Annotated in this window: 41 protein-coding genes; 17 read left to right on the plus strand and 24 right to left on the minus strand. The window is 60.6% G+C overall.

Going from position 1 to position 56,653, the window contains the following annotated elements; genetic code table 11:
* Positions 1-366 precede the first annotated feature (366 nt).
* Positions 367-774: a hypothetical protein gene (locus tag AC5RK6_RS00010; protein WP_320758078.1), complete on the minus strand. Its 408-nt coding sequence runs from the start codon at positions 772-774 to the stop codon at positions 367-369.
* A 523-nt stretch (positions 775-1,297) separates the two neighbouring features.
* Between AC5RK6_RS00010 and AC5RK6_RS00015 the strand changes: the two genes are divergently transcribed.
* Positions 1,298-2,488: an NAD-dependent formate dehydrogenase gene (locus AC5RK6_RS00015; RefSeq protein ID WP_320758077.1), complete on the plus strand. Its 1,191-nt coding sequence runs from the start codon at positions 1,298-1,300 to the stop codon at positions 2,486-2,488.
* A 289-nt stretch (positions 2,489-2,777) separates the two neighbouring features.
* Positions 2,778-5,015, plus strand: a complete 2,238-nt coding sequence (locus AC5RK6_RS00020) for a CAP domain-containing protein (protein WP_320758076.1) — start codon at positions 2,778-2,780, stop codon at positions 5,013-5,015.
* A gap of 60 nt (positions 5,016-5,075) precedes the next feature.
* Here AC5RK6_RS00020 and AC5RK6_RS00025 read toward each other — a convergent pair whose 3' ends face one another.
* Positions 5,076-6,014: a sugar kinase gene (locus AC5RK6_RS00025; RefSeq protein ID WP_435730835.1), complete on the minus strand. Its 939-nt coding sequence runs from the start codon at positions 6,012-6,014 to the stop codon at positions 5,076-5,078.
* A 330-nt stretch (positions 6,015-6,344) separates the two neighbouring features.
* On the opposite strand from AC5RK6_RS00025, the gene AC5RK6_RS00030 reads away from it, so the two are divergent.
* The 5 genes from AC5RK6_RS00030 (at position 6,345) to AC5RK6_RS00050 (ending at position 10,553) form a co-directional block, all read left to right on the plus strand.
* Positions 6,345-7,778 carry a sodium/glutamate symporter gene (locus AC5RK6_RS00030; RefSeq protein ID WP_320758074.1) on the plus strand — a complete coding sequence of 478 codons (1,434 nt, stop codon included), beginning with the start codon at positions 6,345-6,347 and terminating at the stop codon, positions 7,776-7,778.
* A 67-nt stretch (positions 7,779-7,845) separates the two neighbouring features.
* The gene (locus AC5RK6_RS00035) at positions 7,846-8,601 is read left to right on the plus strand and encodes a CBS domain-containing protein (RefSeq protein ID WP_274735030.1); all 756 of its coding nucleotides are present in this window, start codon (positions 7,846-7,848) and stop codon (positions 8,599-8,601) included.
* 202 nt (positions 8,602-8,803) lie between these two features.
* Positions 8,804-9,304 carry a phage holin family protein gene (locus AC5RK6_RS00040; RefSeq protein WP_274735031.1) on the plus strand — a complete coding sequence of 167 codons (501 nt, stop codon included), beginning with the start codon at positions 8,804-8,806 and terminating at the stop codon, positions 9,302-9,304.
* Entirely contained in the window at positions 9,301-10,011 is a 711-nt protein-coding gene (locus AC5RK6_RS00045; protein ID WP_320758073.1) for a DUF3618 domain-containing protein, read from the plus strand. Before AC5RK6_RS00040 ends, AC5RK6_RS00045 begins: the two co-directional genes overlap by 4 nt.
* 266 nt (positions 10,012-10,277) lie before the next feature.
* Positions 10,278-10,553: a DUF3073 domain-containing protein gene (locus tag AC5RK6_RS00050; protein WP_016442195.1), complete on the plus strand. Its 276-nt coding sequence runs from the start codon at positions 10,278-10,280 to the stop codon at positions 10,551-10,553.
* Positions 10,554-11,090: 537 nt separating this feature from the next.
* Here AC5RK6_RS00050 and AC5RK6_RS00055 read toward each other — a convergent pair.
* The 4 genes from AC5RK6_RS00055 to AC5RK6_RS00070 form a co-directional block, all read right to left on the minus strand.
* Entirely contained in the window at positions 11,091-11,465 is a 375-nt protein-coding gene (locus tag AC5RK6_RS00055; RefSeq protein ID WP_320758072.1) for a sterol carrier family protein, read from the minus strand.
* A 117-nt stretch (positions 11,466-11,582) separates the two neighbouring features.
* Entirely contained in the window at positions 11,583-12,932 is a 1,350-nt protein-coding gene (gdhA, locus tag AC5RK6_RS00060) for an NADP-specific glutamate dehydrogenase (protein WP_435730836.1), read from the minus strand.
* Between the two features lie 78 nt (positions 12,933-13,010).
* Positions 13,011-13,961 carry a phosphoribosylaminoimidazolesuccinocarboxamide synthase gene (locus AC5RK6_RS00065; RefSeq protein ID WP_435730837.1) on the minus strand — a complete coding sequence of 317 codons (951 nt, stop codon included), beginning with the start codon at positions 13,959-13,961 and terminating at the stop codon, positions 13,011-13,013.
* Positions 13,962-14,254: 293 nt separating this feature from the next.
* Entirely contained in the window at positions 14,255-15,538 is a 1,284-nt protein-coding gene (locus tag AC5RK6_RS00070) for an adenylosuccinate synthase (RefSeq protein ID WP_016442191.1), read from the minus strand.
* A gap of 222 nt (positions 15,539-15,760) precedes the next feature.
* Between AC5RK6_RS00070 and AC5RK6_RS00075 the strand changes: the two genes are divergently transcribed.
* The gene (locus AC5RK6_RS00075; protein ID WP_320758069.1) at positions 15,761-18,124 is read left to right on the plus strand and encodes a glycogen/starch/alpha-glucan phosphorylase; all 2,364 of its coding nucleotides are present in this window, start codon (positions 15,761-15,763) and stop codon (positions 18,122-18,124) included.
* Between the two features lie 236 nt (positions 18,125-18,360).
* On the opposite strand, the gene AC5RK6_RS00080 is transcribed toward AC5RK6_RS00075, so the two are convergent.
* The 11 genes from AC5RK6_RS00080 to fbaA form a co-directional block, all read right to left on the minus strand.
* The gene (locus AC5RK6_RS00080; protein ID WP_320758068.1) at positions 18,361-18,543 is read right to left on the minus strand and encodes a hypothetical protein; all 183 of its coding nucleotides are present in this window, start codon (positions 18,541-18,543) and stop codon (positions 18,361-18,363) included.
* 630 nt (positions 18,544-19,173) lie between these two features.
* Positions 19,174-19,956, minus strand: a complete 783-nt coding sequence (locus AC5RK6_RS00085) for a hypothetical protein (protein WP_320758067.1) — start codon at positions 19,954-19,956, stop codon at positions 19,174-19,176.
* Positions 19,957-20,202: 246 nt separating this feature from the next.
* Positions 20,203-21,033, minus strand: a complete 831-nt coding sequence (locus AC5RK6_RS00090; RefSeq protein ID WP_081637306.1) for a carbohydrate ABC transporter permease — start codon at positions 21,031-21,033, stop codon at positions 20,203-20,205.
* A 158-nt stretch (positions 21,034-21,191) separates the two neighbouring features.
* Positions 21,192-22,034, minus strand: coding sequence for a carbohydrate ABC transporter permease (locus tag AC5RK6_RS00095; RefSeq protein WP_016442187.1), 843 nt, complete (start codon positions 22,032-22,034; stop codon positions 21,192-21,194).
* 151 nt (positions 22,035-22,185) lie between these two features.
* Positions 22,186-23,535 (minus strand): ABC transporter substrate-binding protein, encoded by a 1,350-nt coding sequence (locus AC5RK6_RS00100; RefSeq protein WP_320758066.1) that lies wholly within the window; start codon positions 23,533-23,535, stop codon positions 22,186-22,188.
* A gap of 257 nt (positions 23,536-23,792) precedes the next feature.
* On the minus strand, positions 23,793-25,601 hold the full coding sequence (locus AC5RK6_RS00105; RefSeq protein ID WP_320758065.1) for a glycoside hydrolase family 13 protein: 1,809 nt from the start codon (positions 25,599-25,601) through the stop codon (positions 23,793-23,795).
* 83 nt (positions 25,602-25,684) lie between these two features.
* On the minus strand, positions 25,685-26,911 hold the full coding sequence (locus tag AC5RK6_RS00110) for a hypothetical protein (protein WP_435730838.1): 1,227 nt from the start codon (positions 26,909-26,911) through the stop codon (positions 25,685-25,687).
* A gap of 27 nt (positions 26,912-26,938) precedes the next feature.
* Positions 26,939-27,421 (minus strand): tetratricopeptide repeat protein, encoded by a 483-nt coding sequence (locus tag AC5RK6_RS00115; protein WP_016442182.1) that lies wholly within the window; start codon positions 27,419-27,421, stop codon positions 26,939-26,941.
* A gap of 268 nt (positions 27,422-27,689) precedes the next feature.
* Positions 27,690-30,926 carry an SdrD B-like domain-containing protein gene (locus tag AC5RK6_RS00120; protein ID WP_435730839.1) on the minus strand — a complete coding sequence of 1,079 codons (3,237 nt, stop codon included), beginning with the start codon at positions 30,924-30,926 and terminating at the stop codon, positions 27,690-27,692.
* Positions 30,927-30,953: 27 nt separating this feature from the next.
* Positions 30,954-32,171 carry a hypothetical protein gene (locus AC5RK6_RS00125; protein ID WP_435730840.1) on the minus strand — a complete coding sequence of 406 codons (1,218 nt, stop codon included), beginning with the start codon at positions 32,169-32,171 and terminating at the stop codon, positions 30,954-30,956.
* Positions 32,172-33,153: 982 nt separating this feature from the next.
* The gene (fbaA, locus tag AC5RK6_RS00130) at positions 33,154-34,182 is read right to left on the minus strand and encodes a class II fructose-bisphosphate aldolase (protein ID WP_257960156.1); all 1,029 of its coding nucleotides are present in this window, start codon (positions 34,180-34,182) and stop codon (positions 33,154-33,156) included.
* 246 nt (positions 34,183-34,428) lie between these two features.
* Here fbaA and AC5RK6_RS00135 point away from each other — a divergent pair, with 246 nt between their 5' ends.
* From AC5RK6_RS00135 to AC5RK6_RS00145, 3 genes are all read left to right on the plus strand, one after another.
* Positions 34,429-35,268, plus strand: coding sequence for a Sir2 family NAD-dependent protein deacetylase (locus AC5RK6_RS00135; RefSeq protein ID WP_435730841.1), 840 nt, complete (start codon positions 34,429-34,431; stop codon positions 35,266-35,268).
* A gap of 4 nt (positions 35,269-35,272) precedes the next feature.
* Positions 35,273-37,120, plus strand: coding sequence for a hypothetical protein (locus AC5RK6_RS00140; protein WP_435730842.1), 1,848 nt, complete (start codon positions 35,273-35,275; stop codon positions 37,118-37,120).
* Positions 37,121-37,279: 159 nt separating this feature from the next.
* Entirely contained in the window at positions 37,280-37,846 is a 567-nt protein-coding gene (locus AC5RK6_RS00145) for a hypothetical protein (protein ID WP_274736489.1), read from the plus strand.
* Positions 37,847-37,853: 7 nt separating this feature from the next.
* On the opposite strand, the gene AC5RK6_RS00150 is transcribed toward AC5RK6_RS00145, so the two are convergent.
* On the minus strand, positions 37,854-38,264 hold the full coding sequence (locus AC5RK6_RS00150) for a hypothetical protein (protein ID WP_274755743.1): 411 nt from the start codon (positions 38,262-38,264) through the stop codon (positions 37,854-37,856).
* Between the two features lie 42 nt (positions 38,265-38,306).
* Between AC5RK6_RS00150 and AC5RK6_RS00155 the strand changes: the two genes are divergently transcribed.
* The gene (locus tag AC5RK6_RS00155) at positions 38,307-38,813 is read left to right on the plus strand and encodes a hypothetical protein (protein WP_274755744.1); all 507 of its coding nucleotides are present in this window, start codon (positions 38,307-38,309) and stop codon (positions 38,811-38,813) included.
* Positions 38,814-38,850: 37 nt separating this feature from the next.
* Here AC5RK6_RS00155 and AC5RK6_RS00160 read toward each other — a convergent pair whose 3' ends face one another.
* Complete coding sequence (locus tag AC5RK6_RS00160) at positions 38,851-41,430, minus strand: AAA family ATPase (RefSeq protein ID WP_274734458.1); 2,580 nt, start codon at positions 41,428-41,430, stop codon at positions 38,851-38,853.
* Positions 41,431-42,100: 670 nt separating this feature from the next.
* Here AC5RK6_RS00160 and AC5RK6_RS00165 point away from each other — a divergent pair.
* A complete protein-coding gene (locus AC5RK6_RS00165; protein ID WP_274734459.1) occupies positions 42,101-44,599 on the plus strand; it encodes a DNA cytosine methyltransferase in 2,499 nt (832 codons plus the stop codon).
* 11 nt (positions 44,600-44,610) lie between these two features.
* Here AC5RK6_RS00165 and AC5RK6_RS00170 read toward each other — a convergent pair whose 3' ends face one another.
* Entirely contained in the window at positions 44,611-45,816 is a 1,206-nt protein-coding gene (locus AC5RK6_RS00170) for a hypothetical protein (protein WP_274734460.1), read from the minus strand.
* Positions 45,817-45,915: 99 nt separating this feature from the next.
* Here AC5RK6_RS00170 and AC5RK6_RS00175 point away from each other — a divergent pair, with 99 nt between their 5' ends.
* Positions 45,916-46,689, plus strand: a complete 774-nt coding sequence (locus AC5RK6_RS00175; protein ID WP_274734461.1) for a hypothetical protein — start codon at positions 45,916-45,918, stop codon at positions 46,687-46,689.
* Positions 46,690-47,001: 312 nt separating this feature from the next.
* Here the strand turns inward: AC5RK6_RS00175 and AC5RK6_RS00180 are convergent, their stop codons facing one another.
* The 4 genes from AC5RK6_RS00180 to AC5RK6_RS00195 form a co-directional block, all read right to left on the minus strand.
* The gene (locus tag AC5RK6_RS00180) at positions 47,002-47,307 is read right to left on the minus strand and encodes a type II toxin-antitoxin system RelE/ParE family toxin (RefSeq protein ID WP_274734462.1); all 306 of its coding nucleotides are present in this window, start codon (positions 47,305-47,307) and stop codon (positions 47,002-47,004) included.
* Positions 47,304-47,603: a type II toxin-antitoxin system RelB/DinJ family antitoxin gene (locus AC5RK6_RS00185; protein WP_126135178.1), complete on the minus strand. Its 300-nt coding sequence runs from the start codon at positions 47,601-47,603 to the stop codon at positions 47,304-47,306. Before AC5RK6_RS00185 ends, AC5RK6_RS00180 begins: the two co-directional genes overlap by 4 nt.
* A gap of 11 nt (positions 47,604-47,614) precedes the next feature.
* Positions 47,615-49,387 (minus strand): ATP-binding cassette domain-containing protein, encoded by a 1,773-nt coding sequence (locus tag AC5RK6_RS00190; RefSeq protein ID WP_274755798.1) that lies wholly within the window; start codon positions 49,385-49,387, stop codon positions 47,615-47,617.
* A 683-nt stretch (positions 49,388-50,070) separates the two neighbouring features.
* Positions 50,071-50,865 carry a hypothetical protein gene (locus AC5RK6_RS00195; RefSeq protein ID WP_274734464.1) on the minus strand — a complete coding sequence of 265 codons (795 nt, stop codon included), beginning with the start codon at positions 50,863-50,865 and terminating at the stop codon, positions 50,071-50,073.
* Positions 50,866-50,896: 31 nt separating this feature from the next.
* On the opposite strand from AC5RK6_RS00195, the gene AC5RK6_RS00200 reads away from it, so the two are divergent.
* The 3 genes from AC5RK6_RS00200 to AC5RK6_RS00210 all read left to right on the plus strand — a co-directional run bounded on the left by AC5RK6_RS00200 (position 50,897) and on the right by AC5RK6_RS00210 (position 56,622).
* Positions 50,897-53,824, plus strand: coding sequence for an HAD-IC family P-type ATPase (locus AC5RK6_RS00200; RefSeq protein ID WP_274758720.1), 2,928 nt, complete (start codon positions 50,897-50,899; stop codon positions 53,822-53,824).
* A gap of 271 nt (positions 53,825-54,095) precedes the next feature.
* The gene (locus AC5RK6_RS00205) at positions 54,096-55,259 is read left to right on the plus strand and encodes a flagellar basal body-associated FliL family protein (RefSeq protein WP_274734466.1); all 1,164 of its coding nucleotides are present in this window, start codon (positions 54,096-54,098) and stop codon (positions 55,257-55,259) included.
* 214 nt (positions 55,260-55,473) lie between these two features.
* Positions 55,474-56,622: a cation diffusion facilitator family transporter gene (locus AC5RK6_RS00210; RefSeq protein WP_274734467.1), complete on the plus strand. Its 1,149-nt coding sequence runs from the start codon at positions 55,474-55,476 to the stop codon at positions 56,620-56,622.
* The last annotated feature ends 31 nt before the right edge of the window (positions 56,623-56,653 follow it).

Genomic DNA, 56,653 nt, shown 5'->3' on the forward strand with positions numbered 1-56,653 from the left:
AAAACGGCCAAACACATCCCCAAGCCTTTGGGCGCAGCCAATAACGGACACCCGCTAAGATAGCCGCCATTCCGCAATATACAGGCGCATACTCAACGTGTTTTATACAAAAACCGCAAACCCAGAACCGTATTCAGTATCACAGTCTCTTTTGGGTAGTTTTTTATAAAGTTAAGGCCATTACCGCACTAGTATTGCAATTGAGCACCCCCCCCCCGGGGTTGGTCATTCGTAAAAATAACGCATTTGTATCAAAAAGGGGGAGATCATGATTCCTACCGTGAAACGTATCATCGGACTTGGCGTCATCACCGCCTTGACCTTCCTCACGCCCGTAACGACGGCCAGCGCCACTCAAGACAGCCCTCAACCAACGGCGAATCCAGACGAAGCGGGACCTACGATTATTCGGGAAATAATCGACCAGCCCGATCTACTTATACCTCTGCCTCCCGTACCGCAGCCAATGCCCACGGCCACACCCGTGGTAGAACTGCCCCCGGTTCCAGTGCCACCTCGCAGGCCAACACCTAGGCCGGTCCCGCCTCCGCCACCAACACTGCCGACGATGCCTACACCCACCCCGGCTGAGAGTACCCATCCCACTCCAATGCCACCAACAACAACTCCGACGGCGCCTTCGCCCACTGCGTCACCATCTACGACGCCGTCACCTGCACCCAGCGAATCGAGTACGCCATCACCGACGACTACCCCGTCGGAAACGCCAACGCCGACCGCTTCGGATACTCCCACGGCAACACCTGCTCCCACAGAATCACCTTCGGCAGAACCCACACCAACACCGACGGCTAACCGGCCGGCGAAAAGCTTAGCCAACTCAGGCGTTTCCATCGGGGCCGCAGCGCTTCTCGCCGGGGGATTGCTCGTGGCGGGGAGCGGCGTCATCGCCCGAAAGAAGCGCGCCTAGCGGGTCGCACCCAACAACATCCCGTCACGTACACGAAGAAGGGTAGCCGGTCTTCACGCACCGGCCACCCTCCTTTCGCACCACCACCCACAAGCAAGAACTAAGAACGCTCACAACGAATCCGCAAGCTAGGACTAATGGCACATCCCCATAAACTCCATATCCATTATTTGCGATAAAAAATAAGACGATTCCGATCACAAATCGCCCCCATAAACGGCTACATTCCACCATTTTACACCCACCGAACCACAACTTAGCGACACCAATAAAAAGGGCCTTGACACACCTCACCCACCTGGGACTAACGTACTAAGCGGGCCGGCGAAGAAGCTGGCCTCTCACTACTAAAAGAGGTGATTTTTAATGGCGAAAATTCTCATGGTGCTGTACCCGGATCCCGTGGACGGCTTCCCGCCCAAGTACATCCGTGATTCAATCCCCACGATTGATTCTTACCCGGGTGGCTCCAGCACCCCTACGCCGTCGAGCATCGATTTCACACCGGGCGAGATGGTGGCATGCGTATCCGGCGCCCTGGGCCTGAAGAAGTGGGCTGCGGATAACGGGCACGAACTCATCGTCACCTCCGATAAGGAAGGCGAGAATTCGGAATTCGAGAAGTACCTTCCGGAAGCGGACGTGGTTATCTCGCAGCCGTTCTGGCCCGCTTACCTGGGTAAGGATCGCCTGGAGAAGGCTAAGAACCTCAAGCTGGCCATCACCGCCGGCGTGGGCTCCGATCACGTGGACCTCACCGAAGCTATGAAGCGCAATATTACGGTTGCTGAGGTCACCTACTCGAACTCGATTTCAGTGGCCGAGCATGCGGCTATGACCATCCTCAACCTGGTGCGCAACTTCGTTCCCGCCCACCGTATCGTCACCGATGAGAAGGGCTGGAATATCGCCGATGCCGTCAAGTGGTCCTATGACCTGGAAGGCATGGATGTCGGTGTTATCGCCGCTGGGCGTATCGGCCGGGCTCTGCTCAAGCGCATGAAGCCCTTCGATGTTAACCTGCACTACTACGATCTGTACCGTCTCGATCCTCAGACCGAGAAAGAACTCGGGGCCACCTACCATGAATCCGTTGAGGATCTCATGCGCAGCGTGGACGTGGTTTCCATCCATTCCCCGCTCACCTCGGATACCTACCATATGGTGGACGAGAAAATGATCAACTCGATGCGCCGCGGCTCCTACATTGTCAATACCGCCCGCGCGGAGATCGTGGTGCGTGACGACATCGTCAAAGCTCTCGAATCCGGCCAGCTCGGTGGTTACGGCGGGGACGTGTGGTACCCGCAGCCTCCGGCCGAGGACCATCCGTGGCGCACTATGCCGCGTAACGCGATGACCCCGCATACCTCCGGTTCCTCGCTGTCCGCACAGACTCGCTACGCTGCCGGCACCCGCGAAATTCTTGAAGATTTCTTCGCTGGCCGCCAGCTGCGCGATTCCTACATTATCGTCCAGGGTGGGGCGCTCGCCGGAACCGGCGCAAAGTCCTACACCACTGACGGTAAAGCCAGCCCCGGTTCCACCGGTAAGTAATAAATTCTCTAGCTCTCGCAAGTCCTGAACTCTCCGTCGGCGCCGTGTGGCGAAGCGTGATCTCCCCTCTCGGGAATCCGATTCGCTGCGCGGTGCCGGTGTCATATACGGGTATTTCGCGGCGCCGGTGCCGTGCATGCGTTAACCGCCCCGCTCCGCGCGCTAGCAGCCTTCCGCTAGGCCAGCATCTTCCCAATCTATGTCCGGTTTATACCCAGGAACGCCCACTAGCCTGCGCACCGGGAATCATCCCTTTCACTTTCACGGTCGAAACAGAAAGAGAACTCTTATGCGCACATCGGCGCTCCTCATGACGGGGGCTCTGCTGGTCCCGTTCGCCGCCCAGGCACTGCCGGTCCTCAGTCCCGCTCCCGCCGCCGCCAGCGAATCCACGCCCGGTGACAATTCCGCAGCGCAGCTCGCCGAGGCTCGCGCCCGGCTCACCGCCGCCATCGCGGCTCGCGACTCCATTCTCACCGAGATGAAGGAGAGCGGCGCGAGCACCGCGGATATCCAGAGCGCCGCGCAGGCCTACGCGCGGGCGAATGCGCAGGCGGAGGCCGCGCAGCAGGCTTATGATGCCGCGGTAGCGAAAGCTTCCGGTTTCGATTCCGCGAAGAAGGGGTACGACGACGCCGCAGCCGCCATGCCCCATCTCACCACAAATGCCGAGTCAACTAAGGCCCGCCGCGATGCCGCACAGGCCGCTTACGATAAGGCCATCGCGCCCAATCCTGAGGCTGCCAAAGCGGCCCAGGAAAAGGTTGACGCTGCCCGGGCTAAGCTTGAAGAATCCAAGGCCGCAGCGCAGCAGCAATGGGACCGAGGTGCCCTCGGGTTCTATGAAACACGGAGCGCCCAAAAAGCTCTGGATGTTTTCAGCACCGACAAGGACTACCTGGGTAAGCCGCTGGCCTCCTATACCCATCCGGGTGCAGCTGATGATGCTACGAACCTGGATTCCATGGCGAAAACCCTCAACCTTATAAATAAGATCAACGAGCTGCGCGCGCAGCATCAGCTCGAGCCCCTCAAGGTCACGGACTACCTTATGGCGGTAGCGCAGCTGCAGGTGAACGCGCAGTCCCGCACCAATAAGATGGCTCATATTAAGGCGTTCAATGTGGCGGAGAACCTCGCTTCCGCCCGCTATGCCGGAGATGAGCTCTCTCTCAAGCTCTGGTATCACAACGAAAAGGCCCTCCACGATCAGGGCGTCACGGATTTCGCAAAAGTCGGGCATTACCTTAATATTGTCAACCGCGATTACACCGTGACGGGAATGGCTTACGCTCCCAATATTCAGGCAAATACCTTTGATCACACTCCTCTCTACGGGGATCACTCCGAAGCGCAAACGGTTGCCGAGTACTCCGATTCATTGCAGCGCTACATGAATGGTCTCAAAGATGAGATGGCACACGGCTCCTCCCCGGCTCGCACGAATTTGGCCGATGCCACAGCCGAACTTGAAGCAGCTACCCAAGGCACCACCGAATCTGTCGAAGCCCAGGTCGCGAAGGCGAAACTAGAAACTGCCACGCGTGAATACGAGGCCGCCAAAGCCGCACTCGATGCCGGGCAGGCCAAGCTCACTGCTGCGACCGAAACCTATGAGAGCGCGAAGTCCGCAAAGCAAGCTGTCCAGAAACTGGCAGAACAGCTCGCCGCGGCAAGCGCGGAACGTGATCGTGCCGCCGCCCGCGCCGCACAGCTCGGCGAATTTGGCCAGCGGCTTGCCGCCGCCGAAGCTGATGTGGCGCGCGCTCAGGCCGATGTGGATCGTCTCTCTCCGGCGCCCGCACCCAAGCCCACGCCGGGCGGCCCCGGTACGGATATGCCCGCCACCGGCAATGTTTTCTATGTTTCCAATGATTGGACCTCGCGCCAGGCCAGCAATGTGTTCTCCTACGGGCGCGCGGGCGATGAGGTTCTCGTGGGTGACTGGGACGGCGACGGTGTCGATACGTTCGCGGTGCGGCGCGGCAATAAGATCTACGTGAAGAACAGCGTCGACGGCGGGGCTGCCGATGTTGAATTCTCCTACGGTCGTGCCGGTGATGAGATCCTGGTGGGCGATTTCGATGGCGATGGGAAGGATACCTTCGCGGTGCGGCGGGGCAATACCTTCTACGTCCTCAATTCTTTGCACGGCGGAGAGGCCGACAAGGTGGTCCACTACGGCCGCGCGGGCGATACTGTGCTCACCGGCGATTTCGACGGGGACGGGAAGGATACCTTCGCGGTGCGGCGCGGCAACCTGTACTACGTCAAGAACGTTATTGGGGGTGGCGCGGCGGATACCGTTTTTTCTTACGGCCGTGCGGGTGACGCCACAATCCTGGGCGATTTCGATGGCGACGGCGTAGATACGCTGGCGGTGCGCCGCGGCAATACCGTTTATGTGAAGAACTCGCTGACCGCTGGAGAAGCGGATCAGGTCCTCACCTACGGGCGGGCCTCCGATCAGCTCTTCGTGGGCGATTGGGACGGCAACGGTACCGATACCCCCGCCGTTCGCCGCTAGCCCGTAACACTCCGAACCGCTACCGAGGTGGCGCGTTAGCCAAGGCCCGCAACCTATGTGCTAGCGCGCCACTTCGCCGCCGGAAATCTCCGCGATGGTGAGTTCTTCGCGGGTGGGCCCGCCTTCCCAATCGCCGATGGTGCCCACCGCGAAGGCTCCCAGGAGGTGCCCGCGATCCAGGCGCTCCGCGAAGGAAAGCCCCTCAAGCCACCCGGAAAGATACCCGGCCACGAAGGCATCACCAGCCCCGATGGTGTCCACCACGGTGACCCGCCGCCCGGGTCGTTCCACCGACTCGGTGGGTGTGGTCACGCGCGCCGTCGTCGAATCCTTCCACACCACTTCCGCAACGCCCCAGTCCAGCAGGCGCTGAGTTGCCGCGGACACCTCGGATTCACCGGTGAGCAGCTCAAGTTCCTCCGTACCGCCGAAGACCACATGCGCCCCGCGCGCGATCCGCGCGAGCACCGGGGCCGCATCCGCCGCCTCCCACAAGCGCGAGCGGAAATTGACGTCGAAGGAGACCGGTACCCCGCGCTCCCCGGCCAGCTCCACCGCGAGCATCGTGGCAGCGCGCGCTTCCTCCCCGAGCGCCGGGGTGATACCCGTGAGGTGCACAATTTTTGGTTCCAGCTCAAACATGGCGCGGATCTGCTCGGCGGTAATGAGCCGCCCGGCGGAGAACTTACGATGGTAATCCACCGCAAAAGTCCCCAAGCCCGCGTGGCGCGACACCAGCACCCCGGTGGGCGCGGTGGTGATTTGGCGGGCGTGATCCCAACGCACACCCTCGCCGCGCAGGGTGCGCATAATCATGTAACCGAACAGATCCTTGCCGACGCTACCAACCCACGCCGTGGAATGGCCCAGCCGCGCCATCCCGATGGCCACATTCGTTTCCGCACCGCCGAAAGACGCGCGCGGTCGCGCCCCGATCTGCGGGGATTCCGTAAAGGTCAGAGCCCCCATCGATTCGCCGAAAGTCACCAAATCCGTCATATTTTTCCTCCTTGATGACGACGCCGCCCGCGCCCCGCCGCCCCGGCCTGGTGCGCCGGCGCCGCGTGCGTGGCGGTCACCATAGCCATCATATCGAGGGGGAGCACGCACGGGAGAAGAGGTCCGGCGTCGTCGTTAATAAAGGAAAAAGCACACAGCGCAAGCCACAACGAGACGCAAGCCCCGGCGTGAAACTCCGCACATCACAACCCCCAGCACCACACCTAACTAAAACATCACAGGAGTTTTACTGTATCTTTACCAATGGGAGGAGGTTCCACGCACCCCTCCCCTAAGCTTCGCGCAACTATCGCAACCGTAGGAGGGACGATGAACGCATATACGCCGTGGGCCATGCTGGTCGACGCCGGAATGATTGGCCTGCTGCTCGCCATTGGGGTATTCCTGCGCGCCCGAGTGAAGTGGCTGCAGAATATGCTGGTTCCCGCCTCGGTGATCGCCGGCGCATTGGGGCTGGTGCTCGGCCCGAATGTACTCGGTGCGATAGCGAAAAACCGCGGCTGGCATATCGGCTCCTGGCAGGTAACCGGGATTCCGTTCTCCGAGCATATGGGCACCTACGCCTCGATTCTTATCGTCATCGTATTCGCCTGCATGGCACTCACCGATGATTTCGACATCCGCAAAGTCAATAAAGCGGTAGGCGGTTTCGCCTCTTACGGGGTGCTCATGTACGGGGCGCAGGTGGCGCTCGGCATGGCTTTCGCGCTGCTTTTCCTCACCCCGGTGCTCGGTTCGCCGGACGTGCTCGGAATTATGCTCTTCACCGGATGGGCGGGCGGTTTCGGAACCGCCGCCGCCGTGGGCAATATTTACGCGGAAAATGGGCAACCGGAAGTGGCCTCACTGGCCTTCACCTCGGCCACGGTCGGCCTGCTGGTCGGGGTGATCGGCGGGATTATTCTCGCGAAATTCGGGGCGCGGCGCGGGCAGGCCAAGGCTTTCCGCGGCATGGATTCCCTGCCCGATGAACTCCGCACCGGGGTGCTCGACGCCAATAAACGCCGCCCGGCCCTGGGATACCACACCTTCTCCGGCGGCTCGATTGAGACGCTCTCTTTCGAGGTTGGAATTGTGAGCCTGGTGGCGGTGGCTGGCTACGGCATCGGCCAGCTCCTCAAGCATCTTTTCCCCGGCATTTCCTTCCCGCTTTTCGCCATCGCTTTCCTGGTGGGCATCGTGGTGCGTATCGTCATGAACGGGGTGGGTGCCTCCCATCTGCTCGACGCGGGCACCCTACGCTCGGTATCCGGCCTATGCACAGACATTCTTATCGTGTGCGGTATCGCGTCCATTCATCCGGAATTTGTATCTGACCACATTCTTGCTCTCGGGTTGCTGTTCCTCTTCGGCCTTATCCTGTGCACGGTTCTGGGCCTGGTAGTGGCCCCGCGGCTCATGGGCGAGGGCTGGTTCGAACGCCAGCTCTTCACCTGGGGCTGGGCCACCGGCTCGGTCTCCACCGGCCTGGCGCTGCTGCGCATCGTGGATCCCAAGCTGGAATCGGGCACCATCGAGCAATTCGGTTACGCCTACCTACCCGTGGTACCGGTGGAGATTTCCGCGGTGTCCTTCGTGCCCGTTATGGCTTTGGCCGGAATGGGCTGGGCCGTGGTGGGTGTCTGGGGCGCCATCGCGGTGCTCGGACTGCTAGGCGGCTGGTGGGTGGTGCGCTCCGGGCATGCGAATACTCACGGCGCGCCCGGCCCGGTGGGCACCCTGGGTACCGGGTTTACGGGCTAGGCGGATCGGTTGCGCGGGGCGGGCCACCAGGCGACTCGCGGCACCGCCGCTTCGCTACCATGGTGATATGCACGACGACGCTACTTCTTCCACCGCGAACTCCCTCACCCAACGTTTCCTTTCCGCGGTGGAAGATCTCCGGGCCGAGCTTGACCATGCCACCGGGCTAGATTCGCGCGGTTTTGGGGATGCCTGGGCGAAAGCGTACGCGAAGCGGGTTCCCGCGGTGGTCCGCAATCATGACTTGGGAGAGGTGCTGCGCAACCTGCGTAATACCATCGCGCATAACAACTACAAGAATGGCCAGCCCATTGCCACCCCGCGCGCCGATCTGGTGGAGGCCGCCGAACGGTTACTATTCCAGGTGCGTAACGAACCTCAAATCCAGAACTTCATGGTTCACGACGTCGCTACCGTCTCCCCCGCGGACACCTTCGCTACTGTCGCCACCATTCTGCACGCCCACGGCTACGCCCAACTGCCGGTGGTGGACAACTCCACGGAATCCACAGACGCCACGATTACCGGACTACTCACCACTAATATGGTGGCCCGCTGGGTGGCCGGCATGGTAGCGGCCGGGAAGGAATCACAGCTGGCTGAGGTACCGGCCGGGGAGATCCTCGCCCACAGCGGTGCACATGATGCTCCTCTCTACGCCAAACCTTCCGACCGCGCCATGGCGGTATGCACGGCCCTCACCGACCGCGGCCACCCCGCCGTACTGATCACCCGCACCGGAGATGCCACCGGGGTGTTGATCGGACTGGTAGCCCGCGCCGATGTGGGGCGAATTTTCCGAGAAATCGCCATTGCGAGATAGGCGCACCGCGCGGGAGGCTGCTGCGGCGTCGTACCACTGAGGGATCACCCCGTCATCGGAACGGCACCGCCCCGCACGCCGTGAAACCGCCGCGTCCTCGCTCAGGAAGAAATTTTCAGCTTTCCGTTATCTATTTAAAGCTTTCTGGGGCACACTAGAATGTATCTATCGCCACGTTATTAGCCGACGTAAAGGGGATGTGATGGCGCAAAAAGATGTTGAGAACGCACGGGCAAGCACCACCGGGCCACTTCCGGGCTCCGGCTACGTAGCGTCCTCCTCCGAAGAAGCGCGAGCAGCCGCGGCACGCGAACCGAACCGCCGCACCGTGGGCGAATTGTTCTCCTCCGCCACAGCTCAGTTCTCCACCCTGGTTCGTGACGAGATTCAGTACACCCAGGCCAGTCTCAAGCACAAGGTCCTCAATCTCGGGATGGGCGGAGTGCTCCTCGCGGTGGCCGGCGTGCTGGCGCTGTTTATGTTCGGTTTCCTGTTGCACGCGGCCGCGGCTTTCTTCACGATGGTCTTCGGTGGGCGCTGGTGGGCCGGTTACCTGACGGTTGCCGGGATTCTGCTCCTTATTATTGCGGTGCTCGCGCTGCTGGGGCTGCGCAAACTCAAGAAATCCGGAAAGTATCCAACTAATCTTGTTGGCGGCCTGAGCAAGGACGTCGACGCCGTGAAGAAAGGCCTATCGAAGTGAGCGCTTCCGATAACCGTAAACCTGAGGACATCCAGCGCGATATCGAACGCACCCGCGCGGAGCTAACCGCCACCGTCAATGAGCTGGTGGATCGCCTCGATCCGCGCACGAATATCAAAAACGCTACGGATGCCGCTAAAGACAAGGTGGCTTCCACCACGGCCACCCTGAAAGATAAGGCTGCTGCTTTGACAGAAGCCGCGAAGGATAAGGCTTCGGCTTTTGCGGATAGCGCGAAGAGCACCGCGGCCGAGGCCTCCGCCAAGGCCTCCGATTTCGCGTCCACCGCGAAGGAGAAAGTGAACGGCCTGGCTGATTCCGCGAAGGAGCGTTTCGCCGGCGTGGGCGCCAGCGCCGCGGGTGCTGATGACTGCGGCCCGTGCGGTTGCGGTTGCGCCGATACCGACGTGACACTTGCAGAATGCGAGGGCGGCGGGACGTGCGGTGGAGCGTGCGAATGCGGTGGCGCGCACCATTACGACGACGCCGCCGGCCACGGGTGCTCCGGCCATTGCTCCGCAGGGCATTCCCCCGCCGGCCATTGCTCCGCAGGAATTCCCTCGCCCGCGCAGGTAGCCCAGGATGTTATTGCCGATGCTCGGCGCGGGGAACAAACCGGGCTGGCCGTGGTGGCTGGTCTTGGGATTGCCGCCTTGGGTGCAGTCACACTACTGGGTAGTGCCCTCTTCGGGCACCGGCGCAAGTAGCTGCGCGGCGCCTTCACCCGCGGGTTGCTCGCCGGGAGGTACGTTGCCCCGAGGTGGGGCGAATCATTTCCGCGGCCTGTCTGACCTGAACTGCGGGCGTGGCGCGTGACACCTGTCGCGGGCTCGCCAGGCCCTTTACAGGCCATCTACCTGGGAAAGGTGAGGAGCGCCGTACTCTTTCCGCGTATGTCACATAGCCATCTATGGGCTACAGCGGCTAATATAGGTCACGAAATAGTAAACCGGGCTAGAAGAGCCCAGATGAGATGAAGGGGGTCGAGCTCATGGGGCGCGGCCGTCAGAAGGCTAAGCAGCGTAAGGTAGCCCGGAATCTCAAGTACTTTACACCGGATACTGATTACGCCGCTCTCGAACGTGAGCTGGGTATTAATCGTGATGCGCGTCAGGAATCCCACTACGATTCCTCGGATGATCCGTACGCTCGTTACGCAGACTACGCAGATTACGACGAGTCAGATGACAATGACGATGACTGGGCGGACGACTACGATCCGAACAATATTCCACCAGCCACCAAATAGGTACTCATTCCGTTAACGAACGTGCCGGCGGCCCTAAGGCTGCCGGCACAATTGTTTCTAAGCCAAGCTCGAAAACAAAGTGCGCGGGAGAGCACCGTTTCAGAGCGATTTCGTGTTCCTTACGCGCACTTGACAGGAGTCAATGTCCAGGACGCGCACTTTGAGGGGGAGAGACTCGGTCAGCTAACAAAATGTACCTGGGTGACAGTTTTTCCGCGATTTAATGTCCGTGGCGTACACTCTCCGGCCCTAACAGTCCAAAATGCACCTTTTACAGCCTTGACGCCTGAGAATGACCCACTCCGCCTACCCTGCCCCGCGGGAAGTCGGTCCACGGAATGTAGGGCTGTTGGCTCGAGATGCTACCCGCCCCGGCAGGAGACGGGGTGTTTTTCCGAGATGTACTTCGCATGTACGACATCTGCACTACAGCTCGGAAAACACCTACCACCCCCGCCGGGATGCGTGTGACTATTGAGACTCCAGAGACTTGTGTGACTTATGGGATTCCCACGATCAGCGCGCCACACCCTCGGCTCATCGAGCCGAGCCGGCCACATGCACCAGGGGGAGAAACTCGGAGAGGTTCGCGCGGGTTCCGGAGGCGTCCACCCACCCGGAAGCCACGGCATCATCCCAGTTCAGAGTACCCACGCACAATCCCAAGAACGTGCCCGCATCGCATTCGACCACATTCGGCGGGGTACCACGCCGGTGGCGCACCCCGGCAACCGCCTGCACCGCCCCAACATAAGGGACTCGGATTTCCACCGCGTGCCCGGGATGCCGCGCCGCGAGCTCCTCGAGAAGGAACCGCACAGCCGTGCGCGATTCACTCGCGCTCAGCTCCTCACCTGCGTGAAAACGGGTGAGGAGGGGCAGCGCGTCCGCGCTATCGATTTTTCGTGTCACGGATCCACTCTACGACGCGTCGGAGCACAACGGCACCTAAGGTACGACGGCGCAACCGCGAGCGCGCCGGGCACCGCGAGCGCTCCGGGCACACCGAGCGCTCCGGGCATACCGCTCTTAGATCACGCCCTGGGCAATCATCGCCTCCGCGACCATCTCGAAGCCCGCGGCATTGGCGCCCACCACATAGTCACCTTCGTGGCCGTAGCGGGCGGCGGCATCCAGGGCGGTGTCGTGGATATCGTGCATAATATCGTGTAGTTTGGCATCCACTTTCTCGAAGTCCCAGCTTTGGCGTGCGGAATTCTGCTGCATTTCCAGGGCGGAGGTGGCCACCCCGCCGGCGTTCGCGGCCTTGCCGGGCGCGAAGAGCACACCGTTCTCCTGGAGCAGGTGGGTGGCCTCGAGGGTGGTCGGCATATTCGCGCCTTCCACCACCGCGCGCACTCCCCCGTCGAGAAGCTGGCGCGCATCGGCCTCATTGAGCTCGTTCTGGGTGGCACACGGGAAAGCAATATCCGCGCGAATCCCCAGGTCTGCCAGGTTCCAGACCTTCGCCCCGGCCTGGTACCGGGCCCCGGGGCGCTGCGCCGCGTAATCAGAGACCCGCCCGCGCAGATCTTCCTTAATATGGCGAAGGAGCTCGACGTCGATGCCGGCGTCGTCGTACACCATCCCGGAAGAATCCGAGGCGGTGACGACACGCGCGCCCAGCTGCTGCGCCTTCGCAATCGCGTACAGCGCAACGTTCCCGGAACCGGATACCACCGCGGTGCGCCCGTCCAAGCTTTCCCCGTGCGCGGCAAGCATGGCGTCGGCGAAGTAGACCGCGCCGTAACCGGTGGCTTCGGTGCGGGCGAGCGAGCCGCCGAAGCCGAGTCCTTTGCCGGTGAGCACGCCGGCGTCGAAGCTATCGCGGATGCGGCGGTACTGGCCGAAAAGATAGCCGATTTCGCGCCCGCCCACGCCGATGTCACCGGCGGGAACATCAATATCCGGGCCGATGTGGCGCTGCAGCTCGGTCATGAAGGACTGGCAGAAGCGCATCACTTCGTTATCGCTTTTACCCTTGGGGTCGAAGTTCGCCCCGCCCTTGGCGCCACCGATGTGCTGGCGGGTCAGCGCGTTCTTGAAGATCTGCTCGAAGCCGAGGAATTTGAGCATGCCCAGGTAGACGGTGGGGTGGAAGCGTAAGCCACCCTTATAGGGCCCGAGCGCGGAGTTGAATTGCACCCGGTAGCCTTTGTTGACGCGAATTTTCCCGGCGTCATCCACCCACGGCACCCGGAAGGCAATGATGCGCTCGGGTTCGACGAGCCGTTCCAGGATGGCTTGGTCGGCGTACTCGGGGTGAGCATCGAGGACCGGCGCAATGGAGTCGAAAACTTCGCGCACGGCCTGATGGAATTCGGGTTCGCCCGGGTTGGCGGCGACGACCTGATCGTAAACTTTATTCGCGTAATGCATATCAAAATGGTAAAACGTCCGAGTGCTTTCACGGTAAGATTTCGCACCGCGAACACGACTCCGCGGTGCACGTCACACTTACCGCCCGGGCCAGCGCTCCCCGGTGAGCATTTCACAAACACGCAGGTAACGGTCGCGAATATCGGCCACCACAGCGGCGGGAAGGGCTGGCGGTTGGGTGCCTTGCTCCGCATTCCACCCGGATTGCGGGGACATGAGCCAGACCTGGGCAGCGTCCTTATCGAAAGAACGCAGCGCTTCCGGGGTGGGCAGCACCTCCCCGGATTTCACCGCGCGGTAGTCGGTGGAAAGCCAGTAGTGGGCAGTATCCGGCGTGAATGCTTCGTCGGCCAGGATGAGCCGGCTGGAGCCGGCATCCATATCCGTACCGAATTCCAGCTTGGCATCCGCGAGCACCAGCCCGCGGGCCAGCGCGATGGCGTGGGCGTGCCGGTAAAGATTGAGAGCCAGCACGCGCACTCGCTCTGCGGTGCTCTCCCCCACTCGAAGTATGAATTCCTCCCACGGAATGGGGATATCCGGGTAGCCAGGCCGGCGCTTTTCCGCAATCCCGACCCAAGGTAGTTCTAGTTTGGCGCCCACCTCGATAGCGCCGTCGTACGGCATGGCATCGAGCGTGCCGAGGGTTCCGAGCGAGCGCACCGCGCCCGCGGTCAGATAGCCGCGCACCATTACTTCGTACGGGAGCATGCGCAGGGCCCGCACCAGGATCCCGCGCGCGGCAATATCCCGCGGGACGCCGCCAGGTAGGTAGTGGCTTTCTGCGATATCCCCGGTACGGTCGAACCACCAGCGGGCAATCCGGGTGATAATTTCGCCCTTATCCGGAATGAATGTGGGAACAACGTGGTCGAAAGCCGCGATGCGATCCGAGGCCACAATAAGATAGGTATCCATCCCGGCCATCGCACCCCCGGGCACGGGCCGGTATAAATCGTGCACCTTCCCGGAATAGGTGCGTTGCCATCCCCGAATGGGGACAAGGCTACCTGTGGTGTGTGTAGACATTCCCGCCCCTCAATCTCTTCACGCGGGAGGCTCCTTCGCGTTCCCGCTCCGGTGTTGCGCGAGGGGTCACCGCGGGCTCCGCATCACGTACCGCAGCCCAACGGTGATTCTCCCCACACAACGTTCTTTCCTTATAGTAAAGGAATCTTCACCGCCTGTCCTGGGAGCTAAGTCACCTATATCGCATTTACGCAGGTCAAGCGGGGTAAAGCACGACGGCGCAGCTGCCCGTGGGGCAGCTGGCGGCGCGCCCGCGAGCTACCGCTCCGCGTCACGCGGCCGCGCCGCCAAGCTCAGCCCAGCAGGTCGTGGAGCACAATCGTCTGTTCGCGATCCGGGCCCACCCCGATGAGCGAGAAACGGCAACCGGCCATCTCCTCCAGCCAGCGCACGTAGCTTTGCGCATTGGCGGGCAGGTCCGCGAATTCACGCACCGTGGAGATATCCTCCGTCCAGCCCGGGTGATATTCGTAAATGGGCTTGGCATTGGCGAAATCCCAGGTATCGATGGGGAATTCATGAACGCGCTGGCCGTCAATCTCATAGCCCACGCACACCGGGATCTCTTCCACGCCGGTGAGTACATCCAGCTTGGTGAGGACCAGGTCGGTGAGGCCATTGACCCGCACCGCGTAGCGTGTCACCGGGGCGTCATACCAGCCACAACGCCGCGGGCGCCCGGTTGTCACCCCGTATTCGCCGCCCGCTTCGCGCAGCCAATCGCCGGTATCTCCGTGCAACTCGGTGGGGAAAGGTCCTTCGCCCACGCGGGTGGCATAGGCCTTGACGATACCCACCACCCGGTCGATTCGGGTAGGGCCCACCCCGCTGCCGGTGACCGCCCCGCCGGCCGTGGCATTCGAGGAAGTCACGTAGGGATAGTTGCCGTGGTCGATGTCCAGGAGGGTGGATTGCCCGCCTTCAAAAACGACCGTCTTGCCGTCATCAAGGGCCTCGTTGAGTTCACGCGAGGCGCTAATCATCATGGGTGCGAGGCGTTCCCCATAGGCGAGGAGCTCGGTGAGTACGTCGTCGACATTAATCTCCTCGCGCCCCAGGGCCCGCAACACCAAGTTTTTCTGCGCCACCGCGGTCTCCACCTGCCCACGCAAGCGCCGCGGGTGCACGAGGTCTACGATTCGGATCCCCACGCGATTGGCTTTATCCGCGTAGGTGGGGCCGATGCCGCGGCCGGTGGTGCCGATTTTGCCGTCGCCGAGGACTTCCTCGTTGAGGCGGTCGAACATTTTTGTGTACGAGGTGATGACGTGGGCATTTCCGGCGATGCGGAGGTTTTTCGTGGAGACGCCGCGCGATTCCAGCTCCGCCATTTCCGCGAAAAGCGCTTCGGGATCAACGACGACGCCGTTGCCAATCACCGAGATGCAATCTGAATTGAGAATGCCGGACGGGAGGAGGTGGAGAGCGAATTTCTGGCCATCCACGCTGACCGTGTGGCCGGCATTATTACCCCCGTTAAATTTCACAACATAATCGGCACGCTGGCCGAGCTGGTCAGTTGCCTTGCCTTTTCCTTCGTCGCCCCACTGGACGCCGAGAATAATGACCGCGGGCATAGTATCTAATCTCCTCGTTATATCAAACAGGTGTAAAGAGCTCCGCCACCCGTGCCGCAGTGCGGCTACCGTGCCGCCGCCGTTGGACAGCCCGGGCGAACGTCCCGCTTTACTACACAATAATAACCGCCACAGCCCGCCGCGGGCATCTTTGCACATTTTCGGAAAGTTTCTCAGCTAAGGTAGAGAAGGCACGTGCCCGAATATTTTTCGAGGAGAAAAATGTCTGAACTGACTCAACCACTCGGGGCTTTTACCCGTTCGGTATCCGGTGTTTCAACCTCCGGATCCTCCCTGCGCGATTACTGGGAGGGGCTGTCCGAGCTCACCATGAGCCGGCTGGCCGATAACTGGGAAGCCACCACAAAGAAATACCGGGAGGGTCAGCGCGCCAGCTACTTCTCCGCGGAATTCCTCATGGGGCGCGCACTTCTCAATAATCTCGTCAACCTTGGCCTGGTGGAAGATGCCCGCAAGGCCCTGGAAGATTACGGTCTCAACCTCACCGATGTGCTCGATGAAGAACCCGATGCCGCGCTCGGTAACGGTGGGCTGGGGCGCTTGGCTGCCTGTTTCATGGATTCGTGCGCTACCCTCAATTTCCCCGTGGTCGGCTACGGGATCCTCTACCGCTACGGCTTGTTCAAGCAGAGCTTCGTGGATGGTTTCCAGAAGGAAGAGCCGGATCCGTGGATGGAAAACGGTTCGCCTTTTGTGGTGCGCCGGGAGGCGGAAGCCAAGCACGTGAAGTTCGCGGATATGGATGTGCGCGCGGTTCCTTATGATATGCCGATCACCGGCTACGGCACCGCGAATGTCAATACACTGCGCCTGTGGAAGGCGGAGCCCCTGGAAGAATTCGATTACGACGCTTTCAATTCCCAGCGTTTCACCGATGCGATTGTGGAACGCGAGCGCGTGAATGACCTGTGCCGGGTGCTCTACCCGAATGACACCACCTACGAAGGCAAGGTACTGCGGGTTCGCCAGCAGTACTTCTTCTGCTCGGCTTCCCTCCAGTGCCTGATCGCGGAGCATAAGGAAGCGCACGGGGATATTCGTTCCTTCGGGGAGTACAACTCGATCCAGCTCAATGACACTCACCCGGTGCTCGCTATTCCGGAGCTCATGCGCCTGCTCATGGATGAGGAAGGCTTGGGTTGGGAGGATGCCTGGAAGATTGTTTCCCAGACCTTCGCCTACACCAACCACACGGTGCTGGCCGAGGCGCTGGAGACCTGGGAAACTTCGATTTTCACCAAGCTTTTCCCGCGTATTTATGACATCGTGGCGGAAATGGATCGCCGTTTCCGCGCAGAGCTGGCGGAGGCCGGTTTCCACCCGGGCAAGATTGAGTACATGGCGCCGCTGTCCGGCGGGCTGGTTCATATGGCCTGGATCGCGTGCTATGCCTCGTTCTCTATTAACGGGGTGGCCGCGATCCACAGTGAGATCCTCAAGCGCGATACCCTCCACGACTGGTACGACATCTGGCCCGAGCGTTTCAATAACAAGACGAATGGCGTGACGCCGCGCCGCTGGCTGCATAATTGCAATCCGCGCCTGGCCGCGCTGCTCACCGAGGTGCTCGGGGATGATTCCTGGGTCACGGATCTGGATAAGCTAGCCACCATCGAGGAACGCGGGAATGGGGATATTTACCGCCGTCTCATGGAGATCAAGGCGGAAAATAAGCGTGATTTCGCGCGTTGGATTAAGCGGCGTGACGGCATTGATATTCCCACCGATGCTATTTATGACACGATTATTAAGCGCCTGCACGAGTACAAGCGCCAGCTCATGAATGCGCTGTACATTCTCGATCTGTACTTCCGGATTAAGGACAATCCCAGCCTGGAGGTCCCGCCGCGGGTCTTCATTTTCGGGGCGAAGGCCGCGCCGGGGTACAAGCGCGCCAAGGCGATTATCAAGTTCATCAACGAAGTGGCGAAGCTCGTGAATAACGACGCCGATACGCGCGGGAAGATCACCGTGCTCTTCGTGGAGAACTACAATGTGTCGCCGGCCGAGCATATTATTCCAGCCACCGATATTTCCGAGCAGATTTCCCTGGCCGGGAAGGAAGCTTCGGGTACCGGCAATATGAAGTTCATGATGAACGGCGCGCTGACGCTGGGCACCATGGACGGGGCCACGGTGGAAATCGTGGATGCCGTGGGCGAAGAAAATGCCTATATTTTCGGGGCTCGCGAAGAAGAGCTGCCGGAATTGCGGGCGCGTTACAATCCGCGCGAACAGTACGAAACCGTGCCCGGCCTCAAGCGGGTGCTCGACGCCCTGGTGGACGGTACCGTGAGCGACGGCGGAACCGGCGAATTCCACGACCTCCTCGGGTCCTTGCTGGATGGTTCTTCGTGGGAGACCCCGGACGTGTACTACGTCCTCGGCGATTTCGCTGATTACCGGGCGACCCGCGACCGCATGGCCGCGGATTACGCCAAGCAGGAAGAGTGGGGCCGCAAGGCGTGGATCAATATCTGCCGCGCGGGCCGCTTCTCCTCCGACCGCACCATCGCGGACTACGGCCGCGATATTTGGGGCGTGAAGGCAGCGCCGATTAAGTAGCGCGTGCAGCGCGTGTAGCTGCGTGCGATGCAACCCATGCGGGCGGCGACGCAAAGCGCACGCAAACTAGACGGGCGGCTATGCAGCTGCGCGAACCGCGGGCGGCGACGCAAAGCGCACGCAAACTAAGCGGGCGGCGGGTGTGTGATTCTGGCACATCCCGCCGCCCGAGTTTGTTTTGTTTCGCGGCCCGGCCTGCCCGCTATCATCGTTCATGCGCAGGCTGCTTCTCATATTTAAGAACGACGACGCCGCGCCTGCTGGCCAACCGTGAACCGGATGGAGACCGTGACCCGCGCGGTGAGCTGGTCACGCCGGAGTCGGTGTGCATCCTGATCAACGGTGGCGATAGCGTGAACCAAGACTTCGGCCAAGCCATCCGCGAGGAACCTACCGGCGAGAAGGACGGCGTCGTTCACCGCCCAGAAGAATGCAACCGCCTGACAGCGAGCTCCGCAGGAAGCAGCCCCGCGATATTCTCACGGGCCTTACAAACATCAATAGTCACACCAAACTCAGAATTCACACCAGTCCTCGCGGGTGCGGTGTGTATTGTCCGAGCTGTAGTGCAGATGTCGTACACGCGAAGTACACCTCAGAAAAAGTACCCGCCTCCGCCGGGGGGCGGGGTAGCTGGAATGGGTCAGTTTCAAGCTTCAAGGCTGCAAAACGTGCATTTTGGACTGTTAGGGGCACAGAGCGTACGCCACGGACATTAAACCGCGGAAAAACTGTCACCCACGTACATTCCGTGAGTTGGCCTGGTCTCTCTCCTCCTCAAAGTGCGCGTTTCGAACCGTGGCCCCGGTCAAGTGCGCGTTAGAGACACGAATTCGCCCCCAAAACGGTGCTCTCCCGCGCACTTCATTTCGGGGCTGCCGGGGCTAACCCGTTTCCACCCGCTGCTGCCCAACAAAGTGGTACTCCACGACAGCGGAACGAACAGAGTGGTACTGCACGACAGAAATTCAGGGTTTGGCTGTAGCTCCAATACCACTTTGTTTCCGCGCCGGGAATGCCGGGCCGCTGGCAACTGCCGGCGGTGCGGGTTACCCTTCGGCCTCGGCGAGGAGAGCATCGAGGACCGGGCGTTGCAGCCAGGCCGTGAGGTAAAGCGGGACGCTCAGCCCGACCAGCGCCAAAGCCCAGAAAATGGCCAAGCGCGACACCGGCGCATAAAGCCAGGCCAGCGGGAGCGCCACCACGGCCGCTACGCACGCGGCCGTGCGTAGCGGCCGGGTGATGGCGAGGAGCACCGAGTTACCTAGGTGTTCGAGGAAGGCGTTGGAGAAGAATGCCTGGAGCGTCACCAGCCAGACCAGCACTGCGAGTACAAGCAGGAGGGCCACGATAATGAGGCCCGAAAGGATGCCAGCTAAGCGCGGATCCGCGGCGATTGCGGAGTCGACAACCGAGCTCCCAGCAAGGGTGGAATCGGCGGCGTGAGCGGCCGCGTCGGTGCTGAGCCCAGCCGCAGGGTCAGTAGTGAGAGCCGCGGCAGAATCGGCCGCGGGGGCGGCTTTGCCGGGGCCGGCCAGGCCGGAGACCCAGCGGTTTTCCCACCAAGCCAGACCGAGAAGGCCGAGAGTGGGCAGCCACCAGGCCAGCGACGGCAGCAAAGCCGCGCGGAAGTGCTGCCACCACAGGCGCCACGGCCGGGGTGCCTCGCCGCGGAGCAACTGGGCACTCACTCGCGCGGAGGCCACCAGGCTCGCGCCGCCGCTCACCACCGGGAGCAGCCCGAGCAGCGTCATGATATTAAGCTCCACCAGGATGACGGCGTCGGAAAGCCCGCGCTGGAAAGGTGAGTCAGGATCGAAAATCCGGCGCATACATCTCCTTCGGTTGGTGGACATCCTCGTGGTGGACATCCTCGCCCGGTACGCCCGGGTCCGGTACGCCCAACGCCCGGTACGCCCGCTCCCGGTACGCCCGCGCCCGCGGGCGGAAACGTTACGAGCCTATGCGGCGAGCGAAGCCCCGCGGACCGGCACCGCAGGGCCAAAGCCCCACGTGGCCGACTTACGGCGCCGCGCTCCCGGTATCGGGTGCGCGGCGCCGCGGCGTCGTCGTACTTCTTAACCCTTGACGGAACCTGCCGCAACGCCTTCCACAATATAGCGCTGCGCAAAGAGGTAGAAAATAATAATCGGAATAATGGCGAGCACCAGCACCGCCATCTGGGCCCCCAGATCCTTATTTCCGTTCGAGCCCACCAGGAATTGGATGACCACCGGGACGGTCCGGTAAGCCTCCTCGCGCCCGATCACGAGGTTCGGAAGCAGGAAGTCGTTCCAGATCCACATGGTGTTGAGGATCGCGACCGTGACCGCCGTGGGCTTGAGCATCGGCATGACCACCTGGAAGTAGGTCTTGAAGGGCCCGGCACCGTCGATAGATGCCGCCTCTTCAATTTCCCCGGGAATCGAGCGCACGAAGCCCGCGAAAATAAATACCGAAAGCCCCGCCCCGAAGCCGAGGTAGAGCACCACCAGGCCCCACGGGGAGGACAACCCCAGCTTGTCCGCGATTTTCACGGTCGGGAACATGACCATCTGGAAAGGCGCCACCATGGAGAACACCAGCAGGTAGTACAGCAGCGACGTCCACCAGCTCCGCACCCGGGCCAGATAGTAGGCCGTCATCGCGCAGAAGAACACAATCACCAGCACCGAGGCCACCGTCACGAAGAATGACCAGCCCAGGGCCCGCATAAAGCCCGACAGGTTCAGCGCGGTCTGGTAATTATCCATCCCCGCGAAAGTTTCACCGGCCGGCAAACTGAAGGGATCGTCCGAGATGAAGAAACGCCCCTTGAAAGAATTCACGAGGATGAAGAGCAGCGGCACCACGTAAATGAGGGAGAGAATCCCGAGGAAGCCCACAGCCGCCCAGCGCCCGGGGGTCATGCGCACCCGGTGGCGCGGAGCCTTGAGCTTCGGTTTTGCCGCAGGATCAGTGCCGCGTGCTCCCGCGCGAGCAGAGTCGCGTACCTCCGTGCGCGTTTCCGCGGGAACGACGGCGCCCTGGGACCCAGCGGCGACGGCGCGTTTGCCAGTTTCGGTACTCACAGGTCCACCTCCTTCGTGCGGGTGGCGCGCAGCTGAATAAGCGCAATCGAGGACACAATGAGGAAGAAGATCACGGCCTTTGCCTGCGATACTCCCTGCTGCCCGACCTGCTCATACATGCTCTTCACGATATTGAGCGCCGCCATTTCGGTTTCCCGCATGGGGGCGCCGTTCGTGAGCGCCAAGTTTTGATCGTAAATCTTGAAGGTATTCGCCAAGGTCAAGAAGAGGCAGATCGTAATCGAGGGCATCATCATGGGGATGGTGACCGAACGGAGGGTCCGCCACCGCCCGGCGCCGTCGATCTGCGCGGCTTCGTTGAGTTCGGCGGGCACATTCTGGAATCCGGCGATATAGATAATCATCATGTAGCCGATCATCTGCCAGTTGACCAGCAAGATGAGGCCGATGAAACCATATTTCGAATCATTAACCAGCGTGGTGCCGTAATTGGAGAGGATCGCGTTGAGGAGGGACTGCCAGGTGTAGCCCAGCACGATCCCGCCGATGAGATTCGGCATGAAGAAAATCGTGCGGTAAAAATTCGTGGCGGGTAGCTTCTGCGTGAGCAGATACGCCAGGAAAAACGCGATGATATTAACGCTAATAATGGACACAATTGCCACCGAGGCGGTGAAGATCAACGCCCCGACGTAATTTTGTTGCTCCGTGAAGGCATTGACGTAATTTTGCACGCCCACCCAGGTAGCATCATCCAGCGTGGTGAAATTCGTAAACGAAAGATAAATACCAATAAAGAACGGGGCGAGGAAAGCTATCCCGAACGCCACGTACGTGGGCCCCACGAAGGCGAGCCCGTGTTTTTTCAATGTTCTCATGAGAAACCCCCTGTGACACGCGGGGCCCACCGCGATGGTGAGCCCCGCGCCTCACCTCAGGCAAGGCAGGTGTGGTAGCAGTGGACGCGGGCGCTGCGTAGCACGCGGCGTGGCGCGCGCAGCACAGCCAATAAGCGCCCGCGCCGCCCCGCTACTTCACCCCGGCGGCTGCCTTCTCAGTATTCCACTGGGTCACGAAGTAGTCCTTCACCTGATCCCAGCTTTCCTTACCGACGGCATACTGGCTCAGGTGCTGACCCAGCCCGTTCTTGAACTCCATAGAGGGAGCCACCTGGAAGTCCCAGGCAACGTTGTACCTATCGGTATCCTTCATGTACTTGAGGACTTCCTTACCGAGCGGATCGGTGGGCGACAAGCTCGCGTATTCCTTGAAGGGAGCAATGAAGCCGAGGTCCTCCGCGCAGAGCTTAGCGCCGGTGGGATCGTTGAGCATCCAGTTGAGGAAGTCCATCGATGCCTTCTTATCGGCATCCGAGGCCTTGTTATTGATGGTCAGGTAAGCTTCGGTACCTACCGAAATACCGGCCTTTTCTTCGCCCTTGACACCCATGTAAATGGGGAGGAAGTGGATATCTTCCGGCTTCACGGTATTTCCGGATACGCCATCGATCTGAGACCAGGCCCAGTTACCGTTCTGCACGAAAGCAACCTGGCCCAGCGCAAATTCCGCCATGGAATCGGTGACCGCCTTCGCGGTGGTTTGCGAGGGTTCTACCGTGGAATCGGTGAGGTACAGATCGAAGATCTTCTTCATATTATCCAGGTAGGTGCCTTCAATCTGGCCGGTATCCGATACGCCCTTATCGCGCAATTCGTAATGCAGTGCCCAGTTCATGAGGTGGGTCTGCCAGCGCCAATCTTCATTGGGCGAGAGCGAGGTGGCCGCGAAAGCGCCCTTAATGCCAAGTTCATCCTTCTTGGCCTGCATATCATCCGCGACTTCCTTGAGCTTGTCAAAGTTCTTGATTTCATCCACGGACTTAGCCTTGGCGCCCGGTAGCGCGAAGTACTTCTGCAAAATAGCATCGTTGTAAATGATGCCGAAGCCTTCCACCGCGTGGGGGACGCCGTAAATCTTGCCGTCATCGCCCTTGAGGGCCATGTCCTTATCCGTCATGGCCTCAATGAAGGGCGCATCGGAAATATCACTGGCGTACTGCTTCCACTTGGCCAGACCGACGGGGCCATCCACCCGGAAAATGGTGGGGCCATCCGCACGCCCGAGCTCATTGGCGAGGGTGGGCTCATACGAGCCACCGGTCGCGGATACGATCTTGATATCCACTCCGGTTTGCTCGTGGTATTTCTTCGCTAATTCTTGGAAGGCCTGGTCAGATTCAGGCTTGTAATTGAGGTAGTAAACCTTGCCGGCCCCACCGTCACTACCGCCACTATCGGAATTGGATACACAGCCACCCAATCCCGCGATGGCCACCAACCCAGCTGCGGCGAAAGCAGCAATTTTCTTCACTGAATGCATCGTTACGTCTCCTATGATCGTCAATGCGAGCAAGAAAGCCGTAGCCGCGACAGCACCGTAGCGCCCGGCTCCCTTACCTGTGTGGTGATACTAGTTTACACCACAGTGTGACTTATCTTGCTTTCTACAGTTCTAATTTAATGTCACCTTCGCGTGTGCGTCCGGTGGTCGTGGCGCCGCCGCCCGTTCCGGTGCGCACGCACCTTTCGGTGGGTACACCCCCTTTTCGGCGACGACGCCGCCACGCGCCATCAGCATCACTCCTCGGTATCCGTGCGGAAAGGCACCAGGTAGACCGTGGTATCGGGCGGGAGCACCCCTTCTTCCTCCAAGGGTGCGGAGCTGAGGAGCACCGCCCAGCCTTCGGGCAGGGGGAGGGGCTCAGCAAAGGCCGTCATAATCAAGAGGTCCCCGCGGGAGGTGGCGGCGGCGTCGCCCTTCCCGGAACCACCCTTCCCGGAACCACCCTTCCCGGAATCGCCCGCATAATTAATGAGCGCGACGCCGCTTCCGGCATACTCGGGGGCGCGGCGCAATCCTCCCAGGCCCAGGTCGTAGCGGGCACGCAGGTGGAGCAGCTCCGTGTAGTAGGCGAGCGCGGATTCCGGATCGGCCTCCTGGGTATCCACCGCAAAACAGCCCCAATCGGCAGGTTGGGGTAGCCAGCTTTCCCCGTCGGGAGAGAATCCGAAGGCCGGGGCATCCGCGCGCCAAGGAATGGGCACCCGGCAACCATCGCGGCCCAGCTCCGCGCCACCCGTGCGCGCGAAGGTGGGATCTTCGCGAGATTCGGGCGGCAGCTGGGTAGCTTCGGGCAGCTCGAGTTCTTCACCCTGGTAGAGATAGTAGGAGCCGGGTAGCGCGGCGGTGAGGGTGTGCCAGGCCCGGGCCCGGCGCGCTCCCAGCGCCGCATCGGGTTGCGGGTCATCGGGGCCGATGCCGCTCGGGCCGTTTCCGCACCAGCCGGTGGTCACGCCCTCCAGGCCCAGGCGCGAGGTGGCGCGCAGGGTGTCGTGATTGGAGAGAACCCAGGTGGTGGGGGCGCCCACGGCATCGGTGGCGCGCAGCGAGGATTCAATCAGCGCATTAATGCGGTCCGCGCGCCAGGGCGCGGAAAGGTATTCGAAGTTAAAAGCCTGTTGCATTTCGTCGCTGCGCACGTAGCGGGCCAGGTCTTCCTCGGTATCCACCCAGGCTTCGGCCACCATCATGCGGTCGCGCCCGTATTCGTCCAGGATCGAGCGCCATTCGCGGTAAATATCGTGGACAGCGGGCTGGTTGGCCATGGGCGCGGGCGGCACGCTTACATCCGGGTTATAGCGCACCTCCTCCACCTTGTAGGGCCAGTCCGGGAGGTCCGGGTCTTTGGCCAGGCCGTGGGCCACATCCACCCGCAGCCCGTCCACGCCGCGATCCATCCAGAAACGAATGGTATGAGCAAATTCATCATGAATAGCCGGGCTTTCCCAGTTGACATCCGGCTGCGAACGGTCAAATAGGTGCAGGTACCAGGTTTCTTCACGCTCCTGCGGGGTGCCTTTCACCCAGGGAATATCCTTGACCTGAGACCAGGCCGGGCCACCGAAGGAAGAAAGCCAGTCGGTGGGTGGCTCGCTCCCATCTTCCCCGCGCCCGGGGCGGAACCAGAAATTATCGCGTTGCGGTGCGCCTGCACCTGCTAGCACCGCTTCCCGGAACAGCTTGTGATCCCAGGAGGTGTGGTTCGGGACGATGTCCACAATGACTTTCATGCCGTGCGCGTGGGCGGCCTCGATGAGCCGCTCGGCATCGGCGAGGGTGCCGAAGCGCGGGTCGACGTCGCGATAATCGGCCACGTCGTAGCCGGCATCGAATTGCGGGGAAACATAGAAGGGCGAAAGCCACACCGCATCGACCCCGAGCTTCTCCAAATAATCAAATTTTTCAGTGATGCCGGGCAGGGTGCCGAGCGGCCCGCCGCTCGACGCATAGGAACGCGGATAAATCTGGTAAATAACGGCATCGCGCCACCACTGGTCGCGCTGCTGGGGCGGGTGGATAATAGTGCTGGGGTGTTGTGCTGTCACGATCAACCTCTTCGTTGCCGGGAACCGGTGCCGGTTAGCACCGCACTTCCAAGCTTACGTGATAGGTACGACGCCGCCGGCAGCTAGGCGAGCGCTCCCCCGGCAGCGCTGAGTTTGCGGCGGAATTCTTCCAGGTCCCGAGCCGGGCCGGCCGGGAGTTCCCCGCCGCCTGCCGCGGCCTGTGCCGCAGCGGCTTCCAGCGCCGCAATGGCGGCCTGCCAGGCGGTGCGCGCCGCGGTCATATCCCGAACTTCGGCGTGCAGATCGCCGAGCAGTCCGCGGCAGTGGGCGGCGGAAAGTTGCTCACCCAAGCCCGCGTAGATAGCGGCAGCTTTCTCCATAGCGGGCACGCCCTGCGCGGGCGCGCCGTTTTTGGCATGGGCCACCGCAACGTGATGCCAGGACATGGCGGCAACTTCCCAGGCGGCGCGCTCGGCTTCGGTGGCGGTGGTGTTTGGCTCGGGCGCACCCGCCGCATCGGCACGCTCGGCAGCCGATGCGGTGCCGGCTGATTCCACGCCAGCCGGCTCCCCACCGGCCAGCTCCGCAGCGCGCGCCGCCACCTGCACGAAATGCTCCGCGGCGGCCGGGTAGTCCCCGCTTCCGAGCACCGCGCGGGCCCGCCCGAAAGCACAATCAACCGCATTAAATTCCTGGCCGGGGAGCGCCGCAAAGGCCGTTTCCGCCGCGAGGTAATCACGCGCCGCCCCCGCGAACTGCCCGGCGTCCAAGCGCGCCGCGGCGAGGGTGGCCCGAATAGCCACCCGCCCCAGATCCACCTCCGGCAGTGCACCCGCGGGCACCAGCGCTGCTTCCAAAGCTGCGATAGCCGCGGTGAGATCGCCGGCTTCCGCGTAGGAGATCCCGGCGTTATACAGCGCATTAGCCTGCTGAGCATCGTGCCCGCCCAGGGCTGCGTACACGCCGGCCGCCTCCCGCATAGCCTGAGCGGCTGCGGCGTCGTTAGCGCCGTCGTGCAAAAAATATCCGTAGGTTTCCCAGGCGCGCGCGGCCCGCAAGGACGCCGGCGCCACGCGATACGCTTCCACGGCGCGGCGCGCGAGATTGAGCGGATTCTCCCCCAGCTGCCCGGTGGCAAGCGCCGCGAAATACAGGGCATCCGGGTCACTCACCTGCGCAAAAAGCTCAGGCGCGGAACCGCCGGGAAGTCCGCCGCCAGCGCCCCTCGCACCCGCGGCGCGGCGTTCGATTTCCCGCGCCTCCACGAAACGGGCGCGGGCCTCATCTTCATTGTGGCGCTCGAGGGCGGCGAGCCCGGCGCGCAGCAGCTCGGTAACGGTGGCGTGCATAGACATCGTTGAGATCGATGAGCAGGCCTAGATAGACCGCAGTTTTTGGAGGACTTCGATCTGGAGCTCCTGGGTATTCGGCGCGGTACGGTAGGCCGAATACGCCTGGTTGTAGGAGATGCGGGCGGCGTCAAAATCGCCGGCTTCCTCGTTGATCTCCCCGATATGCCAGAAGCAATTGCCCATGCTGACCGCGGCGTCGCCGTTTTCCGGGAACTGTTGGAAGAGCGCGATCGCGCGGCCGAGCCGGTCCGCGGCCTCATCCATCTCCCCGATGGCCTTGAGTGAAATCCCGAGCTGGCCGTTGGCGACAGCACGCTCAAGATAGAGCTCCGGATCACGCTCGAAAGTATCCGCGGCCTTCCGGTAGAGCTCTGCGGCTTGCTTGAGATTGCCGGCGCTGAAAGCCTGCTGGGCATCGTTGAAATAGGCAAGGCCCGCACGCTTGCCCTCGTGCGGATCGCGGGCGGCAGGCTCCGGATACGCGGGAGTGACTGGTGATTGCGTCATGTGCGGGCTTCTTTCTTACTTGTTCAGTTACGTGAGGGCGGCCACCGGCGCGAGGTCGTGGCCTGGACCACTGACCATTCTATTACTTGTGAGCGGAAACACAAACCTGGGGAAGGTGTGCCTGACGCGGGCGCGCGAAGCGTGATGGCGGGCCCTGCGCCACACGCCGCGCCTAGGCCCAGCGCATACGCGAAAGGCGGGAGACCGGGCGCTTTCACGCTCGGGCTCCCGCCCTATCGCTACACGGTTGCGGATTTACCGCGGTGGATTATTCTCCACGACGGCGCAGTACCAGCACCCCACCGGCCAGCAGCGCGAGGGCCGCGCCCGCGGCACCCAGCACGCCAGCGCCGGTGCGCGGCAGGCGCGGGCCGGTGCCAGCATTCGCGGGCGAGGTCGGAGTCTCGCTCGACGTGCCACTCGGGCTCAGCGCCGGGGTCGCACTCGGGGTCGACGACGCCGCCGGCCCGTCCGTGCTTGCGCTGGGCTGCGGCGCGGGCACCGTGGTCGTCGGCGTGGGCACCGGGGTGCTCGGCACCGGCGTGGTCGGTTCAGGAGAGCTAGGCTCGGGTGCCGGCACAGTTGCCGTCGCGGTTGGTTCCGGTGTCGTCGGCTCGGGTTGCGGTGCGGGAGCCGTCGGTGTTGCGCTAGGCGAAGGTTCCGGCTGCACGCGATCCGAGGTCGGCTGCGGCGCGGGCGCCGTGGTCGTGGGCTGCGGCGCGGGCGCGGTTGGTTCCGGAGTTGTCGGCTCGGGTGCCGGCGGGACCGGCGGCTGCGGCGGAACCGGAGGCTGCGGCGGCACGGGCGGGACCGGCGCCACGTAGTGGAAGCCGAAATCGGCATCCAGCACATCCGCATCGCTCAGCGTGATCTGCCCGGAGCTGGCCTTCGCCTTATCGCCCGAGCCTTCCCGGACATGGGTAGTTTCCCAGGTTCCCTCACGCTTCGGGAGGGTAGCGCGGTCGACCACAACCGAGTACGTGCCAGGTTCCAGGCCGCGCACAAGGTACTTACCGCTGGCGTCCGTCGTCGTCGTAATAAATGGTTCCGTATCACCGGGGCGGAATACCTTCACGGTAACGCCCGCCAGGCCCGGCTCACCCGGATCGTCCGCGCCGTTGTTATTGACGTCCTCCCAGATGCGATCACCCAGGTCCACGCCCACGGTCAGGCAGGCATTCGCCTGTTTGCCCGCGAACTTCTGGCCCTTCGAATCGAGGCGTTCCTTGGCCGGGGTGAGCGCCTCGTTACAGACCTGCTGGGCGCGCGCGGTTTCATCAACCACCGCGTACAGGTGCAGCACCTCTTCGCTGCCCGGGGCGATCCCGCGTTCGTGAGTGAAGCGCAGGTAGGCATCATCGGTGGCATTCGGGTCCGCACCCTCCACCGGATCGCCGGTGTGAGGATCGACCACCTCGGTCACCGTGTCATTGATGCGCCAGGTTCCGGTGGCGGCATCGTATCCACCATTCGTGCTCCAGTAGCCCACGTACGTGACCCCCGCAGGGAGCATATCCGTGATTTCCACGCCGGTGGCAAAACCGGGTCCGGCGTTCTTGGCACGCACCACATACTCCACCACGGAGCCGGTGGCCCAACGATCAGTTTCGTTGTTCTTGTCGAGGTCAGCCAGCACCACGCCTTCGGCCAGGCCGGCGTGCGCGGGATCAGCGGCGGTTTTCTCGCTCAGCACGCTGAGATCAGCGGATTTCGCGTGAATATTCTCCTTGGTGAGGTCGAGGTCGAAGGGCATGGTCAGCCCGACCTTCGCCGGCTCGGTCGTGATGATCGGCGCGCCAGTTTCAGCATTCTTACCGGTGACCGCGTAGCTATTCCAGGCGATACCGCGCGCGGCCGCAGGAGCCGTCACATTGGCGTTGATCGTCCAGGTATCCGCGCGAGTGAGTTTGGCATCATCCGGGAATTCCACCCGGAAAGCGCGCACCTGGGAGAAGTCCCCGCCCAGCTGTTCGGCGGTCTTCCAGGTGCCCGATTCGCAATTCTCCGGGCCGGATGTCGGCTCACCGCCCAGGGCGATGACCTCACCGCGGCACGGATTCACGGAGGTGGAGTAGAGCACCGAGCTGGGCTGCGGGGTGCCCTCCCCGAAGGTCAGCGGTCCGTTCAGGCGCGGACGCCAGGTGGATTCGCGTTTATTCTCGGGGGTATTGGCCCCGCTCACACCGTGATCACCCGGGTAGGGCAGCACATCGTACACCACCACACCAGAAGCCCCGGTATTACCGTTATTAAGGAGGTCCAGCTTGAATTCAGCATTGGAGGCCGGCGAAACTGTCCCGTAATTCGGGTTGGCCTGGAACTCCGTATCGACGTCGCCCTTCACGTAATTCTTGCCCGCGAGCGCCGGCAAGCCCGCCACGTTGAACTTCGTGGAGGTGGTGCAGCCGCTCGCTTCGGGGCGGTTGAGGCCGTCGAGGTTATCGGTGAGTTTGCGGCTATCGGTGCGCGCCCACCAGTTGCGGATGCACTGGTTCGGGGCGACGGCGGTGCCGAGGTTGGGGCGCTTGGCATCCGCGAGGATCATGTCGTTGGTGTTTTCGCCGGGCTCGGTGGCCGCGGTGATTTTCGCGCCGAAGTAAAGCACCATTTCCGAAGAGTTGGAACGGCTCTGATCTCCGGTGCTGGGCGGGGCAAAATAGTCGCCCGTGCCGTCGTCCGGCCAGGTGAAACGCACCAGCTGGCGTTGCTTGCCGTCCACCGTTTTCATCTCGGTTTCCACCCGCATTTTGTCCAGCGGGAGGGAGGCTGGCCAGTTCGCGGAAGTGGTGATCTGCTGCTTGGGATCGTATTCCATGCCCGGGGCAAGCAGATCCATAATCACCGGGTAGAGCTTGGCGCCCTTGCCGGTGTAGAAGCCCAGGCCGAAGGTGTAGGTCTGGCCGGTTTGGAAGAGCTCACCGGGTTTGGTGTCGAGGTTGCCCACCATCTGGCCGCCCAGGTGCGAGGTTTTCGACACCCCGTAGGTGGGGTAGCCGTCCACAATAGCGACCTGCGCCGCGGCTTGCCCCGTGGTGATATTCGCGGGCAGTTCCGGGGTGGGATTGCCAGCAAAGTCAAGGGATTGCGCGGTGACGACGGCGCGATTTTCCAGCGTGGGGACCTCGTAGTTCGGGGCGTAGCTGTAGGTGGCACCATCGGGTGCGGTGGTGCCGTTATGCACATCGGCCGGGAAGTCATCGACCACGGTGCCGCGGATTTCCAGCGTGATATCGCCACGTTCACCGTTCATCACGTCCGCATCCAGGGCGATGGAGGTGATCTCCTCTCCCGCCGGAACGGTGAGCGGGAAATTGCGGGTGGTGGTGGGGTCGACGTCGACGCTGAGCTCCTTCCCACCCGTGGTGGTGTAGGTGACCTTGGCGGGAACCTTCTTGAGGAGCGGGCGCACCAGGGCGGCCGTGATATTACGCAGGGCCGGGGTGGCGCAGGCGCCGGGATTCTCCGGGGAAACGTAGCGGCAGGGCAGGTTATCAGCCACGTGCATGCGCAGCGGAACATTCCCGGTATTCGATCACGAGATATTCCACACGGCTTCCCCGCCGCGCTGGGTTACGGCCTTATTGGCTGTTTTGCGGAAATTACCTTCGGCACGCAGGTTTTGCAGCTGGCGGGTCACGGAATCGGTGGCGGTGACGGCCGCGAGTGTGGGATCAAGCGGGGTGCCGGTGGCTTCCACATTGTTAGTGGCGCTGACGCCCTCGGTGAAAGCACCGGTGGGGAAAACAACTGTCACGCGGTAATCGGCGACAGCGCGCACGATGGGCGAACCGGGAACTACCCAGGTGACGGTGCGGGTGGCCGGATCGTAGGTACCGCCATTGGTGGCACGCACAAATTCCGCACCCTCGGGCAGGGTGTCAACCAGGCGCATTTCGGTCAGGCCCATGAGGCCGGGAACACCGGTGCCCGGGTCCTTAAATTTATTTTCGTTGGTATTGAAGGCACCTTCGTAACCAGCGGTGATGGTGTAGGTGTACTGACCGCCGATAGCCGGATGGGATTCGGGTGCGAATTTACGCACCGCGATGCTGGGCTTGGCATGCACCGGCGTGGTGAGTGCTACGGGATCGGCCACCTGGCCGTTGGTTTCCCCGGCCGCCTTCGGGCGGATTGCTTCACCTTCGGGCCAGCGCAGGTTCTCCGGGCGTACCTGCACGCGCATGACGCCGGTGGTTCCCACCGGTACGGTGCCCAGATTCCAGGTGTAGGTATCACCCTCGCGCACCGGGAGCACGGCCTGGTCATGGGAAGAATTGGTGGCGCTCACGTGGGTGAGTGGGAGTTTATCGGTATCGGAAACGTAATCAACCAGGCCGGGGATGGTGACACTGAGAGCGGTGTTCTCGCACTGGCCTTGCACGCCGGCGCAGGACCATTGCACGTCATAGCTGGCCAGAGCTCCGGCTTGGACCCCGGCGGCTTTTTGCTCTGCCGGTTCGGCCACCGCGATTTCCAAGCGCGCAGAAGAGGCCGCATCCACGGCCCGATCTGCGGTCTCGCCGGCCGCGTTGGCGTTTTCACTGTTCGCGTTGGTTCCGGATTCGTTCGTTCCGCTCGCAGAATTGGCATCATCTGCCACTACACGCACGTTCGCGGCCATGGCCGGCGCGGTCAGCGGAATCGCTCCACCCACCGCGACGACGGCAGCAATAAGTGCCGCCACCGCACCCGTGACCAACCGGTGCACCGCGACTCGCGAACGCGCCGCTCCCGTTCTCAATTTTTGCATTCCTAGATCCCTTATTAGTTACCCGTTCGTACCGGATTCCGCGCCCCGGTGGCGCGGTGAGACGCCCCAAACACGTGGCCCAGCTGCGGAAACACCTTGATTTCTCGAGGCACTCCCGGCGCCCCGTGGTTGTAAACCATGTGGAAGGTGTTCATGTACGACTTAAATAACTATGTGGTAAATCTTATCTTCCGAGGTAGCTGTCTCAAAATATGGCCGTTGGTGTGGAGGGCGTGCATAGCGCAAGTCCAGAACAGAAAAACCGCCGCGACCGCGCCCCAGCCGCACTACGTTTTTTGGGGTAACACGGAAGACGGCGATGGGAATCCCGGGAACCTCACAAACCTCACTAGCCACACGAACCCCTGCGGGGGTGGTATGTGTTGTCAGAGCTGTACTGCATTTGTTGTACATGCGAAGTACACCCCGGAAAAACACACCCGCCTCCCGCCGGTCCAGGGTAGGCGGAATGGGTCATTCTCAAGCGTCAAGGCTGCAAAACGTGCATTTTGGACTGTTAGGGCCGCAGAGTGTACGCCACGGACACTAAACCGCGGAAAAACTGTCACCCATGTACATTTTGTTAGCTGACCGAGTCTCTCTCCTCCTCAAAGTGCGTGTCCTGGACATTGACCCCCGCGAAGTGTGCGTAAGGAACACGAATTCGCTCTGAAACGGTGTTCTCCCGCGCACCTTGTTTTCGGGGTCGGGCTGGACGGGCCCGGGCTGCCAGGTGCCAGATAGCACCCACTCAACACCTGACCGGCACCCTCCCAACGCAAGATCGTTACTCGCTCAAGACTCGTTCGGTGCATACTCCGTGTAACCCTCGTGCCCCCGAGCAGCACAAAGGGCCGGTAGCCCAAATTGAGCTACCGGCCCTTGTTACCGTTGTTACGGCTCATGCGCGGAGGCAATGACGCGCTCGCGTCGAGTGCCCCAGCGCGCCCGCTTCACGGGCACCGCTTCGCGGGCACCACCCTTACTTCATGCGAGTGCCGGTGGAGCCGAGGCGCTCGCACGCTTCGACAACGCGAGCGGCCATGCCGGCTTCGGCGGCCTTACCCCACGAGCGCGGGTCGTACTGCTTCTTGTTACCCACTTCGCCGTCGATCTTGAGGACGCCGGAGTAGTTGGTCAGCATCCAGTCGGCCACCGGGCGGGTGTAAGCGTACTGGGTGTCAGTGTCCACGTTCATCTTGATGACGCCGTTTTCCACCGCGGTGCGGATTTCTTCGGCGGTGGAGCCAGAGCCACCGTGCATAACCAGGTCGAAGGGCGATTCCTTGCCAACCTTGGCGCCGACTTCCTTCTGGATCTCACCGAGGATTTCGGGGCGCAGCTTGACGTGGCCGGGCTTGTACACGCCGTGCACGTTACCGAAGGTCAGCGCGGTGATGTAGCGGCCGTTTTCGCCCAGGCCCAGCGCTTCAACGGTCTTGAGGCCGTCCTCAGCGGTGGTGTAGAGCTTTTCGTTGATTTCGCCGACGACGCCGTCTTCTTCGCCGCCCACAACACCGATCTCAATTTCGAGAATGGTATTGGCCTTCTGGGAGAGCGCCAGCAGTTCCTTGGCGATTTCCAGGTTCTCATCCAGCGGCACGGCCGAGCCGTCCCACATATGGGAGTTGAAGTAGGTCTGCTTGCCTGCCTTGTGCTGCTCAGCTTCGAGCTCCATGAGCGGGCGGATCCAGGAATCGATGTTCTGCTTGGCGCAGTGATCCGTGTGCAGGGCGATGGTCACATCGTAGTTCTTGGCGACGGCGCGCACGTATTCCACCAGGGCGATGGAACCGGCCACGCGATCCTTAACGGTGGAGCCGGAGAGGTATTCGGCGCCGCCCACGGACACCTGGATGATGCCGTCCGATTCGGCTTCCGCGAAACCGCGCAGGGCAGCGGTGGCCGTCTGGGACGAGGTGACATTGATGGCCGGGTAGGCGAACTTATTCGCCTTGGCGCGGTTGAGCATTTCGTCGTACTGTTCGCGGGTTGCAACAGCCACTGAGATCTCCTTTATTCGGCGTTCCTCGAACCATCTGTCCGAGAGGTTTTCTGTGTGAGCACGCGAACCACCGCGATGTGGCGAAGGCTCCGTGCGAGTGCCGCGACCGGCACTCTTTGAGGGTTCCTCAAACAGGTTTTATTATCCCACGTTTGGCCCCGCCGTGGCCGGACCTTTGCCCTGAGGCGAAAGATTCACCCCGCCGGGCATTCGGGTTACGATGAGCGAGGAAGCCAGCACGAGGGAGTCACCATGATCACCAGCGACACCGCCGAGGCCGCTCGCGAACTAGCCGAGCTCATGGAGGGGCGCACCACCGTAGTCATCGCGGGTGCGGGCGTCTCCACCGCTTCGGGCATTCCCGATTACCGCGGCACCGGTTCCTCCGATGTCCCCTCCATTGATTACGATGCTTTCGTTTCGGATCCGGTATGGCAGCGCTGGGTGTGGCAACGTAATCAGGAAACGTGGCGCGCGCTGGACGGCGTCGTCGCCAATAATGCCCACACGGCACTGGCGCGTTTCGAAAAAGCGGGCCTCATTAACGGCGTCGCTACTCAAAATGTGGATAATCTCCACCAGAAGGCCGGTTCTACTAGGCTCGCGGAACTACACGGGAATTTTTTGCGGGTCGTGTGCGTGGAGTGCGGGGCGGAGTTCCCGCGCGCGGAGATTGCGGCGCAGCTGGACCGGCTCAACCCGGGCTGGCCGGAGGATCCCGATCCCGCGCACGTGGCGATTTTAGCTTCCGCGGACCGCACCGGGGCGGAGGCCTCCACGTTCCGGGTGGCACCGTGCCCGCGTTGTGGAGGCTTGCTCAAACCCGCGGTGGTATTTTTCGGTGAGGCGCTACCGCGGGCGGCGATGGAGCAGTCTTTTGCGTGGGCGCGGGAGGCGGATCTTGCTCTGGTGGTCGGTACCTCGCTCGCGGTGCTGACCGGTTCGTGGGTGCTCGGCGAGGCGCTCCAGCACGGTGCGGCGTGCGCGATTGTCAATATTGGCCCCACCACCGCGGATCGTTACGCCGATCTGCGCGTGGAGGGGGACGTGGGGACGGTGCTCGCGGGCGCCGCGGATCTCTTAGGAGCGTGAGTCCATGCGTGGTTCAGCTTTTAGTGACGACGACGGCGCACGCGGCTGGTTCAAACGCCGCCGCCAACGTAAACGCGCCCAGGACCTGGCCGAATGGCAGACCCGCACGCACCGCTCAGCATTTTCGGAAAGCCCGCCGCGCGCCAGTGCCGGGTCGGCCTTCGGGGAGCCGGAGGGTGAAGGACGGCCGGTAGTGGCGCGGGCGCATTCCGGTTCGCGTGCGAAGCCGCATCCGCGTGATGAGCGGGCAGCGCGCGCAGATTATGAGAAGCGCATCAAACGCGACCAACGCCGGCAAGCCCAGGAACGCGCGCACGCGGAGGAGCGAGCGCGCGTCCAACGGGAAGCCGGCCGGGCCCACGCAAGCTCGGCGCAATTGCTGCCCACCGTCCCGCCACTCCCCTATCCCGCGAGCGCGAGTGCGCAGCAGCCCGCCGGCGCGACCGCGAGCTACGGCGCAACGCGGGTCAATACCGCGCCACCACCCGAGGAGCCGAAGAAAAAGAAAGACCGCGGCCTCTTCTGGTGGATTTTCATTGTTTTCGTGTGTTTCCCGGCCGGGTTTTTCCTTGCCGATATGGAAGATGAGGTGAGCGATCCGCCGGCCGAGGTGGGCAGCGCGCAGAACGCTGAAGATTCCGGTGGCGCGGAACCTGGCGCGGCCGGGGGCGCCGCGGCTCCCGAGGCTGGCGCGCAGCCGCTGGCCACTTACGCCCCCGTCCCGCAGAATCTTGCTGAGGCGCAGGCGGTGCGTACGGAAGGTGTTATTCCTACAACCGCTAGTTCAACTTTCGTTATTCCGGCGGGGCACGTCTTCGGGACCTACGATGCGGAGGAGGATTCCACCGGTTTTTATGACACGGAAACAGGGCAGCTGCGCTACACCCTGCCCGGAGCGGTCATGTGTTCACCGGCGGGGGATACCGCGAATATGTGGTGCGCGCCGAATACGTGGACGAGCCCCTACGCCAGCTCGTATATTTCAGAGGTGCCCGCCACCCTGCGCGCGGCGGCGGATGGTAGCGTGATCTGGGAAAGCGGTGCGGAGGCGCAGGGCTTCGCGCCGGGGGTGCTGCTTTCCGATGCTGCTGTCGGGGAGCAGCGTTTTTCGTGGTTGTCGCCCACGGATGGCGCGGTACTCACGGAGGTAACCCTTCCGGCGAGTTACGGAGAATTCCATGTCACCCCGAACGGGGAAGTTCTCTATCTTGCGCGCAACGACAAAAATATTGAGTGGATGGTTTTCGACGCCGCGGGCCGTACGCGCGGTTCCGGAGTTGCGACGGATACCCAGCTCAGTTTCACCCCTGTTATCACAGCGACGGACGGCTGGTTCTTCCCGGAAGATGATGCGGCATTCACCCTGGATGGGAAGATGAATTCCGGGTCTGCCTTGCCCTCGAACGTGCGGGTGCGGGCAGCTCATTGCGCGGCTCCGCAGGCGAGCACCGCGCAGCTACGTGAGGTTCTGGAAACGTTGCTGGGCCAGAGCGCGGCGATGACCTCCGGGAACTATCACGTGGGGATGTCGTCCTGCACCCCGGGTGGTCTGGGGTATCTATCCGCGACGTCCGGGACTACCACGGCGCTTGTGGCTGGCGGGCAGGCGCGTGAGCTGCCAGTGGCGAGCACCAGTTTAAATTTCCTTCCGCTGGGCAACGGCATCGTGGTGTCCGGCTACCGGGCGGACTCGCGCGATGTTACTTTCGCTTTCGACTGGAACCAGGGCGAGGAGCCAGTCTGGTCGGTTCGAGCCACCCTCATCGACGCCGTGCCCGGCTATGGATTCATCGGTATCGACTTCGCCACCCCTGATTCGGAGCCGGTCTATTACGCGCTGCGGGTGAAGTAGCATCCAGAGCTCTTGCGCTTTTGCGCTCATGAACTTTGGCCGCAGCATTGAGCCTTTGCCGCGGTATTGCTAGAGTTCATTCACCAGTACCGGCCCGCCCACCCGTCTCGCGGAGTGGGTCAGGGCCGGTCTTCACATATCGAGGTTCAGCGAGGGCGCGTGACCGAAACAAAGTGGCCAGTCCCAAGCCATCTCAACGTCGAAACTTTCGTGCTGCGCGAAACCACCATCGTGGATCCGCGCGAATTAGCCGACCAGCCGGATTCCTACGTGGTCTCCCTCGCGCGCGAACCGCGCGCAGCCGCCCAATGTTGGCGCCGCCAGCACGAAGCGTGCAAGTTCGCCGGGGAAGGCTGGATTTCCGTGGTGCTCAACGGCCAACAGCTCATGCCGCGCGAAGCCTGGACGCATATCGCGCTGTTCTGGCAGAGCATGCTGGATGCGGTGGAGAGCTGTCTCGATACCGGCGCGGGGCGCGGTGATTTCAGCGAGGAAACCGCGGATTTTTCCCTCTCCCGCAGCGGGCAGCTGCTCATCTTCGAGCTGCGCGGCCAACGCTACCCGGCCGAGCCGTTCTCTTTCCTGCACGGCCTCCTGCGCGGGGCCGATCAGTTTTATCAGTGGGCCCACGAATATTTGGGGACTGTTCCCGCCGCTAGCCTGGAACGCCTCGCACATCTGCAGGCGCGTATTACCGAGCTCGCCGCGGCCCGCAAAGCGCGCTAGGCGAGCGCTAAGCCTCCGGGGCGGGTTGCGCGGCCGGATGCCGTTTGTCGATATACGCGGTGCACCCCATGGAGGTCACCAGCATCCACACCACCAGCAGGAACGACGGCCACCGAATCGACTCGTACGCGTATTGAAACACCAGGAAGGACAGCCCGGCGATGATTCCGTAGCCGGCGTCGAGGAAGTACCCGAGGCGCCGCGGCGTTTGCCCCACCGCGCGCGTCATCCAATAACTGGCGATGCTAAAAAGAATAAGTACGACGACGAAGCTCCATAGCGGGAAGGAATGCCGGCCAGCAACGCTAACCACCACAAGCGCAAGCCCGAGGCCCACCACGAGGATGATCGCCCAGCTAGTGATCTTGCCGGCGAGAACTCTTCTATCCAGCTGCCTGTGCTGTGGTGCGTCTGCCATAGAACGTTCCCCTCGCCGTTGAATATCGGTCATAATTATCCTATGAACGAGGATGTCACACAAGAATCTGGGCAGGTACCCGCAGATTCCACGCAAGCAACCGCAGGCTTCGCACACGCATCCAAGAACCGTGCGAAATCCGCCGAGAGGGCGTACCGCTATCGCAAGGGCGCCACGCTACTCATCGTGATCGTCTCCGGGCTGGCCGCGGCGATGCTGCTGTTCTGGGCCACTGGCAATCCAGAGGTGGAGATGTGGATGTTCTGGACTTCCACCCTCGTTTACTTTGCGGTGAGCGTGCTCCTCACCAAGGCTGCGGCAGCGCTGCGCCGGGCGCGTGGCGTGCGGAGCCCGTGGGGTTATGCCTTGGATGCCGTCTACGGTGCGTTCTTCGGCCTCTCGTTCATCATCGCGACCGAGTTGCCCCGTATCAGGCTCTTCGGCGGCCTCAACTGGTACTCCGCCCTAGCCTGGCTCTGGCTCCTCGCCTTCGCGGTCTTCTTCAGCACCTACTTAGCTCAGCGGCATCCGACTAGTAAGAGTACCTAACTATTACACAAAGTTTTCCTCCTAGACGAGCAACAGCCTAGGACTGATACTTCTTCAACCTCTTCAACCAATCTGCCATCACGTCAATCTCGGCACTCAACTCGTCAACAGTTGGTGCAACATAGTTTAATTCTGGATGCGGGTCGTGGCGCGACGCCCATTTAGAGATGCGACTATAGGAATTATCATAATTTTCCACATCCGCCTCCGTTATTCTGCCGACAAGTCTCAGATTTCTAACCCGAACTTCTAAAGACCTGTAGTCCACCAAAGGCTCAGCTATGACTTGGCTAATAATTCGCTCCCACGTCTGAGACATATGCCCGGCGATGCTCTCGACTTCACGCAAATACTCGCTTTGTTGCATACCCTCCTCAATTTCACGTAAGCGAGCGATCTCCTGTCGCAACGTATTTATGCGTTGACCCGCGTTTTTTGCAGACCAAGGATGGTGGTCCGTCGTATACCCCGGCCCCATTTTCCGTCGCCGTTCGACACCTCGCGTACCAAACGGAACCTTTAATTCACCAGCAGCTTTATAAAGACACGCGGTGAATGCGATGTCATGAGTAAACACAATCACTTGTCGGTCTCTAGCCAACTCAACAATTGCCTCGGCAACCAACTCACGATTCATGTGATCGAGAGAAGAAACGGGATCGTCGAAGACTAATGCCGATTTACTTATGTCAAAGTGTGCCTCAGTGAGGAAACCCGCGAAACCCAGCGCCGTCTGTTCCCCTTCGGAGAGAACGTTCTCTAGCTTCGAATCTTTGCGAGCGTTCACAAAAACCGGTTTATGGAGCAGAACGCCTTCATGCCCCCTGGTCGTGAAAGCCACTTGTTCAATGCCGAACCTAGCAGCCTCCCTAACGAAGCACTCACTTACTTCTTTAGTCACATACGCGCGAGTTAATTGAGCTACCTTATCGGTGATCGACCGAGTGCTAGTCTCCGGATACTTCTTCTCGAGGGCAGCAGCTCTCCTCAGCCTCGCAACTTCCTGCTCAATGAGATCACGCCCATCACGCATCGCTATCTGATCACGCAAACGTTGTTCCTCGGCCTCCGCCTCGCCCAGTAGTTTTTTAAAACCCTCAACATCAAGGTTGTCAGCTCGTTGACGACGCAGCTCAGCCTTTTCACGCAAAGAGGTAACCGTGGTCATAACATCGACGGATTCTGATTTTTCCCCTTTAAACAACGCAGATTTTCGTTCTTTTAATGCCTCCAAAATCATACTGAATGACCCCTGATCAAACTCTTTATCCTGCTTCAGCGTCACAATAGCCCTGGACACGTCAGGAGGTTCGAAATTCACTTCCTCAAGACACTCGTAAAAGCTATTAATTTGCCGCTGCGACTCGTCCAGTTTTAGTGCCGCCGCATCAATAACAAACCTTTGGAATCTTTCGAACCGATCAGTAGCGTCAACACCAAGTGGCTGCTGACATAAAACACAAACTGCCCCCTCGCCAGTATGCGGGAATTCATGATCAGGATAGACGAGCTTCGAGTAAGATTCCGCAGCTCGCCATAGTGCTTTCCATACATCAGAGCCAACTTCAGGCAATGGTTCATCGGCGAAAGTTCCACAAGACGCAAGATCGGAAGCTTTCTGCGCAGTCGTAAGTTGCTCTACTAGCTTCTCTAGCTCCGTTTGAGCTTTTTCACCAACTTGCTGATTGAGCATGTCCAAATGATCAGAGAGTATTTTGAAAGCATCAGCCTCTTCACTTAGGCGACGTTTCTCCGAGCCGGGATTACTCGCACGTATCTGGACAACGTTGTCCGCTTGTTTCTCAAGCTGCTCGGTAATATCAGCCGGGCACAAAGTCACTGTTTTGATTTCATCAATACCCGTATCGGCCGAAAGCTCATTGAGGAACTTTGCTCCAGCGCTTTGTGCATTCACTTGAGGCAGCAAGCCCGGGCTCCTTACTTCTCGCCTCCATTTGTCAATAACCCGGCGTACACCCGAACAAACAGATGCGAGTTCTTCCAATAGTTGCACCGCCCTAGGGCGGTACGAAATTTTAGCTTCAGAAGTCAAATAGGTATCTCCACAGCGCGCATCGTAAAAAGCTACACGGGCAAGGTCACGGTCAGGTTGTTGGCCGAGCTGTGCCTCACGCTCGGCCGTGCCGACCATGAATACCACCTGGCCTGACTGCGGCCCCGAGTCCTCGTCAAACACATTCGGCAAAATCTCAGTGCGGTATCGTGCTCGAACCATTGACCGAATCACTCGAGCATAACCAGACTTCCCACTACCATTATTTCCAAATATGACCGTAAGACCGTCCGGCTCAAATGTGAGCTCTTGGTTAGGGGCGAGACGGTTAACGTTTTTGAGATATCGCACTGCGACTAAGCGGACCGACTCATCGATTATCTCTTTTCGACCTGCGTACTCCGGTAACCACCCGTTACTCTGTGACGGATCAAACTCTTCATCACTCTGCGACGGATCAAACTCTTCATCAACCAACTCCCGCGCAATTTCCTCATAATCACGCTCATCAAGCACCTCTCCGGCATCAATCCGAGCTAAAATCCTCTGTTGCCACCACGGTATCTCCGATGCCCAATCCACCACGTCCTCATAGGCCGTCATGCGAGCCCCTCTCGTGTCGCCACAAATATAGTTGAACGGTTCAAGTCGGTCTTGTACCAACTGCGTGCTCTCTATATCTCTTACAATATCAATGTTTCACATACCCAACACCGTTAGAGACCGCTACGGCACCATGTTCTCTATCCTGGAATGCCCCATCTGCATCGAGATCATCAACCGAGCCTTTGACCAACACCACGCCTGGACACACCCGAGCCGCTGTTAGAGGAGATTGAGCGTAGTCCAACCGAGAAGAATTGGAGGTTCCCAGCCCCGTGATTTACGCCTGCACGGCCCTGTATTGGCCCGCTAGGTACAGGACAGCGCCGGCAGATCTGTGGCGCGCTTTGAGTGGTGGTCACGGTAGAGACGCTTGGGTGCCGAGCGAGATTGCCTGTTCGGTGAGGGTGTGCAGTTTTGGTTGTGCCGGGTGTGCATTTTTCCTTGCGTTAGGAGTGCGATTCGTATTGCGCTAAGCATGCAGATTTAACTTGCGCTTGACAGCTGGCGTCTCGTCCCTTGATCAAGCATATGTGGGCCGAGAAAACCACACTTACCTCCTGACAACACATAGAAGCATCAATCTGCGTAAGTCTCCGCAGTCGGAGCAGCGAATGAAACTGCGGTAAATTTGACTGACGTGCGCGAACATCTATGAAGGACATTCTGCATGAGTTCTTTCATTTTTTCCTTCATCTCCTATAGAATGACTCCTATGAACTCGGTAGAACCCTCAAACTCGTACATAAGCCTTTTCAGTTCTGGCGGTATCGGCGACTTAGGATTCCACGACGAGGGTTTTTTCTGTGTTGCATCAGCCGAACTCATCTCCCGACGAATTGAAGTTCAACGCATAAACGATATTGCAGAACCGCATCGTCTCATCTGCGGTGATTTACTTCTCCCAGGCCCTTTTAACTCAGTCCTAAAACTAGCAGAAGACTACGAAAAGGAACACCGGCAGCCAATCACCGTAATCATGGCCACCCCCCCCTGCCAGGGCATGTCGGTGGCTAATCACAAAAAGGGCGATGAACTCAGGCGCAATTCGCTCGTTGTACGTTCCATAGAAATGATCAGACGGGTCCGTCCGCTCGTTTTTCTATTTGAAAACGTTCCAGCTTTCATGAAAACCACATGCACCGGCTTAGACGGCCACAATCGGCCCATTGGGGAAGAGATAAATAAAGAGCTCGGGGCGAACTACGAATACTACTCACGAGTGCTACAGTTGAGTGATTTCGGCTCACCCTCCAGCAGGAAACGCTCACTCACAATCGGCGTAAGAAACGATGTAACCTGGGTTACTCCTTTGGACCTATTTCCAGATAAGAAAACAGCAATACCTCTGCGTGACTTAATCGGGGACCTACAGCCCTTAAACGTAATGGGAGAATGCTCAAGCTCCGACATCCTGCACTCTTTTCGCCCTTACGAAAAGCGTATGCGAAACTGGATCCGCGACCTCAAAGAAGGGGAATCTGCGTTTGATAACATCGACCCGATGAAACGGCCTCACCGTTTGGTCGACGGCAAAATCGTTCCAAATGTAAGAAAAAATGGAGATAAATACAGGCGGGTACCGTGGAGCTCGGTTCCTCCGTGCGTCCACACGCGAAACGATATTCTCGCCAGCCAAAACACCATCCACCCGGTAGATGATCGCGTATTTAGCATTAGGGAACTCATGCGCATGATGGGTGTACGAGACGACTTTATTTGGTATGAAGATCAAGAAAAAGATTCGAAACTCCGTGACAATTCTCGTTTACGAACACATGCGGTAAACATCAGGCAATGCCTTGGCGAAGCCGTCCCCGTACCGGTTACACAGTCAGTCGCCCAACATGTGCGCATTCACTTAACTCAACACTTGCGATTCTCCGCGGCGAGACCATGCCGCTCAAATTCTTCAGACTGGACTACAGAAAGTCAGAAAAGAGCGTATTACAATGTTCCATTATCTCGCAAAAAAACTTATGCGGCGTATTACACCGAGCCCCTAGTGGCTTTCGCAATCACGAAACGTGCACTAGAACAAGTAAATCTTAATCCCAAAGACACATTTCACGTTCTGGAACCTTCAGCTGGGAGCGGTGTATTTATAGCGGTATTAAATTCTTTTGCCGCGTTTAATAAAATATCGGTCACGGCTATCGAGATCGAGAAAGAAATGGCCGATTACCTCCGAGACACATTAACCGGTCACTCAAACCTCCAAAAGATAGATGTAAAACATGTGAATTACCTTTCATACTCCACGAAAGAGCGTTACCATCTCATACTTGGCAACCCTCCTTTTGGACGACGTCCAAAAGATACGAATAATAACTGGAATAAAGATAGCGAACTATCGGTTCGCTTCCTTAAAAAAGGGATGAGCGAAGCGTCTTTGGTCGCGTTCGTAATGCCAAAGGCGCTTCTCCATGCTGCATATTATAGCGACGTACGATCATCGATCATGCGCGTTGCAACCATCAACAACCTTCTAGATTTTGGAGAGCATACATTCCCTGATGTAAAAGTAGAGACCATTGGAATCATAGTCAACGACAATCGAAGCAATTCCCCCACTAATGATGTAACCGAAGTTAAGTCATGGCCCCTAAAGCAAGTTCATTTCGTGGATTCTAATTATATCTTCGACGACACTTTTCCGACTTGGGTAATATACCGCACTGAAGAATTCGACGCACAACTTTCCCGTGTCAATGTAGGAAAACTGAAAGTGTGGCGGGATCGAAAAGTGAGCCGCAAAATGGCCTCACCGGAAGGAGTGCGCGTTATCCGCGGTCGAAATCTCAAGTCAAACGGGACAATTGTCACAGATGCACGCGATTACTTGGTTCCGACCGAAATTGCAGAATCAGTTATAGCTAGTGTTACATCCCTACCCGGATCCTCAAAATTCCTTGCCCCTAATTTATCCTACAAACCACGTGCTGTTAAAATTGAGAAAATTCGGCATTCCGTTCCTGAAGGAAGTTGCGCCGTACTATACGGAGATTTAACAAGCAAGGAAAGCTCTGCGTTCGTCGCCTTCGCAGGTACGAAACAATTCGAATCTTTTTATCGAATTGCATGCAACTACTCGACGAGATCGATCAATATCGACAGCTGCCTGGCGTATTGGTGGGCCGTTCCAAAAGTGGAAGATACAACCAACTAATTCTCGTAAATTTACGCTAAATGCTCAACGATTGCCTGGCGCAAGGAAGAATAAGTTGGTTCAACTCTATCAATTCCCCAGCCAATTTGGAGGACCGTAGCGAAGTTTTCATATGAGTATATATCTTCGTCCGCGTCAATACTTTTTTTGATTGATTCCAACTTCTGGTTGAGGCAAGTTCTCTGGAAAACAAGATCGATTTTCTGCGTATTGCCGTCAGGATGCGCAATGCCAAGGTGCTGCCCCGGAGTTAGCGCAATTAAATTCTCTAACATATCGGCAAGGTCGGGGAATGCATGCTTCGGGAACATATGGTGTATATGGGTTGCTTTAACCCCTGTCGAGTCTGGAACTTCCGATACTCCCTGCTGATAATTTTTCACTTTCCGCATGGCTGATGTCATAACACTCTCAACAATACTCGAAGCCGCAGCTTGCTCAAGTTGTTCTTCGTATGCTTTTCTAGTCATACGTTTAGGTTTTTTAGAAGCAATGTCGCGCCAATTCGGGCGATTATAACTTAGTTCAAATGTGCTCGGAGGTGTCTTCATAACCCGACCACGTTCGATTCCTGGAACTAGGTTGGCATACGCAACTAGGTTGATTACCTTATTGAAAATCCTCCCAGCCTCCACCTCGGGCCGTGCCGACCCCCTCGAACCTAGCTTCATCGTGTCAATAGCAAGATTCGTAAAGGCGTCCTTAAGATGATCCATATCAGTTTGAGAATGTTCGCTCTCGATATACCGCTTAACGTGAGACCACCAGCCGAATTGTTTAAGAACCCACTCGATGTACTCAATTAGAAACTCACGAGATTCCTTTTCATTCCCGGCAATTCGCTCAAGCATCTCACGGTCCCTAATTTTATAAATACGCTTTTTACCGTTTTTCGTCGCAGAAGATAAAATTCCTGAATATGCCAACACGTTTAGATTTTGACTTATAAATTTATCATATTCATTAGCGGCGCTCTCATCCGTGAGAGAAGGTTTTCCATAATCGCGCTGAATTGCATTATTGAATGAGGCCGAATTTTGAATATCTTTTCGGGTAAAATCGTCTAATTTTCCCAAAGTTACCGTTGACAAAACCGCGTTCGCCACCTCGGCTATATTGCCAAACGTGACTTTTTGATCAAACCACCTCACGCCGCCTGCGAACGAGGAATCAAAGCGTCCCGCGTAGAAACTCGGCATTACATTCACGTCAGTCACTCCCCTTTGCTGAACGGCTCAATTTAGATTATCAGCATTGGACACAGTTATGCTAAGTATTTGGAATCTGGGTGGCCCATCGCAGCGGTAGGATGAAGCATGGCATGGAAGAATGTGGCCCGCAGCGTGGCGGGGATATGTGTGGTGTGCTTGCTCGGAGCGTGCACGGCGAGTGGCCAGGGCCCCGCGGCGGGATCGCGGAGCGAGACCGACGCGGCGTCGTCGGCCTTGAAGGAAGAGGCGGGCAGCGCGGCGAACTCTGCAAGCCCGAGCGTCTCGGCGGCGGGGCAGAGCATGGGCAGCGAAGCCTCCAGCGAGGTAATTGCCCGCGAGGCGCTGGAGTTCGTCGACAAACTCACCACCGCGGACATGGGAATTATCCACTGGGACAACGAAAAAGGGAACCCGAAAGCCAGCTATTATACGGGCGAACGGCGCATTACGGTGACCTACTCGGGTGAGGAAACGAGTGACTATACCGTGCATACCCGGGTGCCGGACGACGCTGACGGCGGCCCAGTTCTGAAAAGCGATATGCGCTTCCTGATTGAGCACGCCACTTTTGGGCCGGCGGGCGAGAGGGGCGAATCCAACGGGAGCGTGCGCGAGGGAACCGCGGTGCCGGCAGCCGATACTCGCCTCCTCGAGGGGTGCTCGGACGGCGACGGGTGGATTATCACGCGGGGTTGGGTCGCATACAACCGGAACACCGATGTGATTGAGTCTTTCGACTTCACCATGAAGAAGCCGGGCGCCACCATTGCGGCGCGTCAGCCCGATGGGTCAACACGGGAGGAAGTGCCGTCCTGCAACGTCGTGTGGGACTTTACCGCGGCCAACGGGCGGGTGATTGATAAGCCGATGCCGAATTAGAGAGCGGCGCAGCGACGGGAGTGCGGTGGAACCTATGCAAGATTCAAAGAGAACAAAGAGAAATCGCCACTCCGAGAAAGATGAGCACACCGCCGGCTAGCGTGACGGTGAAATATGCCGCGATCTTTCACTCAGCGTTATTTCTTGTCACGCTTAGGGCAACATGACCGGTTCCGCTGCCCGCTTCGGCGGGAGCCCAGGGCCGGTCCTTGGTCTAATAGACAAAATAGTTGCTAATGATGGCGTGCCGTTAGCTCCCGCTCCCGCCTTGAGAGATTAATAAGCCCTCTCCGCAACGCCCACTTGAAAAACCTAAATTGCTCTGCCTTGAAAAATATCTTTGTGCGATCCAATACGAACAAAACGAATAACGGATTCCGAGCGGTGATGCCGATAGATAACGATGACGTCAAACTTTCCTTCTTGGAGGTGAAGCCCGAAATAACCCGTGTATGTTCCTCGCGCTTTAGTAAGCGCATGTGGGTTATATCCCGGTGGAATCTCACCCGCTTCCCTAACGGCCGCAACCAGCTCACGTACTTCCTCCAGAATGTGTGGCTGCTGCCGCACTACACGTGTGAGATCATTCTGAAACTGACTATCAAAGATGACCCTCATACCAAGCTATCCAAAAACTTAATGGCTTCTTCAGTATCGTCGAATACCGCACCATCTTCGGGGATATTCCCTTTCATGATCTCCTCTGCATGCGCAATTGCGCGTCGAGTCGTTTCGTTAGGGATATATGACAACGCAGGACGGATCGGAAGTGCTTGCTCACGCACAGCCTGCTTGAGAAACATGTTCAGTGCGGTAGACATATCAATACCTAGCTCATCAAAGAGCCTTTCTGCCTCTTGCTTGGTACGCGCATCCGTGCGGAAATTGATCCTTGTAGATGTTGAAGCCGCCATGAACACCTTCCTCAAGTGAGTCCAACAGACTTACATTGTACGTACATACTACTACTGTCTAAGGTTGTGAGGCACAGCCGCGGGCCGGGCCAGTAGGTGATAAGCCAGCGGTCGTGGGTGGCGAGGATGATCGTGCCCGGCCAGCGAGCCAGGGATTCTTCGAGGGCATGCATGGCAGCCAGGTCGAGGTAATTCGTGGGTTCGTCGATGACGAGGACGGCGGGCTGGGCCGCGAGAGCGAGGGCAAGCTGGGCGCGGCGCTGATTACCTGCCGAAAGCTGAGGTATCGGGGTTGCCCACATGGACGGGTGCAGGATGCCCGTACCGAGCTCACCAACACCTAAATTCCAGACCTCGGGAGTGAAGCCGGGATCACCGCAGCGCGGGAGGCGTTGCGGGACGAAAGCGAGCGGGTCGGCGCAAGAGAGAGTGCCGGAAGGCTGGACTGTGGCGTGCTGCGCGGTGGCCGCGGGCGGCGCAGCGGTAGCAGGCGCGCTGAGGTGCAGAGAGTCGAGCGGAGCCGCGGCTGGCGGCGGGGTGCCGGTGGCTATCCAGGTGAGGAGAGTGGATTTGCCGCTGCCATTGGCGCCGGTCACGAGCAGATGCTCGCCGTGGGCAAGGTCGAACGTCACCGGGACGAGGCGGCCGGGCACTGCCGCCGCGCGTGCAGACACTGCGAGGCCGGCGGTTGGGTGGGCCGAGGGTGATTGCGGCCAGGTCGCGCCGGCATACTTCGGAAAAGTAAAGGTGTAACTACGGGGTTTGCGAACCTCCCGTGCGGTAAGGGCTTCGAGTTTGCGGTCGTCGTGGCGGGTGCGGCGGGTAGCCGTGCTTTGGGCGCGGTCCGCGAAGAACTTTTTCGCCTTGCCCTCCGCACTTGCCAGGCGCGCCCCACCGCGGGCAATACCACCGGAAGCCTGGCGATGCGCACGCATCTGCGCCTTTTCTTCTTGTTGGGCCAGGTAGAGCGCCCGGTAGCGCTGCTCAGCATCACGCTTGGCCGCAAGATAATCCGTGTAGGTACCGCGGCACTCCCACACCCCGCGCATCTCACCACCACCTTCAGCGCGAGCTAGCTGCGCCCACACATGCACGTCCATATCCACGATGAGGGTGGCGACATCCTCAATAAAAGCGCGGTCGTGGCTGGCCAGCAACACCGGGCCGGGCCAGGAACGCAGCACGTGGGCAAGAAATGAGCTCGCCTCCGCATCGAGATGATTGGTTGGTTCGTCCACAATAAGCACCTGCGGGCGGGCAACCAGGGTGACAGCCAGATTCAGCCGCGCGCGTTGGCCCGGTGAGAGCGTGGCCAACTTCCGCGAGCGCCCGCTCCCGGTCAACATAGCCAGGCCCAAACCCGCAAGAGCGTCGTCGACCTTTTCCTCAAGTGACCACAGATCCAGGCGTGTGACCTCGGTGAGGAGCCGGTCGTATTCGGCCGCGACCGGGCGCCCCTCCCCCAGCTGCGCGCTGAGCGTTTCGAAGCGGGCGAGTAGTTCCCGCGCGGGTGCGAAGGCGCTTTCAAGAAAGTGCGCGACGGTCGCGGCGGCGTCGTCGTTCGGCACAGGGTTCCACGGGATGGCGCTGGCGTTTGTGCGGGTGACCGTGCCGCGCTCGGGGCTGAGGTGACCTGCGGCGATACGCAGCAGGGTGGTTTTGCCGCAGCCGTTTGGGCCGATGAGGACGGCGCGGTCGGTGGCTGTCAGGCACAGAGTAATGCGGTCGAGGAGCGGACGCGCAGTATATGAAAATGAAATATCGTCAAGAATGAGGGCAGGCATAGTGATCTCCTTGGACGCGGCGGGTGGTGCGGGCGTCTCAGCTGGGCTGAGTGGAGATCACAGCGTCATCGGAACGACGGCCTCCTTTGAGTGTGGATGTAGCCCCGGTTACATAAGTAAATGTAGCGACGGCTCGGGTAGTGGGTCAATACTTATCGAATGGTGCGCGAACGACTCGCCACTTGCTAGCTAAGGGAATGCGCGCAGACTGAAAGTGCGGACGCCAGACTTATAGTTAGACTCATAATTTCGCAGTCTTAATTGATAGTCTGATACGATTTTTCACAGTCTGCGTACGGATTTTAATAGGCTCAGGACAGTTTTGACAGTCTGAATTAAAATTAGCAGCCAAAATAGCCCTCAGACATTGAAAATCGAGGGAACACTATTAAACGTCTCAGAGTGCGATTCGCAGTGTGACCTGTGACAATCGGGAGGGCAGGGCGTAAAAACCACGACGTATACCCTCTGCGAGCCGTTCACGCAGGTATAAAAGCCGTTCAGCTGTAAAAGTGCTGGGCTCCCCATCCGTCCCAGCCGTCCCAGGAGTCACACGGGCCCCAGCGGAGGCCCTATGTGTTGTCACAGCTGTACTGCGATTGTGTTACACATGCAGTACAGTCGGGAAAACACATACCGCTCCTCCGCCGCATCGGCTGCGGTATTTTCAACGACGCCGCCCTCTAGCTCGCCGGCGGCTTGTCCAGCACCGTGCCGTTGACAGAGCGGAAGTCCCACACCGAACGGCACTGCGACTTTTCTTCCCCGGCGCTGGCATCCCGAAGCGTGCCTTGCGAATTGAAATCGGGGGTTTCCACCATGTAATCCACGTACTCGATCACCCCGGTGCGCCGGTTGTAACCCACGCTTCCCGCGGTAATGAACCACGTCCCATCTTGCGCGCAGGTATCCAGCAGTTGGGTGCCCAGCGAAGGGAGCTGCGTTCCCGCACGCAAACTCCCCGAAACGACCCCGCGTTCATTTTCCGGACCGTAATCGGCACTGCGAATCAGCAAGCGCATATCGTCCTTCGAGAGCGGTGCCAGGCTCGCCTTATTGGGAGGCTGCCCGTTAATGGTGTACTCCAGCACCTTATCCCCGTCATACCGCTGCGCCAGCTCATTTACGCTGAATCGCGACGCCCAATCATCCAACCCCAAACGGTTATTGGTGCGCAGCACCCGAACCTCGAACTCGGTGAGGTTATCTACCGCCCGCAGAGCCTCCGCCGCGACCGAGTCCTCCGCTGCAGATTCCGTGCCTTGCCCGCCAGCCGCACCGGGTGCAGTGGGTGGCGCAACCGATTGCGCGGCGCCTGGTGAACTTGCCGTGCTAGGCGCCGGAGTCGAGCTTGCCGAACCGACCGGCACTGCCGGGGTGCTGGGCGCCGGTGGCGGCGTCGTCGTACTAGTACAAGAAGCAAGGGCCGCAACCGCGCAGATTCCCGCGACGCTGCGGAAAAGATTTTTTCGTGCCATACCTCATGCTACCGCCACACGGCGCGTAAGTGTGACGGGCGCCGCAGCCTGGCGCACCCGCACCGTTCCGCGCCCCGTGCCCGTGCCCGCGCCGTTCCGCGCCCGTGCCCGCGCCGCACGCCCCGTTGCGCCCCGTTGCGCCCCGTTGCGCCCCGTGCCCAAGAAATCTTCACCCGCCGTCCAGCTTCCTTGCCTAGAATCAGTTTTTATGAACGACGCCGCACCCGCGCAGCGGGACCTTGACTCGCTCGCTCCCGGTCACGCGCCCGCCCCGGGCGCGCAGCGGGAACCCGAGTCCCTCGCCCTGACCGACTCCGCCACCGACCCCACCACCGGCAACGAGCACGTACCCGCCAGCGACCCGGCCCGCGGGCTGAGCGCCGCACAGGCCGCCCAGCTCGCCGCGGACGGCAAAGCGAATACCCTCCCCGACCGCTCGGGGCGCTCGGCCGCGCAAATTGTGCGCGATAACGTTTTCACCCGCATTAATTTCATGCTCGGTGTGCTGTTCATTGCCGTGATCCTCACTGGATCGTGGATCAATAGCGCCTTCGGCCTGCTCATTATCGCGAACTCGATTATCGGGATTATTCAGGAGCTGCGCGCCAAGCACACCCTCGATTCCCTGGCCGTTATCGGTGAGGCGCATCCGCGGGTGCGCCGCGACGGCGAGGTGCGCGAGATCGCCCGCGAGGAGGTGGTGCTGGGCGATATTATCGTGGTCGCCGCCGGCGAGCAGATCGTGGTGGACGGCGTCGTCACCGAAGCTGACTACCTCGAGGTCGATGAATCCCTCCTCACCGGCGAATCTGATTCCATCCACAAGGAACCCGGCGCCGCGATGATGTCCGGTTCCTTCGTGTCCTCCGGCTCGGGTAGCTACCGCGCCACCCGCGTGGGCGCCGACGCCTACGCCGCCAAGCTCACCTCCGCCGCCTCGAAATTCTCGCTCGTCGATTCCCAGCTGCAAAACGGGATCGACCGCATCCTCAAAGCCATCACCTGGGTGCTGGTGCCGGTCGGGCTGCTGACCATCTGGGGGCAGATCCGCGTGGTAGGTCTGGATTGGGCGGCCCTCGGCGCGCAGTGGCGCGATATCGTGCTTTCCGTAACCGGCGCGCTGGTGCCGATGATCCCCGAAGGACTGGTGCTCATCACCTCGACCGCTTTCGCGCTGGGGGTGATCCGGCTCGGCCGCCTGAACGTGCTGGTCAACGAGCTGCCCGCCATCGAAGGCCTCGCGCGCGTGGATACCGTGGCCGTGGACAAAACCGGCACCCTCACCGAAAATACCTTGCGTTTCGCGGGGCTCGAGTTGGTGCCCGGCGCGGATTCGCACAGCGGGTTCAGTTCCGGCAGCACGGCTTCGCACAGCGGCTCCGGTTCCGGCGCCACCGCGGTGCAGCACGACGCCGCCACTCCCGCCGCGCGCGCTCAGGCCACCGCACGGGAAGCCTTGGCCCAGCTGGGGGCGGCCGATCCGGCCCCGAACTCCTCGATGGAGGCCATTAAGGAAGCCCTCGGCGCACCGGCCCAGCCGTGGGATGTGGCCGAGCGCCAGCCTTTCACCTCGGCAAAGAAGTGGTCCGGGGTGAGTTTCACCAATGGCCAGCATTGGATTATGGGTGCCCCGGATGTGCTCCTTGACCTGGCGAGTCCGGCCGGCCAGGCGGGCGCCGCCATCGCTGCCACCGGCCAGCGCGTATTGCTCCTGGCCCGCAGTGATACGCCCGTCACGGCCGCGACCGCGCCCGGTAACATCGAGCCGCTCGCCTTTATTCTCCTCGACCAAAAAATCCGCCCGGATGCCTCCGATACCCTGCGCTACTTCGATTCCCAGGGCGTGGCGGTCAAGGTGATCTCCGGTGATAATGCCGCGGCGGTCGGGGCGGTGACCACGCAGCTCGGCGTCGACGTCGGCACCCCCGTGGATGCCCGCACCATCCCGGAAGCGAGCTTCGCGGAAACGATTAACGACAATGCGGTGTTCGGGCGGGTGACCCCGGATCAGAAGCGCGCCATGGTGGCGGCACTGCGCGGGGCGGGACACACCGTCGCGATGACGGGCGACGGCGTCAATGACGTGCTCGCCCTCAAGGACGCCGACCTGGGCATCGGCATGGGTTCGGGCACCTCCGCCACCCGCTCGGTCGCGAAGATTGTGCTGCTCGACGATAAATTCGCGTCGCTGCCGCACGTGGTAGGCGAAGGCCGGCGCGTGGTGGGGAATATCGAACGCGTGGCCCGGCTTTTCCTCACCAAAACGGTGTATTCGGCGGTGCTCGCCATCGCGGTGCTGCTGTTCGCGCTGCCCTACCCCTTCGTGCCGATTCACGTGACGATCACCGGCTGGTTCACCATCGGCATCCCGGCGTTCCTCCTCTCCCTACCGCCGAATAACGACGCCGCCCGCCCCGGTTTCGTGCAGCGCGTCATGCGTTTCGGTTTCCCGGCGGGCCTGGTTGTGGGGGTCGCGACCTTTATTACCTACGTGATGTTGTACGACGGCGCAGCTAGCTCGGCGTATGCGACTCAGGTTTCCACCGCGACGCTTCTGACGATGATTATTGCCTCCTCGTGGGTGCTCGTGGTGGTGGCCCGGCCCTATGTTTGGTGGAAGATTCTGCTGATTTTGCTGCCGCTGGTGGGCTACGGGGTGATTTTCCTCTGGCCGTTCACGCAGCGCATCTTCATGCTGGATTCCTCCAATTCCGGGGCTATGGCCCTGGGCACCCTGGTGGGGCTGATCGGGGCGGCGCTTATTGAGGCACTGTGGTGGTTCTTAGGATTGCACTTCGGAGAGCCGGCCCGGCTGTGGCAAAGCGCGGAGCAGCGGGCCGCGCAGCGCACCCAGGCCGAACTGCGCAAGAAGGCCACGGCGGAGCGGCGCGCGGCGGCTACGGGCGCGGCGGCTACGGCGGCTACGGCGGCTACGGCGGCTACAGGCGCGGCGAAGTAGCAGAACTAGCGGAACGAGCGGAACGAGCAGTTGTTTCTCTGCTGGCCGAAAGGCACTGAGCTTGGCGAACGCGAAATTTGCTTGCCGCTCCCGGCTGCCCTCTGATTGAATGAATGTGGCTTGGCCCGTGTAGCCGAACGTTCCGGTGTGTCCGGTGGCGTGCGGAAGGTGACCAGGCACCTGTCACATCGGGGGCGTTTTCGCCGGTTACCGTGCGCGTTTATCGCGCGGGGTTACCGCGCACCGCTCCCGCGCATCGTTAGGATTTATCGTGAGCAACGAAGACGCACCCCGTTCGCCGCAGGGCGGCGAACCCACCCGAGCTTTCCCTCCACACGGCTCCGAGAACACCACCCCCGGCGCGAGCAGTTCGCCCGAAGCCGCCTCCGCTCCCGGCACAGGAAACACTCCAGATATCACCGGCGCACCCGATATCACCAGTGCGCCCACCCAAGCTTTTTCCACGCCCACCTCACCTTCGGGCGACTATCCCACCCAGGCTTACGCCGCTCACAGCGGCGCCTACCCCGGTCCGGGCCAGTATGGTGGCGGGCAGGGAAGCCAGCCCGGTCAATACGGCGCGCCCAGCTACCCGGGCGGTCCCGGTACCTACCCGCAGCAAGGCAATTATCCGGGTCAGGCCCCGCAGTATGGCTCCGGCCCGGCTGGCCAGTACGGCGGTCCGGGTTACCCCGGCGGGCAATACGGAGCCGGCCAGGGCGGTCAATACGGCGCTCCCGGCTACCCGGGCGCGCCGGGTGGTCCGGGTGGTCCGGGTGGTCCGGGTGGTCCGGGCAATCAGTACCCCGGCGCCGGCGGCCCGAACGGCCCGCGCGGCGGTTACCCGGCCGGCTACGGCCAACAGCCCAAGCAGAGCAAAACCGGGCTTTTTGTTGGAATTGGGGTCGGCGTAGTGGCGCTGATCGCGCTGGTTGTTGGCCTCATTTTCTTCCTCAACCGAGATAAGGCCAGCGATGATGTGCAGCCCGATCCCAGCTCGGCTCCTTCGATCAGCGCCCCCGCCACGCCGGACGGCACCGCCGCACCGGAAACCAGCAAGGCCCCCATTTTCGATTCGCCCACAACTCCCGCACCCGCGCCCTCCGGCAATTCGGGTGACTCAGCGGGCAAAGATGGCGAGGATGGGCTGACCTACACCTATCCGCCGGAAAAAATCGGGGCCCTCTTCGATTCCTTCCTTAAGGATCCGACTTTCACTGAGGCCTTCGGTAAACCCGAACGCGATGACGCCGGTGCCTGCATCGGCAATGCCGCGCAAGGCAAGCTATCCGACCAGTTCATTGATGTCCTCGAGCGTGCCAGCAAGGGCGATATCACGGCCGGCAGCGAAATTGAGGACCCCAAGTTCATGAACGATCTCCTCAACTTCATCCTCATCATGGACTCCTGCGGAGTAAATATCACGATGCAATAGGAGCCTGCGCCGGCATATTTCACCTCATTGCAATGCACCCGGGCACCGATTCCCTTTGCGGAATGAGTGCCCGGGTGCTTGTCTCTTGGCTCATGTCACTGCGTATTATGCACGTGGCCGCATAGGCGTCGTCGTACATGCTCCGCATCACAGGCCGCACCCTGCCGCAAACTCGACCGGACAGGTACACTCAGAGCCCCAAGGAGGTTATGTTATGCATAATAATAATTATTATCATTGCGAGCACGGCGACCACGCCGGCGGGCAATGCACCTGCGCCCAGCGCAGTTCCGATACCTCCTCTGCACCGGCGTCAGAGGAGAGTGGCCCATCCGAGGAGGATGGCGAATCATTTAACGAGGATGGCGCTGGCGACCACCTCTGCCGCCTGGCTCGCACCCCCGCCGCGGTAGCTCCCGCGGCCGGCCACGAGCATGCCAGCGGGCACGACCACGGGCCCGGGCATGTGCACGGTGCCGGGGCGCAACGCGGGCGCATCGCCTGGGCGCTCGGTATTACGTTCTCCATTCTTATCGCTGAGGTGATCGGGGCGTTCTGGCTCGGCTCGCTGGCCCTCCTTGTGGATGCCGGCCATATGCTCACCGATAGCGCCGGCCTGGTCATGGCGCTGGTCGCCGCTCACCTCACCACCAAACCCGCCACCAACCGCCGTACCTGGGGCTACGCCCGGGCAGAGATTATTTCCGCGTGTTTGCAGGCCACGCTGCTTCTCGGGGTAGGTATTTTCGTCATTATCGAAGCGATCAAACGCCTCACCGACCCGCCCGAAATGCCGGCCGCGCCGCTCTTGATTTTCGGCATTATCGGCCTGCTCGGCAATATCGCCTCCATGCTGATTTTGTTCACCGGGCGCGGTGCCAGCCTCAATATGAAGGCCGCCTTCCTAGAGGTGTGCAATGATGCGCTCGGTTCGGTGGCGGTCATCGTGGCTGCGGCGTCGATCTACTTCACCGGGTGGGGCGGCGCGGACGCGATTGCCGCGATCCTCATCGGGATTCTTATTATTCCGCGCGCGCTGCGCATTCTGTCCACCGCGCTCAACGTGCTTATGGAGGCGACGCCGCAGGGCCTCGACCTGGACGAAGTACGCCAGCACATGGAAAATCTGCCGCATGTGATTCGCGTGCATGATATGCATGCGACGACGGTCGCCACCGGGCTGCCGGTACTGAGCGCCCACGTTGTGGTTGAGGATGAGTGTTTCTTTGACGGGCACGCCCCGCGGATCCTTGACCAGCTCCAGCAGTGCGTCGCGGAGCATTTCCCGGTCAAGGTGGAGCACTCCACTTTCCAGCTTGAGCCGGCCGAGCACAGCAAATGTGAGTATGTGCCGCACGGGTAGGGAGTGGAACTAGGTAACGGGTAGCGCTGGG

The organism is Actinotignum sp. usb-actsch-213, from assembly GCF_059085665.1.

Excerpts from the sequence above, each read along its gene's own strand:
- AC5RK6_RS00210 (WP_274734467.1), top strand. The coding sequence starts at position 55,474 with ATGCATAATAATAATTATTATCATTGCGAGCACGGCGACCACGCCGGC.
- AC5RK6_RS00165 (WP_274734459.1), top strand. The coding sequence starts at position 42,101 with ATGAGTTCTTTCATTTTTTCCTTCATCTCCTATAGAATGACTCCTATG.
- AC5RK6_RS00050 (WP_016442195.1), top strand. The coding sequence starts at position 10,278 with ATGAAGGGGGTCGAGCTCATGGGGCGCGGCCGTCAGAAGGCTAAGCAG.
- AC5RK6_RS00075 (WP_320758069.1), top strand. The coding sequence starts at position 15,761 with ATGTCTGAACTGACTCAACCACTCGGGGCTTTTACCCGTTCGGTATCC.
- AC5RK6_RS00180 (WP_274734462.1), bottom strand. The coding sequence starts at position 47,307 with ATGAGGGTCATCTTTGATAGTCAGTTTCAGAATGATCTCACACGTGTA.
- AC5RK6_RS00025 (WP_435730835.1), bottom strand. The coding sequence starts at position 6,014 with ATGACGGATTTGGTGACTTTCGGCGAATCGATGGGGGCTCTGACCTTT.
- AC5RK6_RS00085 (WP_320758067.1), bottom strand. The coding sequence starts at position 19,956 with ATGCGCCGGATTTTCGATCCTGACTCACCTTTCCAGCGCGGGCTTTCC.
- AC5RK6_RS00100 (WP_320758066.1), bottom strand. The coding sequence starts at position 23,535 with ATGCATTCAGTGAAGAAAATTGCTGCTTTCGCCGCAGCTGGGTTGGTG.
- AC5RK6_RS00195 (WP_274734464.1), bottom strand. The coding sequence starts at position 50,865 with ATGGCACGAAAAAATCTTTTCCGCAGCGTCGCGGGAATCTGCGCGGTT.
- gdhA (WP_435730836.1), bottom strand. The coding sequence starts at position 12,932 with ATGCATTACGCGAATAAAGTTTACGATCAGGTCGTCGCCGCCAACCCG.
- AC5RK6_RS00135 (WP_435730841.1), top strand. The coding sequence starts at position 34,429 with ATGATCACCAGCGACACCGCCGAGGCCGCTCGCGAACTAGCCGAGCTC.
- AC5RK6_RS00030 (WP_320758074.1), top strand. The coding sequence starts at position 6,345 with ATGAACGCATATACGCCGTGGGCCATGCTGGTCGACGCCGGAATGATT.
- AC5RK6_RS00015 (WP_320758077.1), top strand. The coding sequence starts at position 1,298 with ATGGCGAAAATTCTCATGGTGCTGTACCCGGATCCCGTGGACGGCTTC.
- AC5RK6_RS00035 (WP_274735030.1), top strand. The coding sequence starts at position 7,846 with ATGCACGACGACGCTACTTCTTCCACCGCGAACTCCCTCACCCAACGT.
- AC5RK6_RS00110 (WP_435730838.1), bottom strand. The coding sequence starts at position 26,911 with ATGCACGCCACCGTTACCGAGCTGCTGCGCGCCGGGCTCGCCGCCCTC.
- AC5RK6_RS00185 (WP_126135178.1), bottom strand. The coding sequence starts at position 47,603 with ATGGCGGCTTCAACATCTACAAGGATCAATTTCCGCACGGATGCGCGT.
- AC5RK6_RS00090 (WP_081637306.1), bottom strand. The coding sequence starts at position 21,033 with ATGACCCCCGGGCGCTGGGCGGCTGTGGGCTTCCTCGGGATTCTCTCC.
- AC5RK6_RS00190 (WP_274755798.1), bottom strand. The coding sequence starts at position 49,387 with ATGCCTGCCCTCATTCTTGACGATATTTCATTTTCATATACTGCGCGT.
- AC5RK6_RS00175 (WP_274734461.1), top strand. The coding sequence starts at position 45,916 with ATGGCATGGAAGAATGTGGCCCGCAGCGTGGCGGGGATATGTGTGGTG.
- AC5RK6_RS00040 (WP_274735031.1), top strand. The coding sequence starts at position 8,804 with ATGGCGCAAAAAGATGTTGAGAACGCACGGGCAAGCACCACCGGGCCA.
- AC5RK6_RS00095 (WP_016442187.1), bottom strand. The coding sequence starts at position 22,034 with ATGAGAACATTGAAAAAACACGGGCTCGCCTTCGTGGGGCCCACGTAC.
- AC5RK6_RS00150 (WP_274755743.1), bottom strand. The coding sequence starts at position 38,264 with ATGGCAGACGCACCACAGCACAGGCAGCTGGATAGAAGAGTTCTCGCC.
- AC5RK6_RS00070 (WP_016442191.1), bottom strand. The coding sequence starts at position 15,538 with ATGCCCGCGGTCATTATTCTCGGCGTCCAGTGGGGCGACGAAGGAAAA.
- AC5RK6_RS00155 (WP_274755744.1), top strand. The coding sequence starts at position 38,307 with ATGAACGAGGATGTCACACAAGAATCTGGGCAGGTACCCGCAGATTCC.
- AC5RK6_RS00115 (WP_016442182.1), bottom strand. The coding sequence starts at position 27,421 with ATGACGCAATCACCAGTCACTCCCGCGTATCCGGAGCCTGCCGCCCGC.
- AC5RK6_RS00125 (WP_435730840.1), bottom strand. The coding sequence starts at position 32,171 with ATGCAAAAATTGAGAACGGGAGCGGCGCGTTCGCGAGTCGCGGTGCAC.
- AC5RK6_RS00120 (WP_435730839.1), bottom strand. The coding sequence starts at position 30,926 with ATGCACGTGGCTGATAACCTGCCCTGCCGCTACGTTTCCCCGGAGAAT.
- AC5RK6_RS00140 (WP_435730842.1), top strand. The coding sequence starts at position 35,273 with ATGCGTGGTTCAGCTTTTAGTGACGACGACGGCGCACGCGGCTGGTTC.
- AC5RK6_RS00065 (WP_435730837.1), bottom strand. The coding sequence starts at position 13,961 with ATGTCTACACACACCACAGGTAGCCTTGTCCCCATTCGGGGATGGCAA.
- AC5RK6_RS00160 (WP_274734458.1), bottom strand. The coding sequence starts at position 41,430 with ATGACGGCCTATGAGGACGTGGTGGATTGGGCATCGGAGATACCGTGG.
- AC5RK6_RS00020 (WP_320758076.1), top strand. The coding sequence starts at position 2,778 with ATGCGCACATCGGCGCTCCTCATGACGGGGGCTCTGCTGGTCCCGTTC.